Origin of the sequence: Aerophototrophica crusticola (genome assembly GCF_012913305.1) — a bacterium.
Classification (GTDB): Bacteria; Pseudomonadota; Alphaproteobacteria; order Azospirillales; family Azospirillaceae; genus Niveispirillum; species Niveispirillum crusticola.
Genome location: NZ_CP051775.1, coordinates 2,990,001 through 3,046,322 on the forward strand (window position 1 = coordinate 2,990,001; position 56,322 = coordinate 3,046,322).

Sequence of the window (56,322 nt, forward strand, 5' to 3'; positions counted from 1 at the left end):
CCGACGATGACGGCCCCCGCGAGCCCCGAGTTCAGCGGCGACATCGACGCCGAGCAGGGCCTGGCCCTGGCTGCCGATGCCTGGGGCGACATGGAGCGCGTGGCCGACCCGGTGGAACGCAAGCTGGTCAACCTGGGCCGGGGCGAGACCCTTATGCAGCTCCTGCTGGACGCGGAGGTGCCGCAGGAGCACGCGCAAGGGGCCATCAGCGCGCTGCGCGGCGTCTATGACCCGCGCCGGATGCGGTCGGGGCAGGAGATCAAGGTCCTGTTCGACCATTCGGCGGGCGACGGCAAGTTCGTCGGTTTCGAGTTCCAGCCGGCGGTGGAACGGTCCGTCTCCGTCAGCTTCGACGGGGTCCGGTTCCAGGCGGCGGAGGTGGCGAAGCCCTTGCAGCGCCGCTGGGTGGCCGCGCAGGGCCGGATCGAGTCGTCACTGTACCAGGCGGGCTATGCCTCGGGGGTGCCGACCCCCGTCCTGAACGCGCTGATCAACAAGCTGTTCAACTATGACGTGGACTGGCAGCGCGACATCCAGCCGGGCGACAGCTTCGAGGTACTGTACGAACAGTACCTGACCGAGTCGGGCGAGGTGGCGAAGGTCGGCACCGTCAGCTATGCCGCCCTGACCCTGTCGGGCAAGCGGCGGGAGCTGTTCCTGTATGAGGACAGCGACGGCAGCGCCGATTATTTCACCCGCAAGGGCGAATCGGTGCGCAAGGCCCTGCTCCGTACCCCGGTGGACGGGGCGCGGCTGACCTCGGGCTTCGGGATGCGGATGCACCCGCTGCTGGGCTACAGCAAGATGCACAAGGGGGCGGACTTCGGCGCCCCAACGGGCACCCCGGTCTTCGCCGCCGGCGACGGCATCGTGGAGGAAGCCGGGCAGAAGGGTGCCTATGGCAACTATGTCCGTATCCGCCACAACCGGGAGATCGCCACCGCCTATGCCCACCTGTCCCGCTTCGGGTCGGGCCTGCGGCGGGGCGCGCGGGTCAACCAGGGTGACGTGATCGGCTATGTGGGCTCCACGGGCCGCTCGACCGGGCCGCACCTGCATTATGAGGTGCACCGCGGCGGCAAGCAGGTGAACCCCATGTCCGTGGACCTGCCCACCGGGCGGAACCTGGACGGCAAGGAGCTGAAGCGCTTCCAGGCCGTGCTGGCCCAGATCGAGGACCGCTACGCCGACGCCCAGGCGGGCCTGACCCTGGTCTCCGCCTCCGCCGGCCGGCCGGCCGCGAAGGCCGAGGGTTGCCGCAAGGCGCCGGGCTGCTAAACCCGGCCTTCCCCCAAGAAATCAAGGACGATGGCAGCCGCCTCCTCCCCGCCCCTTGCCGGCGGGGGTGGGGGGATGGGGCGGGCCAGCATGTCCAGGAGCAGCGCGTCCAGGGCGGGCGTGTTCAGGGCGCTTGTATCGATCTCCCCCGCCACGCCGTGGGCCTTGGCCCACCCGGTCAGCCAGGGCGTCTCCGGCCAGTCGGGCCGGGTGAGGGAGAGCAGGCGGGTGCCGTTGCAGATCGAGTCGGCGAACATGCCATAGCCCGGCTTGGTGAGCGCCAAGTCGGCGGAGCGCACCATGTCCTGGAAGGGGACCGGCACCTCGTCCACCAGCCGCACATCGTCCCGGCCGGGCGGCAAGGATTGGGGGTCGTTCAGCAGCCAGGCGACGCCGTCCAGGCGGGGCACCCTGGTCAGAATCGGCGGGCCGGCAATGCCGCCGAAGGAGACGACGACCAAGTGACGGGGCGGCTGGGGGAATAGCCGGTCCAAGTCCGTCCGGCGGTCCGTGCCCAGGCGGGCCACGGGACTGACAGCCACCCGGTTGGGCAGGCTGTCCATGGGCAAGGCGGGTTCCAGGCGGATGAAGGCCCGGGCACCGGCATAAGCGGCGTGCATCTGGGCCAACGCCGCATCCATCCCCGGCAGGCCCGACAGGTAGGCGGCGGCGACGTCGTGCCAGTTCAGGGAACAAGCGGCGAGGCAGGGGATGCCAGCGGCCTGGGCGCCCGCGAGGCCGGTGTAGGCGATGTTGGACAGCAGCAGGTCGGGCTTGAGCGCCGTGAGCGCCGAACTTTGCGTGGCCACCACCGAGCCCCAGTCCCGGTGCAGGTCGGCGTAGTAGCGGTGGCTGGCGGCCACGTCCACCCGGTTGGCGTCCAGCATGGCCATGCCCAGGTCGGGCGGCGGCGGGGCCAAGTCCCAGGGCGGGTCGATGAAGCGGGCCAGGGTGGCCGCCCCATGGCCGGTGCGCAGGGTCAGGCGCAGGTCCGGACGGCGGCGGCGCAGGGCGGCGACCACGGAGGATGTCTGGGCCAGGTGGCCGAGGCCATGGGCGGTGATGTCGATGACCAGGTGGGGCATGGTGCGCCGGGGCAAGGGATGCTGCAGCGCACCATGCCGGGAGACGGGTGATCGGGCAAGGGCCGGACCCGCCCCCCCATGGGAAGGAAGGCGGGCCCGGTATCCTTACCTCAATGCAGGGTGCCGGGCTGCTGGGCCCCGCGGCCCCAGGCGCTGGTGGAGGCCGGGGGTGGCAGGTTGGCGGGTTCGCCGTCCAGGGCCAGTCCGTCCGGGCCGACGCCCACATGGACCACCTGCCCGTCCTGCACCTTGCCTTCCAGCAGGCGGGTGGCGAGCGGGTTCTGCAGTTCCCGCTGGATCACCCGCTTCAGGGGCCGGGCGCCGTAGACCGGGTCGTAGCCCCTGTCCGCCAACCAGGCCTTGGCGCCGTCGTCCAGCTCCAGGGTGATGTCCCGGTCGGCCAGCATCTTGCGCAGCCGGCCCAGCTGGATGTCCACGATGCCCGACATGTGGCCGCGGCCCAGCCGGTGGAACAGCAGGATCTCGTCCAGCCGGTTCAGGAACTCCGGCCGGAAGGCGGTCCGCACCACCTCCATCACCTGCTCCCGCGCCGCCCCGCTGTCCGCCCCTTCCGGCAGCTCGGCCAGGGCCTGGGCGCCGAGGTTGCTGGTCATGACGATCAGGGTGTTGCGGAAGTCCACCGTACGCCCCTGCCCGTCTGTCAGGCGGCCGTCGTCCAGCACCTGGAGCAGCACGTTGAACACGTCGGGGTGGGCCTTCTCCACCTCGTCGAACAGGACGACCTGGTAGGGCCGGCGGCGCACCGCCTCCGTCAGGGCCCCGCCCTCGTCATAGCCCACATAGCCCGGGGGCGCCCCGATCATGCGGCTGACGCTGTGCTTCTCCATGTATTCGGACATGTCGAGCCGGACCATGGCGGTCTCATCGTCGAACAGGAACTCCGCCAGGGCCTTGGTCAGCTCCGTCTTGCCCACGCCGGTGGGGCCGAGGAAGAGGAAGCTGCCGATGGGGCGGTTGGGGTCCTGCAGGCCGGCGCGGGCCCGGCGGACGGCGTTGGAGACGGCGACGATCGCCTCCTCCTGCCCGATCACCCGGGTGCGCAGGCGTTCCTCCATGCGCAGCAGCTTTTCCCGCTCCCCCGTCAGCATCTTGTCCACGGGGATGCCGGTCCAGCGGCTGACGACGGAGGCGATGTCCTGGTCACGCACCTCCTCGTTCAGCATGCGGTGGGCGCTGGCCTGCTCGGCCTCCGCCAGCTTCTTTTCCAGGCTGGGGATCAGGCCATAGGTCAGCTCACCCGCCTTGGCCCAGTTGCCCTGGCGCTGGGCGGTCTCCAACTCGGCCCGCGCCCGCTCCAGCTCTTCCTTCACCTTCTGGGCGGAGGTCAGGCTTTCCTTCTCCGCCTGCCACTGGGCGGTGAGGGTGGCGGATTTCTGCTCCAGGCCCGCCAGCTCCACCTCCAGCTTCTCCAGCCGGTCACGGGAGGCTTGGTCCGTCTCCCGCTTCAGGGCCTCCCGCTCGATCTTCAGGCGGATGATGTCGCGGTCGAGGGCGTCGATCTCCTCCGGCTTGCTGTCCACCACCATGCGCAGGCGGCTGGCGGCCTCATCGATCAGGTCGATGGCCTTGTCGGGCAGGAAGCGGTCGGTGATGTAGCGGTTGGACAGGGTGGCGGCGGAGACGATGGCACTGTCGGTGATCCGCACCCCATGGTGCAGCTCATACTTCTCCTTCAGGCCGCGGAGGATGGAGATGGTGTCCTCCACCGTCGGCTCGGCCACGAAGACGGGCTGGAAGCGGCGGGCCAGGGCCGCGTCCTTCTCGATGTACTTGCGGTACTCGTCCAGCGTGGTGGCGCCGACGCAGTGCAACTCACCCCGCGCCAGGGCGGGCTTCAGCATGTTGGAGGCGTCCATGGCGCCGTCCGCCTTGCCGGCGCCGACCAGGGTGTGCAGCTCGTCGATGAAGACGATGACCTCACCCGCCGCGGCCTGGATTTCCTGGAGCACGGCCTTCAGCCGCTCCTCGAACTCGCCGCGGAACTTGGCGCCGGCCACCAGCGCGCCCAGGTCCAGGGAGAGCAGGCGCTTGTCGCGCAGGCCTTCCGGCACGTCGCCATTGACGATGCGGATGGCGAGGCCCTCGACGATGGCGGTCTTGCCCACGCCGGGTTCGCCGATCAGCACCGGGTTGTTCTTGGTGCGGCGGGCCAGCACCTGCATGGTGCGGCGGATTTCCTCATCCCGGCCGATGACGGGGTCCAGCTTCTGGTCTCGGGCGGCCTGGGTCAGGTCGCGGGCGTACTTCTTCAAGGCATCATAGCCCTGCTCCGCCCCCGCCGTGTCGGCGGTGCGGCCCTTGCGCAGGCTGTTGATGGCCTCATTCAGCTTCTGCGGTGTGGCGTTGGCATCGGCCAGGGCCTTGGCGGCGGGGGTGCCGGTGGTCAAGGCGAGGGCGAGCAACAACCGCTCGGCGGTGACGAAGCTGTCACCGGCCTTCTGGGCCACCTCCTCCGCCGTGGCGAAGACGCGGGCCAGTTCGCGGGACAGGCTGACGCCACCGGCGCCGGGGCCTTCCACCTTCGGCAGCTTGGCCAGCGCCGCCTCAACAGCGCCGAGCGCCCGGGCGGGGTCGCCGCCGGCGCTGCGGATCAGGTTGGCGGCAAGGCCTTCCTTGTCGTCCAGCAAGACCTTCAGCAGGTGTTCCGGCGCCAGCTGCTGGTGGCCGCCGCGCAGGGCAAGCCCCTGGGCGGCCTGCACGAAACCCTGGCTGCGCTCGGTATATTTCTGGAAATCCATACGCTTCTCCCCTGGGCTGCCCTTGTTGCCGTCCTGCACGAGGCCCGGCCGGGCGATGATCCACGACTGTGCGATCCGGGAGGGATCACGTCATATGTAAGCACCCCCGGGAGCGCCGCAAGACGGGTGGGACGGAGAAACCGCACATGTGCTGCGGTCATGGCTGCCGGGGGTGCCGGGGGTGCCGGGGGTGCCGGGGGTGCCTGGCCGCTGGGTGACTAACTTGACCTTAAGGTGACGCTAACTTGACTAAGGTGACGCTTAACTTTACCGACGTCACATTATATGTGCCTGAATTTGCTGAGAAAACCGCCTTAAGGAGACTAACCTTACCGGGTTGCGATTTCGGTCAAGTTAAGGGGGCGGGCAGGGCGTGGCGGAGGAACGGCGGGGTGCCGTGGGATGGTGATGCAACATGTCCAGGAACCGCCGGGTGAGGGGCCGGTGGAGGGAGCATGACACGGTATAGGATTTCTGTCATGCGGCTTGGCGTGGGGCCTGGCATCCGGCGCCACCACCCCGACCGTCATACCGTAAGGCACGGATGACACGGATTGATGCCGGATGGACGGGGATTGAGGCAGTTGGAGTCTTCCTGTCGGGCTTCCGCTTCGCTTCAGCCGCGACCTACGGCCTTCTGTTCCCCACCCCACGGATAGGGTGGCCGCGTGGCCTTGCCCCGCCCGGCAATTCTGGGTAAGCACCGGCGGGGGCCACGGGACGGGGGTTGGGGCATGGTCGGCGGGTTGGAGGTGTTGCTGTCGCCGGTCATCCTGTTCTTCGTGTTGGGCGCGGCGGCCGCCTTCGCGCGGTCGGACCTGGCGATCCCGGAGGCGGTGGCCAAGGGCATTTCCCTGTACCTGATGGCGGCCATCGGGCTGAAGGGCGGGGTGCAGGTGGCGGCCAGCGGCGCGTCGGCGGACATGCTGGCCGCGGCGGTGGCCGGTCTGGTGCTGAGCTGCCTGATCCCCCTGCCCGCCTATGCCGCCCTGCGCCGGTTCGGCAAGCTGGACGCGGTGAACGCGGCCGCGGTGGCGGCCCATTACGGATCGGTCAGCGTGGTCACCTTCGTCACGGGGGTGGAGGTGCTGGAGGCGGGGGGCATGGCGCCCGGCGGCTATATGGTGGCGGTGCTGGCGCTGATGGAGACGCCGGCCATCATCGTGGGCCTGATGCTGGCCCAGCGGGGCGCCACGGTGGAGGCGCAGCCCAAGGGCGCCCTGCTGCATGAGACCCTGCTGAACGGGTCCGTGGTGCTGCTGACCGGCAGCTTCGTGATCGGGCTGATTGCGGGGAAGGAGGGGTTCGCGCCCATCGCCCCCGTGTTCGACGGGCTGTTCCGCGGCATGCTGTGCCTGTTCCTGCTGGACATGGGGCTGGTGGCGGCGCGGCGCCTGCGGGAGGCGCGGGCGCTGACGGCGCGCCTGGCGGGGCTGGCCATCCTGTTCCCCATCATCAACGGCACCATCGGCGTGCTGGTGGGCACGGCGGCCGGGCTGGGGCCGGGGTCGGCGGCGGCGCTGGGCATCCTGGCGGCCAGCGCGTCCTATATCGCCGTGCCGGCGGCCATGCGCCTGGCGTTGCCCCAGGCGGACCCCGGCCTTTACCTGGCCATGTCGCTGGCGGTGACGTTCCCCTTCAACATCACCGTGGGCATCCCGCTCTTCTCCTCCCTCGCCGCCCGGATATCAGGCCAATGACCGACACCGTCGCCCGCCGCAAGATCGAGGTCCTGGTTGACGCCCCCCTGCTGCCCCGGCTGACGGCCCTGGCGGACAAGGCGGGGGTGACCGGCTATACCCTGCTGCCGGCCCTGGGCGGGTCCGGCGCCGGCGGTCGCTGGTCGGAGGACCAGGTGACCGGGGCCCAGTCCAAGGTCCTGTTCATGGCCGTGATGTCCGCCGACAAGGCCGACAAGCTGGTGGACGCGCTTGGGCCGCTGCTGGAGAGCCACGGCCTGTTGCTGATCGCCAGCACGGTGGACGTGGTGCGCGGGGGGAAGTTTTAGGGATGGCGGCGGCCAAGGCGTGCTAGGACGGACGCCATGACGACGCGACGACTGGTCCCCCGATACCTGTTCCTGGCCCGCCGCACCTGGCTGCGCCTGCGCAAACCCACCACCCTGGGCGTGCGCCTGCTGGTGCGCGACCACGACGGCGGCGTGCTGCTGGTCCACCATACCTACATCCCCGGCTGGCACTTCCCCGGCGGGGCCGTGGACCGGGGGGAAAGCCTGCCCGCCGCCGCGGCGCGGGAGCTGCGGGAGGAGGTGGGGCTGCGCGCCACCGGGCGTGTCCGGCTGGTTTCCACCCATGCCCGGTTCGGCGCGTGGGGCCACGACTACGTGACCCTGTTCGCCGCCGACCAGTGGGAGGGCACCCTGGCCCCCGACCGGTTCGAGATCGCGGCGGCACGGTTCTTCCGGCCGGACGAGCTGCCGGAGGATTTGTCCCGGGCGACGCGGCGGCGGCTGGGGGAGCTGCTGTGGGGGAGGAGGTCAGGGAGGAGTGGTGAGGGGTCTCGCGGCGTTGGTACCGGGATAAGGAAGGCCGCCCGTGACGGGCCCCACCGCTTCCCCCGCGAAGGCGGGGGCCCACAGTTCTTGACCCGGCGGAGGTCGCCCAAGGGGTGAAAAAACCGTGGACCCCCGCCTTCGCGGGGGAAGCAGGCAAGGCAGTGGTGAATACCGGGGTAAGGGATTCCGGCGTCGGCCCGCCCTCACGGCACCAGCCTGTACCCGCCCGGCTCGGTCACCAGCAGGCGGGCGTTGGCGGGGTCGGGTTCGATCTTCTGGCGCAGGCGGTAGACGTGGGTTTCCAGCGTGTGGGTGGTGACGGCGGCGTTGTAGCCCCAGACCTCGCCCAGCAGCGTTTCCCGCCCCACTACGCCGCCGGCGCGGTAGAGGTACTTGAGGATCTGGGTTTCCTTCTCCGTCAGCTTGATCTTCTTGTGGCGTGCCTCGTCATGCAGCAGCTTGGCCGCCGGGTTGAAGCTGTAGGGGCCGATGGCGAAGCTGGCATCGTCGGATGCCTGGAACTGGCGGAGCTGGGCGCGCAGCCGGGCCAGCAGCACCCCCAGCCGGAAGGGCTTGGAGACATAGTCGTTGGCGCCGCTGTCCAGGCCCAGGATCTGGTCGCTGTCGCTGGCGGCGGCCGTCAGCATGATCACCGGGCACTTCACCCCTTCCCGCCGCAGCAGGCGGCAGAGGTCGCGCCCATCCATGTCCGGCAGGCCCACGTCCAGCAGGATGGCGTCGAAGGGGCCCTTGGCCTTGGCGGCTTCCAGCCCCGCGGCGCCGGTGCCGGCCTCCGCCGTCTCGAACTCCTCATGCAGCGCCAACTGCTCCGCCAAGGACTGGCGCAGGGCCGAGTCGTCATCGACCAGGAGGATGCGCTTGCCGGAGGTGTTCATCTGCTGGCTTCTTGGGTCGGTGACCGGGGGACCGGAACGCTTGGTTGCGCGCCGCGGACCGATGCTACCACGCCGCCCCGCAAAGGGGCATAGGACGTGCGGGGAGGTTACCGGATGGCGAGCAGGTCCTGGTGCCCCACCATCAGGGTGGCCCCGTCGGCGATGGCGGCGCGGCGGCGGGCGGCCCAGGCCTCGATCCGGGGCCCCGCGGCGGGGTCCATGGCGGTGGCTGAGCGGGCATAGCCGTCCACCATCAGCCGGTGCGTCTCCTTGTGGCGGCTGCGCAGGTGCCAGTCGGCGGGCGCCACCTGGACCTTGTAGCCGGCGACCCGCAGCGTGTCGGCCAAGGCCGTCGCCGCCTCCGGCCCCAAGGAAGGGCCGAAGCCCTTGTTGCCGCGCATGTGGGCGTGGAAGCGGTCCATGACGAAGGCGTCGTCCGGGTCCGCCGGCTCGAACGCCGTGCGGCCGTCCACGGTCAGGGTGGCAAGGAAGGGCGGGTAGCCGCTGCGCGCCAGCTCCGCCGCCAGCTTGCCGATCCAGTCGGCGGAGACCAGGTCCAGCAGGGCGCTGCAGGTGACGCCGTCCACCTGGCCCAGGGCGAGGCCGGTCAGGTCGGTGGTCAGGTCGTAGCGGCGCATCTCCGCCCGCAGGGTCATCTCGTCCGCCTGGATGCGCAAGGAGCGGCGTTCCTCCGTGACCGTCCAGCCGTGCTTGTCGGCCCATTGGGTCAGCTCCCCCGGGGCCTTGGTCAGCAGGGCCATGTCCTTGTCCACCAGGGTCCAGGACTGTTCCGGGCAGTCCAGCCGGGGGGCCAGGTGGCGCAGGGTGCTGCCGGTGCCGGCGCCAAGGTCCACCAAGTGCGGGGCGCGGGGCAGGCGGCGGGCGAAGGCGCGGGTCAGGGCGGGGGCCCGGGCGGCGGCATCCAGCGGTTCGCGAAGGCGCAGCCAGTCCAGGGCGAAGCTGTCGCTCATGCCCCGGCCCCTTGCGCGGTGGCGGCGCGGGCCAGCTCGGCCCGGAACAGGTCCACGGACTGGTCCCAGGTGGGCAGGGCGCCGCCGGCCTCCAACGCCTCCCGGGCCGCGGCGGCGCGGGCAGTGGGGTCGGCCAGCAGCGGGCGCAGGGCGGCGGCCAGGGCCGCGGCATCGCCCGGCGGGACAAGGCCGCCCGCGGCCGGGGGCAGCAGCTCCGGCAGGGCGCCAGCGGTGGTGGCCACGGTGGGCAGGCCGCGGGCCAGCGCCTCTGCCACCACCATGCCGTAACCTTCGTGCAGGCTGGGCAACACAGTCAGGTCGGCCAGGTGCCAGCGCGCCTCCAGCGCCACCGCCTCCAGCTCCCCGGCGATGGTCACACGGTCGGCAAGGCCCAGCTCGGCGATGGCGGCGCGGATGGCCTCCGCGTGGGCGGGGTCGCGGTCGGGGCTGCCGGCCAGGACCAGGGTCCAGGGCAGGTCGGTGAGGGTGGCCAGGGCCTGGAGCAGCACCAGGTGGCCCTTGCGCGGGGTCAGAGTGGCGACGCAGAGGATCACCGGCCCGGCCTTGCCCAGGCCGGGGGCGGCGGCCCATTTCGGGTGCGGGGCGGGGGCCACCCGGTCGGTGCCGGGATTGACCACGGCCAGCCGGTCCGCTGGCACCTCCAGCGCCATCACGTCCGCCGCGGTGGCACGGCTGGGGACGATGACCCGGCGCATCAGGGCCAGGGCGTCCCGCTCCAGCCGGCGAAGCACAAGGGCCGTCTCCGCGTCCAGGCCGGCTTCCAGGTGCAGCGGGTGGTGCACAAGGGCGGCGAGGCGCAGGCGGTAGCGCTCCATCCACAGGGCGTGGGCGGCGGCCGGCAGGGCCAGGCCGTCCACCAGGACCAGGGCGCCGTCGGGGATGCGGGCGGCGGTCAGGTCCGCCTCAAGCCGCGCCTCCTCATCCGGGAAGGGGTGGCGGCCGGGCAGCTCATGCACCGCCACCTCCTCCCCCCGCTCCGCCAGACCGGCGGCGAGGCGGCGAAGGTAGCCGAAGCCCCCGGTCAACTGGCTGATGGGGCCGGGGGACAGGATGTGGATGGGGCGGCCGATGGGAAGGGTCATACGTGGATTCCGGCGGGGGCGGGCTCCACCACCGGGCCCTCGAAGCTGGCCCAGGCGGCGTGGGATTCGTGCAGGGTGATCTTCATGGACTCCACCGCGCGGCCGTCGGCGCCCAGGGCTCCGGCGAACAGGCCGGCGCAGAGGCGGCGGTGGATCTCCCCCGCCAGGAACTCGGTGGTGGTGTTGCGGCCGCGGAAGTCCGGCAGCTCGTCCAGGTTCACGTAGTTCAGGGGGCCAGCACCTGCTTCAGCAGGGAAGAGGCCAGGCCGATGTCCACCACCAGCCCGTCAGGCGACAGGCAGCGGCGGCGGAACTCCGCATCCACCACGAAGGTGGCGCCGTGCAGCCGCTGGGCCGGGCCGAAGACAGCGCCCACGAAGCTGTGGGCGACCATGATGTGGTCCCGGACCGTCAAGCCATACATGGGCCATCCCCTATCTCAGGTCGGATAGGAGATGACATGGCACAACCCGCCGCCCCTCGCCAAGCGCGGCATGAGGGCGGGCAGGTCGGGGAAGGGCGTCGGCCCCTCCAGCAGCGCGTCCAGGGCGGGGTCAGTGAGGAGGGAAAGGGCCAGGTCCAGCCGGTCCGCATGGCTCCAGCGCGGGCGGAAGCCGGGGGAGACCTGGCCCACCTGGCTGGAGACGAGCCGCAGCCGCTTCGGATGGAAGCCGGCGCCCAGGGGCGCGGCCACGGGACGGTCGCCGTACCAGGAGGCCTCGACCACCGTCGCCTCCAGCCCCGCCAGGTCGAGGGCGGTGGCGAGGCCGGACGCGCTGCCGCTGGCGTGGATGACCAGGTCGCGGTCGCCCTTGGCCCCGTCCGGATGGGTGAAGGGCACGCCCAGGGAGGCGGCGACGGCGGCCCGGGCCGGGTCGATGTCGACGAGTTGCACCTCTGCCCCCGGCAGGCCGGCGCAGAGCCAGGCGGCGAGGCAGCCCACCACCCCGGCGCCGATCACCGCGATGCGCTGGCCGGCGGTGGCGCCGCCGTCCCACAGGATGTTCAGCGCCGTCTCCAGGTTCGCGGCCAGGACGGCGCGGTGGTCGGGCACCCCGTCGGGGACCAAGCGGCAGGCGGTGGCCGGGACGGTGAACCGGTCCTGGTGCGGGTGCAGGACGAAGACGCGGTGGCCGACCAAGCTGTCGGGCCCCTGCCCCACCACCCCGACGGCGGCGTAGCCGTACTTGACCGGCCCGGGGAACCCGCCGGCCTGGAAGGGGCAGCGCATGGTGTCATGGAGGGACGGCGGCACCAGCCCCTGGAAGACCAGCGACTCGGTCCCCCGGCTGATGCCGCTGGCGAGGGTGCGGACCAGCACCTCCCCGTCGGCGGGGGGCGGCAGGGGTTCCGCCCGGATTTCCCCCCGCCCGGGTTCCGCCACCCAGAAAGCTCGTGCCGTTGCCATGGGCCTCCCCGTCTCTACAGGCGTAGCGAACATGGGAGGCCCGGTTTCGGCAAGGGGTGAGGGTCAGAAGTTGTACCGCACCGTCAGGGACAGGATGTCGGCGCTGTTCTCGAAGGTGCCGCTGATGCGGTTGCCCAGGGAGGTGGCGTTGTCGACGCGGCTGTCCTCCACGAACAGGTGGGTGTAGCCGAAATCCAGGGCCAGGTTCGCGTTCGGGGCCCAGGAGGCGCCGACGGAGGTCCAGACCCGGTCGCCGTCGGCGATGCGGGGGGTGCGGTATTCGTCCCGGGTCGGGGTCTCGTCATAGGCGACACCGGCGCGCAAGGTCCAGGCCGGGTCGTCCAGCTTCATGCTGGCGCCGACGGCGAAGAACCAGGTGTCCCGCCAGAACTGCTCGTCCAGCGCGTCGGGCTGGGCGGGGTTGTCGAAGCGGACGCGGATCTCCTCGAAGGTGGACCAGTCGGTCCAGGCGACGGAGCCGTGCAGGGTCAGGCGGCCGATGTCGTGGCTGACCGCGGCTTCCACGGTCTGCGGGGTGGTCACGTCGGCGCGCACGCCCCCTTCCGGCTGGAAGGCCTGGACGTTGGCGGCGGTCAGCACGGCGCGGACGTTGGCCGGCGTCTCGAACCGCCCCTTCCCTTCCAGGTTATGCTCGATCTCCGACCGCCAGGTCAGGCCCAGCCGGGTGCTGGGGGCGGGCTGGTACCAGAGGCCCAGGTTCCCGCCGAAGCCCCAATCGTCACCTTCCACCACGGCACGGCCGTCCGCGCCCTGCGGCAGGAAGCCGGGGACGCGCAAGGACGCCAGCAAGGCGCCGAAATCCACGGCGTTGGTCAGCTTGGCCTCTGCCCGCTGGGCCGACAGGCCGGCGCCGAGCGACAGGGTCGGCGTCACCTGCCAGGAACCGGCCAGATTGACGTTCAGCGTTTCCAGCTTGGAATAGAGCGCGGTGTAGCGGCCCACCCAGTCCCGGTCATACTCGGTGATCAGGCCGTAGGGGGCCGTGATGGCGAGGCCGGCACGCCAGGGCTGCCCCTCCGGCACGAAGGCCAGGTAGGCGGCCGGCACGGGGATGGCGTCGGTGGTCTTGTCCGTGCCGCCGGTCAGGGGGCGGCCCAGCGCGTCGGTGCCGGACCCGTCGAAGTCGCTGCGCGGCATGATCAGGCTGACGCCCGCCTCACCGCCGGACCGGGCCAGGCCGGCCATGGCGGCGGGGTTGTTGAAGATGATGCTGAAATCGCGCGGGTCGCTGGCGTTGCCGGCATAGGACAGGCCCTGCCCGGCGGCGCTGTTTTCCCGGATCTGGAATCCGCCGGCGAGGGCCGTGGCGGGCAACAGGCCGGCCAGCACGGTGGCGGCCAGCAGGGCGGGGCGGAGGGGGGAGCGGTGGTGGCGGGTCACGGTTTCTTCCCTGGCAGTGCGGGACCCCGGCCGGGGTGGGGTCCGGTTCGGCAGGCCGGCCCTGGTCCGGGCCTGTTGAGCTTACGTTTCCGTAAACGGAATGTGGTCGCTGCTATAGCGGCATTGTTCCGGGCTAGCAACTGTCCAGGCTGGCCGCGCCACTGGCTGAGATTATGAGGTAATTCTATTGCACCGGGGAACAAGGGCTTGGCGGGCTGGCGTGGCTTTGCATCGGGATGGCATGGTGCGGCCCACCCTGGCTAACCCACCCGAAGCGTGCCGGAGCCCATGCAGGTCCTGCCCGAGACATCAACGGGCTTTCCCCAAGACGACCCGTACCGGGCGGCCTTCGAGCTGTCCGGCGTGGGGATGGTGCTGGTCGATCCCGTTACCTGGCGCATCGCCCTGGCCAACGACGCCATCGCCGGCCTGATCGGCTACCGGGCGGGGGACATCCTGGGCCGCAGCGGCTATGACGTGGTCCACCCTGACGACCGGGAGGCATCCCGCACCGGGCTGGACGCGCTGGTGCGCGGCGACGTGGGCCCCTATGCGGTGGAGCGGCGCTTCCTGCACCGGGACGGGCACGTGGTCTGGCTGCGGCTGCACATCTCCCTGTCCCGCGACGCCCAGGGCCGGCCCCGCCACGTGATCATGGCGGGGGAGGACGTGTCGGAACGGCGGGCCGTGGAACAGGCCCTGCGCGAGGGGGAGGCACGGCTGCGGCTGTTGACCGACGCCATGCCCGCCCTGATCGCCCGCATCGGGCCGGACCTGCGCTACCAGTTCGTCAACGCCGCTTACCGCGACTGGTTCGGGCTGGAGCCGGACCATGTGCTGGGCCGCTCCATGCCCAAGGTGCTGGGCCGGGAAGCCTATGAGGTCATCGCCCCGCGGGTGGCCGCCGCCCTGGCGGGGGAGCGGGTGTCGTTCGAGGCGGAGATGCCCTATCCCTGCGGCCCCCGGGTGGTCCGGGCGGACTACCTGCCCAGCCGCGGGCCGGACGGGCGGGTGAACGGCATCTATACCCTGGCCTTCGACATCACGCCCCTGGCCCGGTCGCGGCAGGAGGTGGTGGCCATCTATCGCGGCTATTTCGACAACACGGCGGAAAGCCTGTTCAGCTTCGCCATCACCCCCGATGGCGGCTTCGCCTTCGAGGAGCTGAACCCCGCCCACCAGCGGTCCACCGGCCTGCGCATCGCCGAGATCCGGGGCAAGCGGCTGGAGGAGGTGCTCCCCGGGCCGATCGCCGCGGAGGTGTCCGCCAACTACCGGCGTTGCCTGGAGGCGGGCCACCCCATCAGCTATGAGGAGACGCTGGAGCTGCCGGCGGGCAAGCGTTGCTGGGACACGGTGCTGGTGCCCGTGCGGGAGGGGGACGGCCCCTTCACCCGCATCATCGGCAGTTCCCGCGACATCACCGAACGCCGCCAGGCCGAGGCCGCCCTGGCCCGGGAGACCGCGGAGCGGCAGCAGGCGGAGACCGCCCTGCGCCAGTCCCAGAAGATGGAGGCGCTGGGCCGGCTGACCGGCGGCGTGGCCCACGACTTCAACAATCTGCTGACCATCATCCAGGGCAACCTGGAGGTCGCCACCCGCCGGCTGGGCCCCGAGCAGGGGGAGCTGGCGGAGGAGATCGAGGCTGCCGCGGCGGCCGCCCAGCGGGCCGCGGCGCTGACCCAACGGCTGCTGGCCTTTTCCCGCCGCCAGGCGCTGGCACCGGCGGCCACGGATTTGAACGCCCTGCTGGCGGGGACGGAGGACCTGCTGCGCCAGGCCTTGGGCGAGGGGATCAAGGTGGAGCGGCGGCCGGCCCCGGACCTGTGGCTGACCTGGTGCGACGCACACCAGATGGAAAGCGCCATCCTGAACCTGGGCATCAACGCCCGGGACGCCATGCCGGATGGCGGGCGGCTGATGCTGGAGACGGCCAACGTTACCCTGGCACCGGGGGAGTGCGGCAGTTGCCCCGACGCCCGCCCGGGGGACTATGTCCGCCTGTCGGTGGCGGACAATGGCTGCGGCATGGGCCGCGACGTGCTGGAACAGGCCTTCGACCCGTTCTTCACCACCAAGCCCTGGGCCAGGGCACGGGGCTGGGCCTGTCCCAGGTCTATGGCTTCGCCAAGCAGTCCGGCGGCTTTGCCCAGATCCAGAGCGCGCCGGGCCGGGGTACCATCGTGTCCATCTTCCTGCCGCGGCACGCCGGCACCGTGGCCTGCATCCCGGCGCCGGAGGACCCCCTGCCCGCGGAGCAGCCCGGCAGGGCCCGCATCCTGGTGGTGGAGGACGAGGCGCTGGTCCGCTTGCTGGTGGTGAAGGAACTGCGCGCCGCCGGCCACACGGTGCTGGAGGCGGCGGACGGGGAGGTGGCGCTGGACATGCTGCAACAGGGGCCGGCCCCGGACCTGCTGCTGACCGACGTGGGCCTGCCCGGCATCAACGGCCGGCAGTTGGCAGAGGCCGCGCGGGAACGCCACCCGGACCTGCGGGTCCTGTTCATGACCGGCTATGCCCACGCCGCCGCCCTGGCCGGCGACGCCCTGGGCATGGGCACCGACCTGCTGCCCAAGCCCTTTTCCGTGCAGGTGCTGAAGGCGCGGGTGAACCGGTTGCTGCCGGTGGGGGTGGAGTGATCCCGGGATGTCGGGGTTCGGCTGGCGCCTCACCCCGACCTACGATGGCGCCGTAGGTCGGGGTGACCATCGGGAACCCCGACATTCCCCGGTACCGTCGGTCGTCGGGTCAACCGCCCACCGCGATCTCCAGCGTCTGGCCGAAGTCCAGGGTGGTGAAGGAGTCTTCGGCCAGGCCCTTGGCGGCGCGGGCGGTGGCCAGGTCCCGCAGGGGGGCGTCCATGGCCTCGTCCGTCAGGTCGCGGAAGGTTCCGAAATGCTTGCCGATGCTGCGGCCGGGGTTCAGGTCCAGGTGGGCCTGCACCGCGTCCTCCGGGTTCATGTGGGCCACGCGCATGAACCAGCGCGGCTCATAGGCGCCGATGGGCAGCAGGGCCAGGTCGAGGCGGGGGAAGCGCTGGGCCACTTCCCGGAAATGGGGGCAATAGCCCGTGTCGCCGGCGAAATAGACGGTGGCCCCGCCAGCCTGGATCATGAAGCCGCCCCAGGGCCTTGTTGCGGTCGAAGATGCCCCGGGCGGAGAAATGCTGCGCCGGGGTATAGGTGACCGTGGCGCCGCCCACCCCCACCGACTGCCACCAGTCCAGCTCGGTGATGCGGGAGAGGCCCGCCTGCCCCAGCAGGGCGCCGTTGCCCAGGCCGGTGACCACGGCCGGGTCCCACAGGGCCTTGACCTGTTCCAGCGTGTCCAGGTCAAGGTGGTCATAGTGGTTGTGGCTGACCAGCAGCACGTCCACCTTGGGCAGGGCGGACAGGGGCTGGCCGGGGTCGCGCACCCGGCGGGGGCCGGCGAAGCCGACGGGGCTGGCCCGTTCCGAATAGACCGGGTCGGTCAGGAAAGCCACCCCGCCCACCTGCACCAGGAAGGTGGCATGGCCGATGAAGGTGGCGGTGACCTTGTCAGGCCCGACCTTGGCCGGCGCCGGGTAGGGTGTGTTTTCCACCCGGTCGGGCCAGGGCTGCTTGTCCCGGCTGGTCATCCAGCGCAGTACCTGGCCGAAGGAACGGTCGCTGTCCGGCACCACGTTGAAGAAGCGTTCCCCATCCGAATGGTCGGAAACGGGGAAGCGGGTGGCCCGCCGCGCAGCACCCGCCGCCGGGGGCACCGTGGCGGCGGCCCCGTCGGCCCGGGCCAGCACCGGGACGGCCGCCGCCCCGCCCGCCAGCAGCTTCAAGGCCCGCCGCCTGTCCATCCAACCCATCCTGCACCCCGTCCGATATCGGTCCCTGCATAGATAAGGGCCTGACGCGCCGGGACCAGGGGTCGGCGGGTGAACGGTTCAGGTGGAAGAACCGATAAAATCCTGTCCGATAAATTGGCGTGGGCCTAGGACCATGGCGACTCAGGACGACCCCCAACGCGCCGGAACCACCCGCCTGGGTCCTGGCAACCGGATATGTGCGTTCGCCAATGTGCCCCCAGCTTCCGTGGGGGCATTGGGGGAGGGTCGGGGTGGTGGCACCGGGTTTCTTCGTCGCGTTCCGGGCCGCATTCCCCGCCGCCCGGCAGGTCCCCGCGGGGGTCAGGAAAACAAACAAACCAACCTGATCGGGGAAACGTCACTATGGGCCACAGCGCCATTTCCGGTAATCCCATCCTGGACAAGGTCCGCGAGACGGACTGGCCGAGCATGCCCACCCTGTCCGCATCCGCCGACGGGGCCGCGGGCACCACCATCAACGACAAGCCCGTCTGGTCCGTGGACAAGATCTCCGCCTACCTGAACCGCAGCGGCTATAGCTGGGACGTGGGCAAGAACGGGACGATCACCTACGGGTTCTTCACGGACAAGAGCCAGCTCGGCGCCGCCTATGCCGACGCCGACCAGCCGGAACCGCCGGGCTTCACCCCTTCAGCGAGGCACAGAAGCAGGCCACCCGCTACGCGCTGAGCCTGTGGGACGACATCATCGCGCCGGACTTCAAGGAGACGGCGGACATGGGGCGGCGCAGTTGCGCTATGCCAACACCATTTCCGGCCCCGCGCAGGCCTGGGCGTACCTGCCCTTCACCAAGGACCCCGGCATCCCGACCAGTACAAGCCCCTGGCGGGGGACGTGTGGGTCAACCCGGCCCAGGCCAGCAACCTGCAACTGGACGAGGGGGAGTACGGGCTGCTGACCCTGGTGCATGAGTCCGGCCACGCCCTGGGCCTGTCCCACCCGGGCGAGTACAATTACAGCGACGGCATCCCCCTGACCTACAAGGGGCTGGCGGAGTATTACCAGGACAGCCTGCAATACTCGGTCATGTCCTATTGGGGCGCGCATGAGACGGGGGCCGGCCATATCGACTGGCAGAACCTGATCTTCAAGTACGCGGCCACGCCGCTGGTCCACGACATCGCCGCCATGCAGCGCATCTATGGGGCGGAGACGACGACCCGCACCGGCGACACGGTGTACGGCTTCAACAGCACCGCCAACCGCGAGGCCTTCGACTTCACCAAGAACAAGCTGCCCATCGTCGCCATCTGGGACGCGGGCGGCAACGACACGCTGGACCTGAGCGGCTGGGACACCCCCAGCACCATCGACCTGAACCCCGGCGCCTTCAGCAGCGGCGGTGGCATCCAGGACCTGCCGGCCACCGTGTCCAAGGAGCTGGCAGCCCGCTATGGCGCCACCACGGGCCTGCTGCGGGACAACATCTCCATCGCCTATGGCGCCACCATCGAGAACGCGGTGGGCGGCGGCGGCAACGACCGGATCAGCGGCAATGCCGTGGCCAACAGCCTGACCGGCGGGGCGGGGATGACATCCTGAACGGCCGCGGTGGCAACGACACCCTGCTGGGCGGCGCGGGCAAGGACCGGCTGATCGGCGGGACGGGCCAGGACCGCTATGTGGGCGGCGCCGGGGACGACGTGTTCGTCTTCGACAGCATCGCCGCGGACGGCACCGGCGGCAAGGGCAAGAACAGCACCCTGCTGGACGTGGTGATGGACTTCGACCAGGACGGCGACGACGTGCTGGACTTCACCACCCTGGACGCCAACACCCTGCTGGACGGGTTGCAGGCTTTCACCCTGATCGGGTCGAAGAACTTCACCGGGGCCGGCCAGCTGCGCGTCTATGGGGCCGGCAGCCACGACATGGACTTCGACCTGGGCCGCTTCCACGCCCGGCCGGACCAGGCGGTGGGCGGCGGCACCACCTATGTCGCCGGCAACGTGGACGGGGACAACAAGGCGGACTTCGTCATCAAGCTGGTGGGCGTGTCGTCCCTGAACGCGGACGACTTCCTGCTGGGCACGGCGAGCGCGTAAGGCGGTTGGCCGGAGGCGGCCCTGGGGTGGACCCGGGGCCGCCTCCGGCCGCGCGGCCGGTGACAAAGCTGACCTTAAGGTGACCGAAGGTGACGCTTAAGGTGACGCGTGTCTCATCCAGGGTGTTGGGATCATTGGGGTTTCGGGCTTAAGGAGACAAAGGAGACCGGGTCTCGACCACGTCACCTTTGTCTCCTTAAGCGCCGGCCGACAGGGCCGGGGAATCGGGCGGGCGTTCACCATGGCCAAGAACCGGCAGGCCCCCAGGGGGAAGGCGTGCGGCATCATCATGGCAACGATTAGGAATTTTGTCCATTGGGGCGAAGGCCCCACCCGGCCGCTCAATCGTCCGGATACAATCCCCGTTCCGCCTCCAGCGCCTTCAGCCGGGCCTCCAGCGCCTCGGAGCCTTTGGCGGCCAGGTCGCGCAGGTCGCGCAGCAGGGGCACGGCCTGGGCGCGCAGGTCGGGGGTGGGGAGCGTGGACTCCGCCTGCTCCGCCAGTTTGACGATGGACAGTTCCAACTCCACCAGCCGTTCCAGCCCCTGGCGCAGGGCCACCAGGTCCATGCCGGCGCAAGGGTCGTCGTCGAGGATGGGGTCGGCCATGGGGCACCGGCGGCGGCGGGACGGGTGGGGTAACGGCCCTGCCCCGCGCGGCGTTCCCAAAGGGGCCTAATCCGCCGCCGCGGCCCGGGCCAGGGGCGGGACGCCGATGCGGGCGCGGACGGGCAAATGGTCGCTGGCCCGGCGGGTCAGGGCGTTGCGCACCACGTCATAGCCGGCCAGGTGCAGGTCGGGGGAGATGAAGATCCGGTCCAGCCGCAGGGTGGGCAGGCGGGCATGGAAGCTGCGCGGGGCGGCGCAGTCCGGCAGCCGCTCGAACAGGCGGCGCAGGCGGGGGGCGTTGGGCCGCCACTCGTTCAGGTCACCCATGAAGACGGTGGGCGTGGGCGGGCGGGCCTGCACGAAGTCCAGGATGCGGCTGACCTGGGCGTTGCGTTCCCACGGGTCCAGGCCCAGATGGGCGACGATCACCCGCACCGGGGCGCCGGACACGTCCAGCAGGGCGGCCAGGGCGCCGCGCGGTTCCCGAACCGGCAGGGACAGGTCCAGCGGTTCCACCTCCAGCACGGGCAGGCGCGTCAGCAGGGCGTTGCCGTAATGGGCGGTGCGATGGTGCTTGGTGGGGCCGGCCAGGGCCTTGTAGCCGGTGGCCTGTTCCAGGAAGGCGAACTGGTCGATGCCCTGCTCCCCGCGGTGGTGCCAGCCCACCTCCTGCAGGCCCACCACGTCCACCTCCAGCCCCCGGATGACGGCGGCGATGCGGTCGGGGGCGAAGCGGGCGTCGATCCCCACGCAGGAATGGATGTTCCAGGTGGCGATGGACAGGGGGGCCCAGCCGTCGGGCACCGCCCCTTCCCTGCTGTCCGGCGCCTCTGCCAGGTCTGGCAACTCGGCCGCGCGGCCCCGCCCGGGGCGGAACTGCATCAGGGGTCGGGCCTTGGCGGAAGGGGCATGGGCGGCGGCACCGTGGGGCAGCAGGCAGCGGACAGTCCCGTAAACCCGGCAGCACGGGATTCATCCCCGGCCGGGCACCGGGCCTCTATAACCCAAGAACGGTTCGGCGGGCTATCGGGCCGGGGCGGGATGCGGAAAATTCATGGGCTGTCATGCTGCCGCGCGCAGGCGCGAGCCATATACCCAAGGGTGGGTGCAGGAAACATTCACGGACACACACACAAGGCACGCACGAACACGCACACGGAGAAATGCCTGCGGCGCTCTTTGCCGCGGCCAAGGCGCTGAGACCTTCTTGTGCGTGTCCGTGAGTGGATGGTGCGTGTCCGTGCGTGTTCTTGGCTCTACCCGCCGAAGCAAATGCACGGACCCAGCCCATGAAAAAGGGCGCGGGGGAGAGTGTCCCCCGCGCCCAGCAATTCCTGCGATGCCCCGGACGGGCTTCGCCGTCAGGCCGCCTGCTTGCGCTGCTCCACCGCCTGCACGAACACCTTGGTCATGGTGTCGATGAAGTCGGCCAGGTTCTCCTGGTCCTTGGCGGTGACCAGGAAGCGGTCGGTGACGATGGCGTCCTCCGACAGCTTGGCGCCGGCAGCCTCCAGGGCGGCGTGGGCGGACTCCGCGGCGGTCACGGTGCGGCCCTTGGCGCGCTCCGCCACGGCCAGCAGCTCCACGCCCTTGCCGATGGCGGCGACGCCCTTGCCGGCGTCCATGAAGCTGCCGATGATGCGGCGGGTATGGGGGTTGTTGGCCAGCTTGGCCACCGAGCGGTCACCGCCCGGCAGGACCAGCAGGTCGAAGTCGGCAGCCAGCACGTCACCCACATGCTTGTCGGTGGGGAAGTAGTGGCCCCAGGCGGCGCCATGCCACCCATTCACCAGACCCTGCTCCGGCGAGATGATCTTCGGCGCGGCACCCTGCTTCAGCAGGGCGCGCTGCGGCTCGGTCATCTCCAGCTCCTCGAACCCGTTGGCGACGAGGATGGCGACGGTCTTCCCGGCGAGCGGCTGATCGGTCAATGTTTGTCTCCTTATGGTTGGTCCGGCGGCATCGAGGGGTGCCCGTCCCGGGGACGGGTACCCGGGCGGCGCGAGGCGGTGGGCCACCCGCCACCCGGCAACGAACGCCGGACGCGCGGTCAAAGGTCCGATGCCTCAGCCGCCCTGCGGCGGTCGAGTCCGGCCGCCCCGGGCGGGACGGCCGATGGTGAGGCGCCCCCGGCGGGTTGGCGCGGCGGGGTGCGGTTTCACGGGTTGTTCAGCATCGGCGGCTAATTGGCCCTTCAAGCCGCTTAGGTCAATCCTCATTTCGGGTAGACCAGCCATCGGCTGATGTTCGGTCGCATGGACAGGCCGCCCGATACCTACCCCCGGATGGGGGAAGGACAAGGGCGAAAGCGGGCTGCCTACCCCGGAAGGGACCGGGCGGGATGCTCAGCCGCCCCAGCCATAGACCACGTCCATCCCCACCTCTGCCACCGGGCGGAAGCCGGCGCGGTAGAGCAGCCAGCGGGCGGGGCTGTCATAGAAGACGGCCATGCGCACGCCCCGCCCCGCGTCACCCGCCGCGGCGCAGGCGGCGGCCAGGATCTCTCCGCCGGTGCCCTGGCCACGGCGGGCGGGCAGCACCGCCATGTCCAGCAAGGCCAGGGTGGTGGGGTGGGTCCAGTCCGCCAGCAGGGTACCCACCGGCTCCCCGCCGCGGGTCACCACCAGTTCCTGGGCCCTTGGATACCTGCGGGCATGCTGGGCACGGCGGCCATCCACGTGCAGGGCCACCATCACCGCGCGCACGGCGGCCGGGGCGTGCCGCAACGTGTCCTCCACGTCGGCGGTGACCAGGGCACGGATGAAGGCCCGGTCTTCGGGACCCGCCACATGGGCGGCCAGCACCCCGCGGGCGGCGAGGACGGCACGGAACTGGTCGAGGAAGGTCGCTGTCATCCGGGGCGGCCGCAGCTTTCCACCGCGAAAGACCCACGGCGGTTCCACCCTGCTTCTATATCGGATTAACCGGTTTGCGCTGTGAAGTGGTTCACAACACCGACACACACGAAAATAGATGGGCCGGGCGCCCCGGGACGCCCGGCCCTTATCCGGTGCGCGCTTATGCCAAGGGCCGTTGACCGTGACCGGTCAACGGCCCCCTCGGGCGACGGCCTGCCTCCAGGCGCATGGGTCGCCAACCCATGCGCCTGGTGTTACTCCGCCGCTTCCTGCGCGCCGGGCAGGCGGTAGGTGGCGAAGCGCTTCCGCAGCTCCGTCTTCAGCAGCTTGCCGGTGGCGGTGTGGGGCAGGTCCGGCACGAAGACGATGTCGTCCGGCAGCCACCATTTGGCGACATGCTGTTCCAGGTAGGCCATCAGCTCGTCCCGGGTGGCCTCATGCCCCTGGCGCAGCACCAGGACCAGCAGGGGGCGTTCCTGCCACTTGGGATGGGGCACGCCGACCACGGCGGCTTCCTGCACCGCCGGGTGGCTCATGGCCGCGTTCTCCAGGTCGATGGAGCTGATCCACTCCCCACCCGACTTGATCACGTCCTTGGCCCGGTCGACGATGGCCATGGCGCCGTTCTCGTCAATGGTCGCCACGTCGCCGGTCTTGAACCAGCCATCCTCGGTGAAAGCGCCGGCGCTGGCCGCCGCGTCGTTGTAGTAGCCGCTGGTGATCCAGGGCCCGCGCACCACCAGCTCCCCGTAGGAAACGCCGTCGCGCGGCACCTCCGCCCCGTCGGGGCCGACCACCTTCATCTCCACGCCATAGAGGGCGCGGCCGGCCTTCAGCTTGGCGTCGTGCTGCTGGGCAACCGGCAACTTGGCCTGTTCCGGCGTCAGGGCGCCGACGGTGCCCACGGGGCTCATCTCCGTCATGCCCCAGCCCTGGACGCAGGTGACGCCGTGGGTCAGCTCGAACTCCTCCAGCATGGCCCGCGGCAGGGCGGAGCCGCCGACGGTGACGGACTTCAGGGTGGAGAACCGGGCCCCCGCCTGGCGCATGTGGGCCAGCAGCCCCAGCCAGACCGTTGGCACGCCGGAGGAGACGGTCACCGCCTCCTGCTCCATCAGCTCATAGACGCTCTTGCCGTCCAGCTTCGGACCCGGCAGCACCAGGTTGGCGCCGACGATGGCAGCGGCGTAGGGGTAGCCCCAGGCGTTGGCGTGGAACAAGGGCACCACCACCAGGGCCGTGTCGTCGGCCCGCACCGTGATGCCCGGCGCCGTCAGGAAGCCATAGGCGTGCAGCACCGAGGAACGGTGGGAATACAGCACGCCCTTGGGGTTGCCCGTGGTGCCCGAGGTGTAGCAGAGGCCGCAGGCCGTGTTCTCATCGAACTCCGCGAAGTCGTAAGTACCGGGCTTGCCCTGCATCAGCGTCTCATAGCAGTGCAGGGTGGGGATGGCGCTCTGGGCCGGCATCAGCTCCGGCCGGGTCATCAGCACCACACCCTTCACGCCGGTGAAGTTGGGCCACAGCCGCTCCACCAGGGGCAGGAACATGGGGTCCACGAACAGCCAGTCATCCTGGGCGTGGTTGACGATGTAGGTGATCTGTTCCGGGAACAGGCGCGGGTTGATGGTGTGGCAGACGGCACCGATGCCGGGCACGGCGTAGTAGAGTTCCAGGTGTCGGTGGTCGTTCCAGGCGATGGTGCCCACCCGATCCCCCGGCTTCACCCCAAGCTCCGCCAGCACGTGGGCCAGCTGCTGCACCCGGTCCCAGGCATCGCGCCAGGTGTAACGGTGCGGGGCCTCCGCGGCGAAGCGGGACGCGATCGTGCCGCCGCCATGGGTCTGCGCCGCATGGCGCAACAGGCCCGTGGTCAGCAGGGGGCGGTCCATCATCAAGCCACGCAGCATCAGCGATTTCCTCCCGGTTGTCGTTCGGCCGGCTTGCCCTGTCGCGGGTGCCGCGCCCTTTGTTCTGGCCTACGGTACTACGTGGCCCCGGCCTGCGGCAAATTCCAGGCGGGGGATGTCCCGCACTTCCCCTTTGGCGCAGACTCTTTAATGATGTGCGTACGGTTGTGGTCAGGGGGACGGGCGGGATGGTCAATGTCGCGGGCGTCACCGATCCGGCAGCGCCGGGCCGCCTGTCGGCCCGCACGGGGGAGTTCGCCGCCGCGCAGGAGGAAGAGGCGTTCCTGCAGGCCACCTGGCCGGCCGTGCGCGTGTCGCTGCGGGCGGCCTGCGTCTTCTTCTGCGTGCTGTACCTGGCCCTGGGTTTCCGCGACTACGCCCAGGTGGGATGGTCCTCGGCCCTGGCCTTCATGCTGGCCTGCCGGGTGACCTTGGCCGCCTATGCCGTCCTGCCGGTGTCCCTGACCTACCGCCCGGATTACCCGCCCGAGGTGCGGACCCTGTCGGTGGGGTTCCTGTGGCTGGCCCTGGCCATGATCCTGCTGGTGGCGGAGGCGCGGGGCGGGACCAGCGCCCTGGAGGTGGGCATCGGCCTGTGCATGCTGCTGCTGTTGCAGACCGTGGCCATGCCCCTGCAGTTCCGGGAGGCGGTGCTGTCGTCCGTGGTGCTGGTGGCGGGCAGCCTGGCCTATCTGGCGCTGCGGGAGGGGCTGCCCTGGGGCAGCGTGGCGGCCCTGGGCGGGCTGTTCGCCCTGCTGGCGACGGTGGGGCTGCGGTCGCAGGCCCGCTTGGCCCGGGCCCGGCGGGCGGAATGGGCCCTGGCCCGCAGCCAGCGCGAACTGGCGGAGCGGCTGCGGGCGGAGATGGAACAGCGGGCCGCCGCGGAGGCCGACCTGCGCGACAGCCGGGAGCGGCTGGCCTTGCAGGCCATCCTGCTGCAGGTCCAGCAGGAGGCCTCGCCCGAGGCGGTCCTGGCGGTGGACGGCCAGGGCAAGGTGATGTCCTGGAACGGCCGCTTCCTGGACCTGTGGGGCCTGGCGGCAGAGGAGGTGGAGGGCGCCGATGCATCGGGCCTGCGCCGCAAGCTGCGGGACCGGGTGGACGCGACGCTGCGCGGGGCCGACCTGCTGCCCGCCCGCGACCACAAGGAGGGGCCGGATCTGGTCCTGTCGGATGGGCGGGTGGTGGAGCAGACCTCGGCCGCGCTGGAGGTGCCGGGGCATACGCCGGGCCGGGTGTGGTTCTTCCACGACATGACGGAGCGGGGCCGCGTGGCCGACACGCTGCGCCGGGCCAAGGAGGCGGCGGAGGAGGCCAGCCGGGCCAAGACCGAGTTCCTTGCCATCATGAGCCATGAGATCCGCACCCCCCTGTCGGGGCTGCTGGGCATGCACCGGCTGCTGGCTGCGACCAACCTGGACGCCACCCAACGGGACTGGCTGGCGGCGGCGCAGCAGTCGGGAGAGGTGCTGCTGACCATTGTCAACGACATACTGGATTTCGCCCGGCTGGACGCCGGCGCCGTGACCCTGGCGGAGGAGCCCTTCGACCTGCCGGCCCTGCTGGACGGGGTGGTGCGGCTGTTCCAGGGCCGGGCGGCGGAGAAGGGGCTGGCCCTGGTGGCCGAGCTGCCGCCAGACCTGCCGCAAGTGGTGGTGGGGGACGCCAACCGGCTGCGGCAGGTGCTGCTGAACCTGGTGGGCAACGCGGTGAAGTTCACCCGCCGGGGGGAGGTGCGGCTGGCCGCTTCCGTGACCCGCCAGGGCGGCGGGCGGGTCGCGCTGTTGCTGGAGGTGAGGGACACCGGCATCGGGCTGGCCCCGGACACGCTGGACCGGGTGTTCGACGCCTTCTACCAGGCCGAGCCGGCCAATCCCCAGAACCATGGCGGCACCGGGCTGGGGCTTGCCATCTGCCGCCGGCTGGTGGAGCTGCATGGCGGCCGGATCGGGGTGGAGAGCCGCCCCGGCGAGGGCAGCCGGTTCTGGGTGGAACTGTCCTATGGGCTGGGCGAGCGGGCGGAAGGGGCCGTGCCACGGGGCATGGAGCCGGGCCGGCCCCTGCGCGTGCTGCTGGTGGAGGACAACGACGTCAACCAGAAGCTGGCCGCCACCATGCTGGAGGCCAGCGGCCACCGGGTCTTCATCGCCGGGGACGGGGCCCAGGCCGTGGCCGCCGCCCGGCTGGGCGGGTTCGACGCCGTGCTGATGGACCTTCGCATGCCCACCATGGACGGGCTGGAGGCCACCCGGGTGATCCGCCGGCTGCCCGGCGCGGCGGGACAGGTGCCCATCCTGGCCATGACGGCCAACGCCTTCGACAGCGACCGGGACGCCTGCTTCGCCGCGGGCATGGACGCCTTCCTGCCCAAGCCCTTCAGCCTGGAACAATTGCTGGACATCCTGGCCGTTGCCACCCGCCGCCGGGGGCAGGCCCCGGCCGAGGCCGCCCCCGGGAGTGACAAGGAAGGGGCGCTGCCCGTCGCTTAACCCCCTGGCAAGGGGCTGCTTGCCATCCCTGCCCGCGGGTCCGGCATGCGGGGAGGGCGACGATGCGGTTTCTGGTTCTGGTGATGCTGGCCCTGGCCGCCCTGACCCGGCCCGGATACGGGATGGAGATGGCCGGCGGCCGGGAAGGCCTGTCGCCGCCGGCCCTGGGCGGCTTCGCCGACGGCGGGGAAACGGGCCCGCGCCGACCGCCCCTGCGGGTGCGCTTCGGCGCCTGGCCCCCGGCCTGGGGGCTGGACAAGCCCTGGCTGGGGGTGGTGGTCAACACCCGGTCCGGCCTGACCCTCAGCCTGGAGCAGGCCACGGAGGCCACCCCCCGCGGCGACACCCAGCGCTTCCGCGCAGGTATCACCTTGCCGTTCTGAGCGCGCCGGCCCCCGGGACAGGCCGGCAACCCTGCTATCCCGAAAGGCCGGGGTTGTCGGCGGCGGGGCCGATATCACCTTGGGGTGCATGGATTTCGCCCTGCCCGTCCCCCTGCCCCACCTTCGCCGTGAGGTCACAAGGTCCCTGGCCGTCGCCGGGGTGCTGTTGGCGGCCGTGGGCGCGGGCTTGAGCCTGGGGCTGGGCCTGCCGCCCACCCTGCCGCTGGCCAGCCTGGCGGCCTTCGCCTTCGTCGCCGCCTATGCCCTGTCGGGGCTGGAGGCCCACCGGCGGCCCTGGGGGCCGGCGAACCGGGTGACGCTGCTGCGCGGCGGCATGGCCAGCCTGCTGGCCGGGTTCCTGGCGGTGGGGCCGGTGGCGCCTGCCGTCGCCTGGGGCTTGTGTGTGACGGCCGTCATCGCCCTGGCCCTGGATGGGGTGGATGGATGGCTGGCCCGGCGGCGGGACGTGGCCAGCCCCTATGGCGCCCGCTTCGACATGGAGCTGGACACGCTGCTGACCCTGGTGCTGGCGCTGCTGCTGTGGCGCTGGGGGAGGCGGGGCCCTGGGTGCTGCTGCTGGGCCTGTTGCGGCACCTGTTCGTGCTGGCGGGCCGGGTATGGCCCAGGCTGGCGGCGCCCTTGCCCTTCAGCCAGCGGCGGCGGGTGATCTGCGTGGTGCAGGTGGCCGTGCTGGCCGCCGGCCTGGCCCCGGTGGTGGAACCGCCGCTGACCGGGCTTGCGGCGGGTGCAGCGCTTGCGCTTTTGCTTTTCTCTTTCGCGGTGGATACCGTCTGGCTGGTCCGGCACGGCAGTCCCGCCGCAGACGGACCGGACCATGGGTAGCATGCCACTGGAATTCGCCCCCACCGACCTTGCCCGCCCCTGGACCGGGTGTCCCAGCGCGCCGTGGACAGGGCCCTGTCCGAGCTGCGGCGCGGGGAGCCGGTGGTGCTGGCGGGCGAGGATGGCCGTGCCCTGATCGTGCTGGCGGCGGAGAGCGCGACGAACCAGGGGCTGAACCAGCTGTCATCCCTTGGCGCCGGCACCCCGTCCCTGGCGGTGAGCGGCAACCGCGCCCGGGCCCTGGGATTCGACCTGCCCGCCGGCCAGCCGGTGCTGCTGTCCGCCCCCGGCGGGCTGACGGCGGAGCTGGCGCGGGAACTGGCGGACCCCACCCAGGGCACCGGCACCGACCGCCCCCGCGCCGTGGCCAGCGCCCTGTCGGAGAACGCGGCGGAGGCGGCGGCCACCCTGCTGGCCAAGCTGGCCCGGCTGCTGCCCGCCACCGTGGTGGCCCCCCTGCCAAAGGGCCAGGACGCCCAGGCCTTCGCCAAGCGCCACGACCTGATGGCCGTGACGGCCGCCCAGGTCTGCGACTATCGCCGCCAGTCGGCCAGCACGCTTTACCGCGTGGTGGAGGCCAGCGTGCCGCTGCTGGACGCTGAACAGACCCGCATCGTCGCCTTTCGCCCCAGCGACGGCGGGCCGGAGCACCTGGCCATCGTCATCGGTGAGCCTGCGCCGGGGGAGCCGGTGCTGGCCCGGCTGCATTCCGAGTGCTTCACCGGCGACCTGCTGGGGTCCTTGCGCTGCGACTGCGGCCCCCAGCTGCGCGGCGCCATCCAGGAGATCGCCACCGCCGGCAGCGGCGTGCTGCTGTACCTGGCCCAGGAAGGGCGCGGCATCGGCCTGCTGAACAAGCTGCGCGCCTACAGGCTGCAGGATGGCGGGCTGGACACGGTGGACGCCAACACCGCCCTGGGCTTCGACGCGGACGAGCGGGTCTACCTGCCCGCGGCCAGCATGCTGAAGGGGCTGGGCTTCGCCAGGGTCCGCCTGCTGACCAACAACCCGGATAAGATGGCCCAGCTGGCCCGCTGGGGCGTGGAGGTGGTGGAACGCGTGCCCCATGTCTTCCCGTCGAACGGCCACAACGAGGCCTACCTGCGGGCGAAGGCGGAGCGGTCGGGGCATTTGTTTTGAGCCCCGTTTCCTTCTCCCTGGGGAGAAAGCCTGCCCCGGACTTGACCCGGGGTGGTGCGCCAGCGCCGGATGAGGGGACGGGTTCCTCGACACGGGTGGGTTTGCGTTGGTCTTTACGCCCACCTCCCTCACCCGGCCCGGCCTGACGGCCGGTCCACCCTCTCCCCAAGGAGAGGGAACGGGAATGCCCGGCAGATTCCGCCCAGCCCGGCTTGCGCCCTGTGACATCCGGCGTGCAAGTGCCTGACGCCGCATCTCTCCCGTCCTGGCACGCGGGTTGCAGAACCTCCGCCCAGCCAGGAGGTCCGCCATGTCCATGGGTATCCAGCACCAGCTCAACCGTCCCCAGGGCCGCACTGCCCTGCCGGAGGCGCAGTGGCGTGAGGCGGCGGGGGCGGCGCCCGTGGGCATGGAGACCGGGGTGGCCGAGGCCAAGCCGACCAAATCGGGCAAGGACGAGGGCATGTCCTTCTGGGACCTGCTGGACGTGGTGAACCCGTTGCAGCACATCCCCCTGGTCAACAAGGCCTATCAGGCGATCACCGGCGACACCATCAAGCCGGCGGCCCAGATGGCGGGCAGCGCCCTGTTCTTCGGGCCCATCGGGCTGGCCGTGGCGGCGGCGGACCAGGCCCTGGCCCACCACACGGGCAATGACGCGGTCGGGCACCTGGCCAGCGTCGTCGGCATCGACACGCGGCCGGGCGGGCGGGCGGCCCCGGACCCGGCGGAGGACGACCCCTTCACCGTCACCGCCCCCCGCCCCACCCAGGTGGCGCAGGCGGACCCGGCAGGACTTGCCCAGCCGATCCAGGCCCGGCAGGTGGAGGAGTTGCGCAAGACCCCCGGCGCCAGCGCCGCCGCCATGGCCGCCGCCGGCCTGCCCGGCGCCGCGGCAGCCACCCTGCCAAGCCCGGGCGACGGGGCGGAGGCCAACGTGCTGGCCGCCATGGGCACCCCGGCGGCGCGGGAAAGCGGCCCGAACCAGGGCAAGGGCCTGGCCCAGTACCGGCAGGCCCCGGTGGACGGCAGCGTCCGCCCGAAGCCCCTGCTGCCCAGCGGCCCCGCCCAGGCGGCGACGTTGGAGCGGGCCAGCGTCACGCCCCGGCCAATGGCCCCTAATCCCGCCCCCCAGGCGCCCCCGCAGACGGCGGCGACGGACGCGGCGGCGGAGGCTCCGGCGACACAGCCACAGGCCTGGCCCCCCGGCGGGTCCGCGGCCCTGCCGAAGGAGCTGATCGCCGACATGATGATGATGGCCATGGACAAGTACGAGGCCCAGGCCAAGGCCAGGAAGGCCCCGCAGTGACCGGGGTGGAACCCGGCGCCCCTCGGCGCTATTCCACCGGGGCCCCGTCACCCCTGAGGCCCCCATGGAGTTCCCCCTCGCCCCGACATCCCCGCCGACTGGCTGGCGCCCACCGACCTGAAGCAGGCGGCGGCGGTGCAGCGGGAACTGGCGCGGCGGGTGGTGGCGGAGGGGCCGCCGGGCCCCGTGCGCACCGTGGCTGGGGTGGATGTAAGCAACTTCCCCCGCGACCCCACGGGCCGGGTGTTCGCCGCCGTGGTGCTGCTGGACGCGGGGAGCCTGAAGCCCAGGGCCACCGCCACGGCCATGCGGGTGGCCCCCATCCCCTATGTGCCGGGTTTCCTGGGATTCCGGGAGGTTCCGGCCCTGGTGGCGGCCTTTGCCGGGCTGCCGGAACGGCCGGACCTGGTGCTGGTGGACGGGCACGGGGTCAGCCACCCGCGCGGGCTGGGCATCGCCGCCCACCTGGGCGTGCTGCTGGGCCTGCCCACCATCGGCGTGGCCAAGAGCATCCTGGTGGGGCACCCGGCGGGGGAGCTTCCGCCGGCAAAGGGCGCCACGGTGCCGCTGTCCTGGAACGGGCGGGAGATCGGCACCGTCCTGCGCAGCAAGGACAGGGTGGCTCCGCTCTATGTCTCGATCGGGCACAAGGTCGGCCCGGCCGCGGCACCCGACCTCGTCTTGCGCTGCTGCACGAAGTACCGCCTGCCCGAGCCGACAAGGGCGGCGCATGAGGCGGCCAACGCCTTCCGCCGGCACTGGGCGGCGGAGAACGCTTGACGCGTACCTTCAAGGGTCGGGTGCCGTAGCTTGGCCTCCGGTCCCCGGAAACACGCCCTACCGCTTGCGGCTGCCGAAGAAAGCGAGGCGGACCTGGCCGGGGCTGATGTCCACCACCTCCGCCGCGCGGTCCTCCACCCAGCCCTGGACGCTGACGATCCCCTGGTCGCCCACGGCCAGCCCCTCCGGCCCGGTGACGGCGATACAGGCGCCGGTGCGGGACAGGTTCACCGTCTCCCCCCGCAGCAGCAGGCTGCCCACGGTCAGCAGAGCCGGGCTGCGCACGGGCACGCGGGGAAGCGCCGCCGTTCCCCGGGTGGGGGCCCTTGGGGTTGGGGCGGAGGGGGTCGTCCCGATTGGACAGCCATTCCGCCATGGCGACCCAGCGGTGGCTTTCATCCGGGTCGTCGGTATTGAGCGCCGCCTGCCAGCAGGCCACCAGCTTGGCGTCGAGGGTCGGATAATCGGCCAGGGCGGCCGCGGGCCTGTCTTCCTGGAGTGTCTGCTCGGGCAACACGATCTGCACCCATCCACGGTCCCGTCCCTTTGGACGGTACCCGAGCATGATCCCGAAATCGCGCGCGCGGAAGAGGTAGAATGAGATGGCGTCCCGGAAGGGATTCGAACCCCTGACCTGCGGTTTAGGAAACCGCTGCTCTATCCTGCTGAGCTACCGGGACGCGTGGTCCGCCTTATAGCACGGTCCGCGGCCTTGCACAGCCCTTGATGTCCGCCGCGGACGGGGTGCCCTGTGCCGTTGAGCGCCAGCACCGCTTGCGCTAGGGTCCGCGGCACAAAAGCGGGCACAACGCCCGGACACCAGGGAGGGAAAAGCCATGACCGCGCGCAGCTTGGCGGGCAAGACGCTGTTCATCACCGGGGCCAGCCGGGGCATCGGCAAGGCCATCGCGCTGCGGGCGGCGCAGGACGGGGCCAACGTGGCCATCGCCGCCAAGACCAGCGACCCGCACCCCAAGCTGGAAGGCACCATCTACAGCGCCGCGGCGGAGATCGAGGCTGCGGGTGGTCGGGCCCTGCCCCTCCAGGTGGATATCCGGGAAGAGGAGCAGATCGCCGACGCCGTCGCCAAGACGGTGGAGACCTTCGGCGGCATCGACATCCTGGTGAACAACGCCAGCGCCATCCAGCTGACCGGCACGCTGGAGACGGCCATGAAGCGCTATGACCTGATGCACCAGGTCAACGCCCGCGGCACCTATGCCTGCTCCCAGGCCTGCCTGCCGCACCTGCTGAACGCCCGGAACCCCCACATCCTGAACCTGTCGCCGCCCCTGAACATGGCGCCCCACTGGTTCAAGAACCACGTGGCCTATACCATGGCCAAGTACGGCATGAGCATGTGCGTGCTGGGCATGGCGGAGGAGTTCCGCAAGAAGGGCGTGGGCGTCAACGCCCTGTGGCCCCGCACCGCCATCGCCACCGCCGCCATGAAGATGCTGGGCGGGGGCGAGATCCCCAAGGGCTGCCGCACCGTGGAGATCATGAGCGACGCCGCCTGGTACATCCTGACCAGCGACGCCCGCCAGACCACCGGCAACTTCTTCATCGACGACGAGGTCCTGGCCGCCAACGGCGTCACCGACCTGGACAAGTACGCCCTGGTCCCGGGCGAGCCGCTGATGCCGGACTTCTTCCTGGATTGAGGGGGCTGTCCCTGACGCCTCGTTTCGGTTTGGGCACCAAGTCGCCAGGAAGGATGCGCCGACTGTCTCCAGGCAGGTCGAACGGCGCAGTCCCGTCCCCTCTCCCAGGGGGAGAGGGACAGGGTGAGGGGTTGTACGACCAGGACAGCAGGGCCCTGTCCGCAGGTTCCCCTTGCCGGAGAGGCCCTAACCCCTCTCCCTGTCCCTCCCCCTCAGGGGGAGGGGACGCGGTGGGGCGGTTCGTCTTGAACCACTCTCGGCGGAATGGGCGGTGTGCCCCCCTCACCCCACCCCGCCAACCGCCTGATCCCCCGGTCATGGTGCACCCCGCCCGGCGGCCCCTGCCGCGCGGCGCCCAGGAGCGCGGCGGCGACGGTGTCGGCGGGAATGGGGCGGTAGCGGGCCAGGGGTCCGAGCATCAGGGGTGACAGGGCCGGGGCGGCCAGCATGGCCAGCCGCTCCGCCGGGCGGGATTCCTGCCGCGCCCCCAGCAGCAGGCTGGGGCGGAGGATGTGCAGGGCGGGGAAGCCAAGCATGGCCAAGTCCCGCTCCACCTCCCCCTTGGTGCGCAGGTAGAAGTTCCGGGCGCCCGGGGCGGCATCGACGGAGGAGACGAGGGCGAAGGTCCGCGCCCCCGCCGCGCGGGCCGCCCGGGCGAAGGCCAGCACGGCGCCATGGTCCACGGCGCGGAAGGCTTGCTGTGAGCCCGCCTTGCGGATGGTGGTGCCCAGGGCGCACAGGGCCGCGTCCGGTACGAACCCCGGCGGCAGGGCGGGGTTGACGAAGTCCGCCGGGATCTCCGTGGCCTTCAGGGAGGTGGCGCCGCCGGGCCGTCGCGACAGGCTGACCACCCGGTCCACGTCATCCGCCGCCACCAGCCGCCGCAGCAGCGCCTGCCCCACCAGCCCCGTGCCGCCCGCCACCAGGATCGACAAGCCCATGCCGGACCTCCGCATTTTTCGGGCAGCATAAGGTATTTGCCACCCCGGCGCTGCCTGTTGATCCCGCAACGCACCATGATCCAACCCCGTCCGGGCCATGCGCCCGCCCCATGGAAGAAATGTGACGGCGGGATACCCTTCTCCCAATCTCCGGCTTGACTCCCCTTATACTCTGGGCGAGCATAAGCGCACTAATGCTCATCTAGAGCATAAGTCCGTTCCGGCCGAGGCCGGCGGCGCTCTGGCTTGACGCGTGGGTCCATGAGTTGGTTTACCGGAGGAATCGCTTCCATGGCTGCCTTCCCGACCGACACGGCGGAGCTGGCTTATACCCCCGCCGTCGCCGAGGCGACCCGGCCGCTCTATGAGAAGATCAAGGCCTTCATCCCCGAGGTGGAGTGGCCGTTCCACGCCCCGCTGGTGCACGCCATCAACCGGCTGAAGCGGGAGCGCAACGCCGTCATCCTGGCGCACAACTACCAGGCGCCGGAGATATTCCACACGGTGGCTGACATCGTGGGCGACAGCCTGCTGCTGGCCCGGAAGGCGGCAGAGACGGACGCCGACGTGATCGTGCTGGCCGGCGTGCACTTCATGGCGGAGACGGCGAAGGTCCTGAACCCGTCCAAGGTGGTGCTGATGCCCGACATGGGGGCCGGCTGCTCCCTGGCCGACAGCATTACGGCGGCCGACGTGCGGCTGCTGCGCCAGCGCTATCCGGGCGTGCCCATCGCCACCTATGTCAACACCTCGGCCGAGGTGAAGGCGGAGAGCGATGTCTGCATCACGTCCGGCAACGCGGTGGAAGTGATCGAGAGCCTGCCCGGCGACGAGGTGCTGTGCATCCCCGACCAGTACCTGGCCAAGTGGGTCGCCAGCCAGACCAAGAAGAAGGTCTATACCTGGAACGGATCCTGTGAGGTGCATGAGCGGTTCAGCGGCCCGCAGCTTGCCGCCTATCGGCAGCAGTTCAAGGGCGACATCACCATCATCGCCCACCCGGAATGCCCGCCGGACGTGCTGGCGGAGGCGGACTTCGTCGGCTCCACCGCCAAGATGCAGGACTATGTGGAAGGCAAGCAGCCCCGCCGCGTGCTGCTGATCACCGAGTGCTCCATGGCGGACAACCTCGCGGTCAACAACCCGGGCGTGGAGTTCGTGCGGCCCTGCAATTTGTGCCCGCACATGCGGAAGATCACCCTGTCCAACATCCTGTCCAGCCTGACGACGCTGGAGCCGCGGGTGGAGGTGGACCCGTCCGTCATCGACGGCGCCCGCCGCGCGGTGGAGCGGATGCTGGCCGTCGGCAAGAAGTAAGCCCTTTCTCCAGAGCGGAGGGACCGTCCATGGACGGTGGCGTCGCGTTCCGGCCCTTCGGCGGGCCGGTCAGGGTCGAGGATGCGGACGTGGTGGTGGTCGGGTCCGGCATGGCCGGGCTGGTGGCGGCCCTGCGCCTCGCCCCCCGCCGGGTCACCCTGCTGACCAAGACCGCCGACCTGCCCGGTGGGTCCAGCCACTGGGCCCAGGGCGGCATCGCCGCGGCCTTAGGCGCCGAGGACAGCGCGGAGAGCCATGCCGCCGACACGGTGGCGGCGGGGGCCGGGCTGACCGACCCCGCCGTGGCCGATTTGCTGGCGCGGGAGGGGGCGGCGCGCCTGTCCCGCTGGCTGGCGGACGGGCTGCCCGCCGACCGGGGCGCCGACGGCAACGTGCTGCTGGGGCGGGAGGCGGCACACAGCGCCTTCCGCATCCTGCATGCGGGCGGGGACGCCACCGGCAAGACCCTGATGGCCCACCTGTCCGCCCAGGTGCGGGCAGCGGGGCACGTGGACGTGCGCACCCGGGCCTTCGCCTGGGAGATCGTGAAGGCCGGCGGCCGGGTGGCCGGGCTGCTGGCGCATGAGGACGGAAGCGGCTGGGTGTTCATCCGCGCCGCCACGGTGTTGCTGGCCACCGGCGGCATCGGCCAGCTCTGGCGCCACACCACCAACCCGGGCGAAGCCACGGCCGACGGGCTGGCCCTCGCGGCCCTGGCGGGGGCGACCCTCGCCGACCTGGAATTCGTCCAGTTCCACCCAACCGCCCTCGCCACCGCTACTCCCGGCCAGGTGCCCCTGTTGACGGAGGCGCTGCGCGGTGCCGGCGCCCAGCTGCTGGACGCGCGCGGCCACCGCTTCATGCCGGACGAGCATGAGCTGGCGGAGCTGGCCCCCCGGGACGTGGTGGCCCGAGCCATCGGCCGCCGGGTGGCGGCCGGGGAGAGGGTGTTCCTTGACCTGCGGGCCATCTGGGCCGGCGGCGGGGCGGCCAAGTTCCCCACGGTGGCGGGCATCTGCCGCGATGCCGGCATCGACCCGGCGGCGGAGCCGGTGCCGGTGGCGCCGGCGGCCCATTACCACATGGGCGGGGTGGTGACGGACATGGACGGGCGCACGGCGGTGCCGGGCCTGTTCGCGGCGGGGGAGGTGGCCTGCACCGGCGTGCACGGCGCCAACCGGCTGGCCAGCAACAGCCTGCTGGAGGCCCTGGTCTTCGCGGAGCGGGCGGCGGACGCCATCCTGGCCGAGGGGCCGCTGCGGGCGCCCGACGTGGAAACGCCCGTGGTCCCCGCCATCCTGCGCGACGACCGCGGGCTGGGGGATGAGGCGCGGGCCGTGCTGGCCACCCAGGCCGGGCTGGTGCGCAGCGGCACCGGCCTGTCCCAGGCCCAGGCGGCCCTGTCCAACCTGCACCGCCGGGCCGACCGGCTGCCCCTGGCGGCCACGCCTTGCGCGGAGACCGTCCGGACGGCCGGGGAGCTGCGCAACCGGCTGCTCGTCTCCCGCCTAATCGTCCAGGCCGCCCTCACCCGCACCGAAAGCCGCGGCGCCCATACGCGTACCGATTGGCCGGAGCCGCGGGAAACTTGGCTGCGTCGCCAAGTGCTGACCGCCCGCAGCCTGCTACCGGCCGCCGTGGCGGCGGAGTAAGGATGGAACGTGCAGGGCACCGGAGGTCACCCCGGGCTTGACCCGGGGCCCTCGGGATCGGTCGATGCAGCTCACCGAAAGCCCGGTTCCCTTTCCACAGGCCCGCTGCCGCGCCATCGGCATTTCCGCTTTCCCAAGGGCCCCGGCTCAAGGCCGGGGTGACATCAGAGATTTGCAGGACCCACGATGACCGCCTCCCTCTACCCCCTGCTTTACGAAGACCTGGTCCGTGCCGCGTTGAAGGAGGACCTCGGCCTTGCCGGGGACCTGACGACGGAGGCGTGCGTCCCGGCGGATGCCAGGGCCACGGCCCTGTTCCGGGCGCGCAAGGCGGGGGTGGTGGCGGGGATCGAGCCGGCGCTCAGCGCCTTCCGCCTGCTGGACCCGTCCCTGTCCATCACCGTGAAGGCGCCGGACGGCAGCCGCGTCAACCCCGGCGACACCATCGCCGTGGTGCAGGGTGCGGCACGGCCCATCCTGTCGGGGGAGCGGGTGGCGCTGAACCTGCTGGGGCGGCTGTGCGGCATCGCGACGGAGACCCGTTCCCTGGTGGACCGGATCGAGGGCACCCGCGCCACCATCGTCTGCACCCGCAAGACCACGCCCGGCCTGCGCGCGCTGGAGAAGTACGCGGTGCGGGTCGGCGGCGGCGGCAACCACCGCTATGGGCTGGATGACGCGGTGCTGATCAAGGACAACCACCTGGTCGCCGCCGGGGGTGTGCGTGCCGCGGTCACCAACGCCCGCACCCGCGCCGGCCACATGGTGAAGGTGGAGGTGGAGGTGGACACGCTGGACCAGCTGGCGGAGCTGCTGGCCCTGAAGGTGGATGCCGTGCTGCTGGACAACATGGACCCGCCCACCCTGAGGAAGGCGGTGGAGATGGTGGCCGGCCGCATGGTGACGGAGGCCAGCGGCGGCGTGACGCCGGAGACGATCCGCGCCATCGCCGAGACGGGCGTGGACCTGATCTCCCTGGGCTGGCTGACCCACAGCGTGAAGAACTTCGACATCGGGTTGGATTTCGAGCAGGGCTGACCGGCCCAGGCATTGGTACCGGCAACGCGCACGGGGCCGGGTGGGGCGGCGGGCCAGGGCACACAAGGCCCCGGCCCGCCGCCGCCATGATGCTTATACTGGCCGCCGTTGATCGTGACCGATCAACGGCTCCCTCAGGCGCCGGGCGGGCGCATCCGCGCCCTTGGCTTACGCCCGCATGGGCGGGCGGGCCGGCAGTCGCCGGCCTCCAAGCGCATGAGTCAACAACTCATGCGCTTGGAATTACTCCAACCCCTCGAACAGGGCGGTGGACAGGTAGCGCTCGGCGAAGCTGGGCAGGATGGTGACGATCAGCTTGCCGGCCATGTCGGGCCGGGCGCCCAGCTCGAAGGCGGCGGCCAGGGCGGCGCCGCCGGAGATGCCGATGGCGAGGCCCTCCAACCGCGCGGCTTCCCGCGCCAGCTCGAAGGCGCGGTGGTTGGAGATGCGCAGCACCTCATCGATCTGGTCGCGGGCCAGGATGTCCGGCACGAAGCCGGCGCCGATGCCCTGAATCTTGTGGGGGCCCGGCAGGCCGCCGGACAGGACGGGGCTGTCCTCCGGCTCCACCGCCACCACGCGGAAGCTGGGCTTGCGCTGCTTGATCACCTGGGCCACGCCGGTCAGGGTGCCGCCGGTGCCGACGCCGGAGACGAGGGCATCCACCTTGCCGTCCGTGTCGTTCCAGATCTCCTCCGCCGTGCTGGCGCGGTGCACGGCAGGGTTGGCGGCGTTCTTGAACTGCTGGAGCATATAGGCGCCCGGCGTGTTGGCGACGATCTCCTCCGCCTTGGCGATGGCGCCCTTCATGCCGTTCGGGGCGGGGGTCAGCACCAGCTCCGCCCCCAGTAGCTTCAGCATCTTGCGCCGCTCCAGGCTCATGCTCTCCGGCATGGTCAGGATCAGCTTGTAGCCCTTGGCCGCGGCCACGAAGGCCAGCGCGATGCCGGTGTTGCCGGACGTGGGCTCCACCAGGGTGGTGGTCTCCGGGCTGATCTTGCCCTCGGCCTCGGCGGCCTCCACCATGGCCTTGCCGATGCGGTCCTTCACGCTGGACAGCGGATTGAAGAACTCGCACTTGCCGACCACGTCGGCCACCACCCCGTGGCGCTCGGCCAGCCGCTTCATCCGCACCAGCGGCGTGGCGCCGACCGTGTCCAGGATGCTGTCATAGATGCGACCGCGGAACTCGGGCGTGGCAGACATTGTACGTCTCCGAATTGGTATTTCGGGGAAAGCCCCGTATCGTTCTGTATATACTCCCGCCGGACGTGCCGTGCCAGGGGGAATCCGGGGGCGGCGAATGGGATCGGGGATGGTTTCCTAGGAGCGGCAGGTTGCCCGGCTTGCGAGTCCCTATCGCTTCTCCTGCGAAAGCAGGAGCCCACGGTTTTTGATCCCGGTCCCACAATCTCCGTCAGTAAAGAACTGTGGGCCCCTGCTTTCGCAGGGGAGACAGAAAAAAACAAAGCCGGAGCATGCATCCAGGAACACTAAATACTGAAATCCAGCTTGCTCGCCGCCTCGCTGGCGATGCCGGCCTGGTTGGCGCGGACGCACAGCTCCTCGATGGTGGTGCGGTCAAGCCTTGCCATCACGTCTTCCTGCAATTCGGCCCAGAGGGGGCGGACGACGCGGCGGCCCAGCTCGGCGCCGACCTCCTCCTCGATGGGGTCGGTGGCCTGTTCCAGGGCACGCACCACCCGAACGATCTCCCCCAGCGTGATGCGGCGGCGTTCCTTGGCCAAGCGGTAGCCGCCCTTCGGACCCCGCACCCCCGCCAGCACCCCGGCCCGCACCAGGGCCTGCAGCACCTGTTCCAGGTAGCGCTTGGGGATGCCCTGGCGGGCGGTGATCTCCGCCGACTGCACGGGTGCCGAGCCGGCGTTGTAGGCGATGTCCAGCACCGTCTCGATGGCGAACATCAGCTTCTTGGAGATGCGCAGCATGTCAGCGGGCCCCCGTGCCGGTGGAGCCGAAGCCGCCGCTGCCGCGGGCGGTCTCCGTCAAGCTGTCCGTCTCGGCCCACACCGCCCGCTCATGCCGGGCGATGACCATCTGGGCGATGCGCATGCCGCGCTCGATGCGGAAGGGTTCGGCGCCCAGGTTCGCCAGGATCACGCCCACCTCCCCCCGATAGTCGGCATCCACCGTGCCGGGGCTGTTCAGGACGGTGACGCCATGCTTCAGGGCCAGGCCGGAGCGGGGCCGCACCTGGGCCTCGTAGCCCACTGGCAGGGCGATGGCCAGGCCGGTGGGCACCAGGGCGCGGGCACCCGGCGCGATCTCCAGCGGCTCGGCCACCGCGGCCAGCAGGTCCATCCCCGCGGCGTGGTCGGTGGCATAGGCCGGCAGGGGCAGGCCGTCGGCATGGGGCAGACGGCGGACGGCGATGGTCACGTCAGGCATCGGCACTCTTTCCAGAAGCGAAATGGTCGGCGATGGCGGCGGCAAGGCGGCGGCCCACCTCCGCCTTCGGCAGGTCGGGCCAGGATTGGGGGTCCCCGTGTAAGCGGATCAGGTGGACGCTGTTGCGGTCACCGCCGAAGGTGCCGGTGGCCGGCGACACGTCGTTGGCGACGATCCAGTCACAACCCTTGCGGGCCAGCTTGGCCCTCGCATACGCCAGCACGTCGTTTGTTTCGGCAGCGAAACCGACCACCAGCCCAGGTCGTTGCGGTCCCGGAATGCTGAGGCTGGCCAGGATGTCCGGGTTCTCCGCCATCACCAGGGTGGGCGGGCCGGAGCCGTCCTTCTTCAGCTTCTGACCGGCCTCTGCCGCCACGCGCCAGTCGGCCACCGCGGCGGCGGCGACGAAGATGTCGGCGGGGAGCGCCGCGGCGCAGGCGTCCAGCATCTGCCGCGCCGTTTCCACCTTCACCACCCTGACACCAGCCGGGTCGGGCAGGGTGACGGGGCCGGAGACGAGTGTGACGCGGGCGCCCAAATCGGCCAGGGCCGCCGCCACGGCGTGGCCCTGCTTGCCGCTGGACCGGTTGGCGATGTAGCGCACGGGGTCGATGGGTTCATGCGTCGGGCCGGACGTGACCAGGGCGTGGCGGCCGGCCAGGGGCTTCGGCCCGTCCCGGCTGGCGAAGAAGTCGGCCAGGGCGGCGACGATCTCCAGCGGCTCGCTCATCCGGCCGAAGCCGTATTCCCCGCAGGCCATGGCCCCCTCGTTGGGGCCGATCACGCCCACGCCGCGGGCCTTCAGCAGGTCCAGGTTCGCCCGGGTGGCCGGGTGGTCCCACATGCGCACGTTCATGGCAGGGGCGACCAGCACCGGCTTGTCCGTGGCCAGCAGCACCGTGCTGGCCAGATCGTCGGCCATCCCATGGGCCATGCGGGCCAGGATGTTGGCGCTGGCCGGGGCCACCAGCAGCACGTCCGCCTGGCGGGAAAGCTGGATGTGGCCCATCTCCGACTCGTCGGTCAGGGACCACAGCTCCGTATAGACCTTCTCCTCGCTGACCGCCTGGAGGGCCAGGGGGGTGACGAACTGGGCCCCGCCCTTGGTCAGCACGCAGCGCACGGCCACGCCCCGCTCCCGCAGGCGGCGGACCAGCTCCGGCGTCTTGTAGGCGGCGATCCCGCCGGACACGACCAGCAGGACCCGCTTGCCCGCAAGCGCGGTGGGGACAGGGGATTCGGCCATGGGAGAGGCCCCAAAAAACGGTTCTGGCTTGTGAAACCCTGGATAAACCCATCGCGGCGGAAGCGCAAGCCGCGGATGGCGTAGGGACGTGTCGGGATTTCTTACAAGCCCCGGCCATGGCGGCGGCGGCATGCAACCAAGCCATTGATCTTGCAGGACTCAGATGACTTGGCACGCTTCTTGGAAACAAGGGGTCCGGACACCCCGTCCCGTTGGAGGAAACAATGAAGAAGACCCTGCTCACCCTGGCCGGCGCGCTGGCCTTCAGCACGGCCCTGTCCGCCCCCGCCGCCGCCATCGGGCTGGTGGACATCTATGTCAGCCCCCCGACCACCGAGGCGAATAAGGCTTCCACCCTTGCCAAGGGCGCCGATTACCTGAAGCTGCTGGGCCTCCAGACCATCTCCATGGAGGATTTCGAGACCTACACCCCCGGCAGCAACGCCAACAGCATCAACACCAAGGTCGGCACCTTCACCGGCACCACCGCCGGGCAGAACACCGGCGTGTCCGGCCTGCGCGTGCTGAACGCCGCCACCCGCCCGAAGAACTTCGGCGGCCGCTACGACATGGTCGGCGGCGCCAACTGGCTGGACAGCAACGACTACAAGACCGTGACCTGGGACGCCGCGGCCGGCGGCAAGGGCTTCACCCATGTGGGCTTCTACCTGACCGACGTGAACGACGTGTCGGCCAAGCTGAAGGTCAAGGCCACGGGCCAGACCATCGACATGCCGCTGGGCGTGTCCGGCAAGGGCGGGTCGCTGGACAGCGGCACCAACTTCTTCGTCGGTTTCGGCCTGGGCGCCACCTATGAGCTGCTGAGCATCACCTTCACCCAGACCGCCGGGAACGACGGCTTCGGCATCGACGGCGTCGTCCTGGCCCAGGTGCCCGAGCCGGCCACCCTCGGCCTGCTGGGCGCGGGCCTGCTGGCCGCCGGCGCCCTGCGCCGCCGCCGCAAGGCTGCCTGATGCCTGTGGCCGGCGGCATGGACAGTGGCCCATGCCGCCGGAGCTGGCCCGCACTTGTCCCCGGCCCGGCGACCGCGCCCGGGCCGGGGTCCTTCACCATCTGTCGGAAAGGCTTACGGGGAGCGTGTCAGGCCAGGATGTCCATGGCCTCACGCTCCATCTTCCCCTGGGCGCGCAGCACCGCCAGGTTGGCCTGGTAGGAACGCAGGGAGCCGAGCTGTTCCACCCGCTCCCCGGCCAGGTCCACGTTGGGGGCGGCGACCAGCCCTTCGGCATCGGCGGAGGGGGAGTCCGGCTGGAATTCCGCCAGGAAGGGCGGCGTCACCGGCCGGGCCACCACCCGGGTGCCCAGCCCCTGCCCGTCCGGCCCGGCGACGGCCTGCTGGGCCGGGGCCTGCGGCTGGTAGGGGAGCTGCCCCTCCACCCCCGGCCGCGCGCCGATACTGCGCGCATTGGCGACGTTCTGGGCCGAGATGCCCAGGCGGTTGCCGGCCGCGAAAGCGCCGGAGAGGGATATGGAGGCGGCAGGTCCCATGGACGATCTCCCTTGCCCCGAACTATGGGATAGGTCCCATCCCAGGGCAAGCCCGTGATATGCAACCGTGCGGTGCCGGGGGATGCTAGGATGGCACGCCCGCCCACCACCCCCATGGCGACATGACCCAGCCCCTGCCCCACGACCCCCGTCCCGAGGACCATCCGCGCAAGCGCGTCAACCTGGCCCTGCAGGGCGGCGGCTCCCACGGGGCGTTCAGTTGGGGTGTGCTGGATGCCCTGCTGGAGGACGGCCGGATCGAGCCGGAGGCGATCAGCGGCACCAGCGCCGGGGCGATGAACGCGGTGGTCCTGGCTTCCGGCTATGCCCGGGGTGGGGCGGAGGGGGCCCGCGCCGACCTGGCGGAGTTCTGGCGCCGGCTGGGCGCCCTGGGCCGTACCTCCCCCTTCCGGCGGAGCTGGTGGTCCCGGCTGACGGGCAAGTGGCGCATCGACGATACGCCGAGCTATGCCCTGGCCAGCATCGGCAACCTGTTCCTGTCCCCCTACCAGACCAACCCCTATGGCCTGAACCCCCTGCGCGGGCTGCTGAAGGACGTGGTGGATTTCGATGCCGTGCGCCGGGACGGCGGCATCCGGCTGTTCCTGTCGGCCACCGACGTGGAGACGGGCAAGAACCGGCTGTTCCGCACGCCGGAGGTCTGCGTGGAGGCGGTGCTGGCGTCGGCCTGCCTGCCCCAGCTTTTCCAGGCGGTGAAGTACCAGGGGCGGCATTACTGGGACGGCGGCTATATGGGCAACCCGGCCCTGTGGCCCCTGTTCTATGAGAGCGGAAGCCGGGACGTGGTGCTGGTGGCCATCAACCCGCTGAACCGGCCGGGCGTGCCCATGACCCCGTTCGAGATCATGGACCGGGTCAACGAGATCACCTTCAACTCCAGCCTGATGCGGGAGATGCGGGCCGTGCAGTTCGTCACCCGCCTGATCGAGACGGGGCGGCTGGACGCCCGCGAGTACAAGCACGTGCTGATGCACCGCGTGTCCGGCGACAAGGAGCTGGCGGACCTGCACGCCTCCAGCAAGCTGAACGCGGAGCCGGATTTCCTGGAGCACCTGTTCACCCTCGGCCGCCGCGCCGGGCAGGATTGGCTGGCCAGGCATTTCGACGACGTTGGCCAGCGCACCAGCATCGACATCGTGAACGACTATTTCTGAAAGCGTCAGCGGCCGGCCCCGCGAAGGGACCGGCCGCCATGGACCTGACGCTGGCACCCGGATCAGAACGCGAAGGTCACCGTGCCGACGACGCGCTCATCCGAGATGACTCTCCCGCTGGGACCAACAAACTTCTCGTTCGTGTCGGTGTACTTCACGTCGAAGGTCAGGCTCTCCCAGGTGTAGGCGACGCCGACCTGCCAGTCCCAGTAGTCCGGCAGTTCCTCGAAGGTGGAGTAGCCGACGTTGGCGTACAGGCTGATGTCGTCGGTGGCGGCCAGGGCGGCGCCGCCGTTGAAGTACCAGCTGTTGCCGCCCGCGGTGCCGGCGTACTCCGGGCTCCACCAGACCTGGCCGGTCAGCTTGACCTTGTCGATGGTATAGGACGGGGTGAAGCCCAGCTCGAAGTAGTTGGCCTCGATGCCGTCGTCCTGGCCCGGGTAGGTGTACCAGGTGCCGATGAAGCTGTAGGCGAGGTCGCCGACCTCGTTGCTGTAGCCGGCCAGCAGGTCGAGTTCCACGTTGGAGCCGGGGATGAAGTCATCATCCACGTTGGAGCCCCAGGCGCCCACGAAGAAGCCGCTCTCATGGCTCACGGTGATGCCGGCCTGGATGGCGGGATCTTCGTCCGTCTGGCTGATGCCGCGGAACACGTAGTCCGTGGTGCCGGCGACGGTGCCGGAGAAGGTGATGGGTTCGGCCTGGGCGGCGCCGGCGAACAGGATCGCGCCAGCGGCGGCGGAAGCGAGCAACCGGGACAGGGTCATTTTGGACCGCTCCTTATTATGAGGCTTGGGTGCGTGATGTTCTTATCCTGGCGCAGTGCAGCAAAAGGGATGCCACCTGCGGTGGGGGCGCTTCTCCGACGCGAACTAAGAAGGATTTCAGTGGCCCTGGCAAGGGCACCCGAAGGCCAATGCGTGTCCTTTGACCAACTGTGTTGCAGAAAAAATACGCAACTGCCCGCCAATTCGGCAGCATCTGTGACACTTTGCAGGCGCAACAAAAAGGCCCGCCCCCGGTCGTGGGGGCGGGCCTGATGGCCGTCGGCGGGTGCCATACCAGCGGCATGAGACATCTCATGCCGCTGGAGGCCGGCGACTGCCGGCCCGCGACCTCGTGGTCGCGTGAGCCAAGGGCGCGGATGCGCCCGCCCGGCGCCTGAGGGGGCCGTTAATCGGTCACGATCAACGGCCAACGCGTCAGATGTAATAAGCCTTCAGCGGGGCGAAGCCGTTGAAGTTCACCGCCGAGTAGGTGGTGGTGTAGGCACCGGTGGCCAGGATGGAAACCCGGTCGCCGATGGCCAGGCTGCTGGGCAGCCGGTAGTCCGCCTTCTCATACAGCACGTCGGCGCTGTCGCAGGTCGGGCCGGCGATGATCACCGGCTCGGCCGAATCCCCGTCACGGTCGGTGACGATGGGGTACTTGATCGCCTCATCCATGGTCTCCGCCAGGCCGCCGAACTTGCCGATGTCCAGGTAGACCCAGCGGCGGTCGTCGTTGGCCGACTTGCGGGAGATCAGCACCACCTCGGACTGGATGACGCCGGCGTTGCCCACCATGCCGCGGCCCGGCTCGATGATCGTCTCCGGGATGCGGTTGCCGAAATGCTGGCGCAGGCTCTCGTTGATCGCCTCGCCATACTGCTGGCTGGTGGGCACGTCCTTCAGGTAGCGGGTGGGGAAGCCGCCGCCCAAATTGACCATGCGCAGCACCACGCCCTGCTCCTCCAGGTCCCTGAACAGGGCGGCGCAGGTGGCCAGCGCCAGGTCCCACTGGCCCACGTCGCGCTGCTGGCTGCCCACATGGAAGGACAGGCCATAGGGCACCACGTCCATGGCCGCCGCCTTCAGCAGCAGCTCCCGCGCCATGGCGGGCTCGCAGCCGAACTTGCGGGACAGGGGCCAGTCCGCGCCCTCACCAGAGGTCAGGATGCGGCAGAACACCCGGGCGCCCGGGGCGTTGGCGGCGATCTTCTCCAGCTCCTCGATGCTGTCGAAGGCGAACAGGTCCACGCCCAGCCCGTGGGCGGTGCGGATGTCCGACGCCTTCTTGATCGTGTTGCCGAAGCTGATGCGGTCCGGCGTGGCGCCGGCCTCCAGGCAATACTGGATCTCCTGCACCGAGGCGGTGTCGAAGCTGGAGCCCATGGAGACCAGCAGGCTGAGGATCTCCGGCGCGGGGTTGGCCTTCACCGCGTAGTAGATCTTGGAGTCCGGCAGGGCGCCGTTCAGCTTGGCATAATTCTCGGCGACCACGTCCAGGTCGACCACCAGGCAGGGCGTGGCGGGGGCGTTATCGCGGAAGAAACGGGCGATCTTCTCGGTCATCGGGGACTCCGAGGCGGCAAGTCGGTGGAAACAGGGGCGATGGGGGAAAGCACCAGCAACCGGACCCAAAAGGGGTCCGGGTCCGCTCAGGGGAGCCAGGGATGCGGCAAGCCTAAGCGGGTCAGATACTGGATTTCCCAGGAGGGGACATGCGCCCCGTCAGGTCCCGCCGGATGGATCGGAATCGGGCGGGCGCGGCGGGCCCACCGACAACAACATCAACCATCGTAGCCTCCAATACGCCGCCTTGTTTAAGGGACGGTCGGGGGTACGCGTTGCGTCGTTGCATAACCCCACCGGGTTGTCGGCTCCGCCCCGGCCGGGAATTGGCGGGGGCGGGTGTGGGGGCCATAGGCACGTGCGCTGCGACTGAGCGGCTATATATGTCGGATGGTTCGGGCGCGAAAGGGATAAATTCAAGCATTGCCCGCGAAATGCGCAAGCCTGGGACGATGATGCAACAGGCCGGTCCCGGGCGGTTTGGCATGGCCGTCACAAAGGCGGACAGGGGGGACAGAAACCGCCGCTTGTGGCCGAAAATCACAATTTCGCCATTTTCCGGGGCAAGTTTGGTCACATGGCCCAGGCCATATGGGGGCGAGGGGAACGCTGGGCCCCAGCGTTTCGAGACCCCCCGTCTCGCGCACCTTCCCATTTTCAGGGAGGGGAGACCCCTTCGCCGGCCACGCCCCGGCCGGTACGATCACGGCCACCGCACCTTGCCCCCCGCGGTGGCCGTTTCTTTTTTCGGCGGTTTTGGTTTTGGGTTCTGGCCGCGCGGAAGGACCAGCAGCGCTGGCGGCCGGACGGAAGGACCAGGACACGGATGGACACGGATCATGTCCGGATTTGCGCGGATGGAGTGTCCGGGCCTGCGTGTCTCGCCGAGATACAGTAAACATTCACGAACACACACCACACACGCACGAACACACACAAAAACAAGAAGGACAATGCCTGCGGCGCTACCGAGTTGCGGCGAGGCCGCATTTATTCTCTTGTGAATGTTCGTGTGTGCAAAGTGCGTGTCCGTGAATGTTTCCGGCACCCATATCCAAGAACTGTTGTGCATGTCCGCGGCACCCGATCCCCAGGGCCATTGAGGCATCCGCGTACATCCGTGTCCTAAAACTTCCACCACGCCAGAGCCCCCCGCCGACCACGCGACTTCGCCGCAGGTTCCCCCACCCGTCTTCCCTTTCGCGTGCCACCCTGGCAAGGTGCCGCTCCCCGACCCGTTGCCTTCCCAAGCCATGCCCCGATTCGAAGGACGCGACCTGACCTGCCTGCGCAGTGCGCGCGTCGTCTTCACCGGGCTGTCCTTCCGGCTGGAGCCGGGGGGTGCGCTGGTGCTGGTGGGGCCGAACGGCAGCGGCAAGTCCAGCCTGCTGCGGCTGATGGCGGGGCTGACCCGGCCCTTCACGGGCAGCCTGCTGTGGGACGGGCAGCCGGTGGCGGAGGAGCCGGAGCGGTTCCGCGCGTCCCTGCGCTATGTCGGCCATCTGGATGCCATCAAGCCCGCCCTGACGGCGGTGGAGATCCTGGCATCCTGGGCCGGGCTGGATGGCAGGCCCGATCCCACGGGCCGGGCCCGGCTGGCGCTGAAGCGCATGGGCCTGTCCCATGTGGCGGACCTGCCGGGGCGCTACCTGTCGGCCGGGCAGAAGCGGCGGGTGAACCTGGCGCGGCTGTGCCTGGCGGAGGTGCCGCTCTGGCTGCTGGATGAGCCGACGACGGCGCTGGATCGGCAGAGCGTGGCCAAGCTGGCCACGGAGATCGCGGCCCACCGGCGGGCCGGGGGGATGGTCGTCGTCTCCACCCATACCGACCTGGACCTGGCCAACCCGCAGGTGCTGGACCTGTCGGACTTCAGCGCCACCATGGCGGACGAGGATTTGGCGGGGGACCCGGCATGAACGCTTTCTTCAGGCTGCTGGCGCGGGACCTGCGCCTTGCCCTGCGCCAGGGGGCGGATGCCGCCACCGCCGTGCTGTTCTTCGTGCTGTGCGTGGTGCTGTTCCCCTTCGGCATCGGGCCGGAGCCCAACATCCTGGCCCGCATCGCCCCCGGCGTGATCCTGGTGGCAGCCCTGCTGGCGTCGCTCTTGTCGCTGGAACGGCTGTTCCAGGCGGACCATGAGGATGGCAGCCTAGACCTGCTGGCCCTGTCGCCCCTGCCCCTGGGCGGGGTGGCGTTGGTGAAGGTGCTGGCCCATTGGCTGGTCACGGGCGTGCCGTTGATCCTGGCCGCCCCGCTGCTGGCCATGCTGCTGAACCTGCCGGCGGACGGGTTCGGCATCCTGTTGCTGACCCTGCTGCTGACCACCCCGCTGCTGAGCCTGGTGGGCGGGGTGGGCGCCGCCCTGACCCTGGGCGCCCGGCGCGGCGGGGTGCTGCTGCCGCTGCTGGTGCTGCCGCTCTATATCCCCGCCCTGATCTTCGCCGCCGCGGCCATCGACGCCGCCCTGGCCGGGCTGGCCGCCAAGCCGCACCTGCTGCTGCTGGGGGGCTTGCTGGCCGCCGCCGCCACCTTGGCGCCCCTGGCGAGCGGGGCGGCGTTGCGGGCTGCGGTGGAGTAGGGTCACCCCTCCGCGAGCACGTCGCAGAGGTTCACCAGCATCCCCGCCGTGGCGCCCCAGATGTAGCGGTCCTGGTAAGGGAAGACCCAGAAGTGGCGCAGGGCACCCTTCCATTCCCGGCTTTCCCGCCGGCGCCCCTGGGGCGACAGGATGAAGGACAGGGGCACCTCGAACACCTCCGCCACCTCGTAAGGGTCGGGCGCCAGGGTGAAGGGCGGGCGGACCAGGGCGACCACGGGCGTGACGCGGAAGCCGGTTCGGGTGACATAGGTGTCAAGCCGCCCCACCACCTCCACCCGCTCCCGCGGCAGGCCCACCTCCTCCTCCGTTTCGCGCAGGGCGGTGTCCTCGGGCCCGGTGTCGTCGGGCTCCACCCCGCCGCCGGGGAAGCTGATTTGCCCGGCATGGGCGGCCAGATGGGCGGTGCGCTGGGTCAGCAGCACGGTCAGGCCGCCCGGCCGCTCCACCAGCGGCACCAGCACGGCGGCATCCCGCAGGTCCGCCGGGGGCACCAGGCCGGGGTTGCCGTCATGGTCGCCGCGGCTGCCGATCACCTTGGTGGGCTTGCCCCGGCGGCTGCGGAACACGGCACGGATGTCGGCGGCCGTGGGGGTGGGATGAGCAGGCGTGACGGGGTCCGGGGCGGGGGCCGCCGCGGTCTCCGCCTCATCCTTCACGTCGTCTTCCCCAGGGGGAAGAAGGTCCCCGTGCTCCATACGCCGATCTCGTCCCCGTCGCCCGAGGCCTCCGCCAACTCCACGAGCTGGTAGAAGACCGGGCGGTTGATCCGCGCCTCCAGGGCGCCCCGCACCAGGATATAGGGATGCGGCTCCCCGGTCGAAGGGTCCGTGACTACCCGGATGGGGTGGTCGGGGCCGGCGGTCACCTGTTCGTCCAGGTTCGTCCGGAAGGTCAGGGCCTGGTCCGGCCCCGAGCCCGCCACCGTCACCTCCACCGCCACGAAGGGCGCGTCCTCCACGGTGATGCGGCCCCGCTCCGCCGGGGTGACCAGCCAATAGTCGCCCGCCTCGTCCCGGCGCAGGACGGTGGAGAACAGTTTCACCAAGGCGATCCGGCCGATGGGGCTGCCATGATAGTACCAAGTGCCGTCGCGGCCGATGCGGATCTCATACGCCTCATCCTCCGCGGTCGGGGCACCTCCCGGTTGCGGCGGGCGGCGGGCGGCGGAGAGGTCAGGCAGCCGGCCGGGACTGGCCCCCTCTCCCGAAGAAGGAGTGGCCCCTGCAACGCTCTTGCTTTCCGGCATGGTGGATCGGACCATCTGTTGTCGGAGGATGTTTGTGCAAGGACGGGCTAGCCCCCTGGACAAGGGCGCCCCGGCCATGAAGTTAACATAATCGGCCACGCTTGGTTCGTGAACCGCAACGGACCGCCGGCCATCAGGCAAGCCGGTCGCCCCGGGGAAGGATGGAGACACGTGAGCACCCTTGACGCGAACCGCCCGCTGGACCCCGCCAACCCCCAGGCCCTGATCCGCGAGGTGGAGGTGCTGGGCAACCGCCTGGCGAACGTGCGGGAGATGATCGGCCGGGTCATCTATGGCCAGCAGGAGGTCATCGACCTGTCCCTGGTCACCCTGCTGGCCGGCGGCCACCTGCTGCTGATCGGCGTGCCGGGCCTGGCCAAGACGCGGCTGGTGGAGACGCTGGGCACCGTGCTGGGGCTGGAGGAGCGTCGCATCCAGTGCACGCCCGACCTGATGCCGGCGGACATCCTGGGCTCGGAGGTGCTGGAGGAGGATGAGGGGGGCCGCCGCGGCTTCCGCTTCATCCCCGGCCCGGTGTTCAGCCAGCTGCTGATGGCGGATGAGATCAACCGCGCCAGCCCGCGCACCCAGTCCGCCCTGCTGCAAGCCATGCAGGAGGGGCGGGTGTCCGTGGCCGGCCATTACCACCCCCTGCCCCGCCCCTTCCACGTGCTGGCCACCCAGAACCCGCTGGAGCAGGAGGGCACCTATCCCCTGCCGGAGGCGCAGTTGGACCGCTTCCTGATGCAGGTGGACGTGAGCTACCCGGACCGGGAGGCGGAGCGACGGATGATGATCGCCACCACGGGCGCCGAGGCCGCGCGCATCACCGCCGCCCTGTCGCCCCAGGACCTGATCGCCGCCCAGGCGCTGGTACGCCGCATCCCCGTGGGCGACAGCGTGGTGGAGGGCATCCTGGACCTGGTCCGCGGCGCCCGGCCGGAGGAGACGGGCTTCGAGGAGGTGCGTCGCCACGTGGCCTGGGGCCCCGGCCCCCGCGCCAGCCAGGCCCTGATGCTGGCCGCCCGCGCCCGGGCGCTGCTGGACGGGCGGCTGGCCCCGTCGCTGGACGATGTGCTGGCCCTGGCCAAGCCGGTGCTGCGGCACCGCATGGCCCTGAACTTCGCCGCCCGCGCCGACGGGGTGACGCTGGACGACGTCATCAACCGGCTGTGCGCCCCGCTGGCGTGAGGACCCTGACCGCATGGTGACCACCGCCGCCGCGGCGCTGCGCGCCCAACACCGGGCCGAGGACCTGGCCCTTCGCCTGCCGCCGCTGCTGGTGGCGGCGGAGCGGGTGGCGTCCACGGTGGCGCAGGGCGTCCATGGACGCCGCCGGGTGGGCACCGGCGAGACGTTCTGGCAGTTCCGGCGCTACCAGCCCGGCGACGCCGCCCAGGCCATCGACTGGCGCCAGTCGGCCAAGAACCGCCACGTCTTCGTCCGCGAGAACGAGTGGGAGGCGGCGCAGACCGTCTGGCTGTGGCGCGACGCCAGCCCGTCCATGGATTGGCGGTCCGACAAGGCCCTGCCCACCAAGCGGGAGCGGGCCGACCTGCTGAGCCTGGCCCTGGCCGTGCTGCTGGTCCGCGGCGGTGAGCGCACGGCCTTCCTGTCCAGCGGCGTGGCGCCCAGCGCCGCCCGGTCCATCCTGCCGCGCCTGGCCCTGCACCTGGCGGAGCGGGCGGGGCGGCCGGAGGGGGAGGGGCTGCCGGCCGTGGAACCGCTGCCCCGCCATGCCCAACTGGTCATCATCGGCGACCTGCTGTCGCCCCTGGACGAGATCCAGAAGGTGGTGTCCGGCTTCACCGGCCGGGGCCTGCGTGGCCACCTGGTCCAGCTTCTGGACCCGGCGGAGGAGATGCTGCCCTTCGACGGGCGGGTGGAGTTCCGGGGCTTGGAGGGCGAGTCGTCGCTGCTGATCCCCCGGGTGGAGGGCATCCGCGAGGCTTACCTGGAGCGGCTGGCCGCCCAGCGCGCCGGGCTTGCCGCCATCGCCCGCGCCGCCGGCTGGACCCTGATCCCCCACCGCACCGACAAGCCGCCGCAGACGGCGCTGCTGGCCCTTTGGGGCGCCTTGGCGCGGGAGGCGGTGTGATGAAGGCCGCTGGAGGTTGCCCATGCTGAGCCTCGGCCCCCTGGCCTTCGCGGCGCCCTGGCTGTTGGCCGCCCTGGCGGTGCTGCCGGTGCTGTGGTGGTTGCTGAAGGTCACCCCGCCGGCCCCGCGCATCCAGAACTTCCCGGCCATCCGCCTGCTGCGCGACCTGGTGGCGCGGGAGGAGACGCCGGCCCGCACGCCGCCCTGGCTGCTGATCCTGCGCATCATCCTGGCCGCCCTGGTGATCCTGGCCCTGTCCCGGCCGCTGCTGAACCCGGACGCCGCCCTGCCGGGCAGCGGGCCCATGCTGCTGCTGGTGGACAATGGCTGGGCGTCGGGCCGCGACTGGGCTGCCCGGACGGAGCTGATGGACCGGCTGGTGGACCAGGCCGACCGGCAGAACCGCCCCGTGGTGGTCCTGGCCACCGCCCCATCCGCCGCCGCGGAGGCCCCCCGGCTGCAAGGTCCCATGGTGGCGGGGGAGGCGAAGCGCGCGGTGCAGGCCCTGGCGCCCCAACCCTGGCCCAGCGACCGGGCCGGGGCCATGCGGGCGCTGGAAGGCTTCGCGCCGGAGGGCACGCCCTATACCGTCTGGCTGTCCGACGGTCTGGCGGACGCGGCGTCGGAGGAGCTGGTGACCCGCCTGCGCCGCATGGGCGGGCTGGAGGTTGTGGGCGACGGGGCGGAACGCCCGGCCCTGCTGCTGCGCCCGCCCGCCGTGGATGGGATCGAGCTGGTGGTGCCGGTGGAGCGGTCCGATTCTGGCCTTGAGATGCCCGTCTCCGTCCGCGCCAACGGCAATGACGGCCGCCTGCTGGGCAGTGCGGAGGCACGGTTCGAGCCGGGATCGGCCCGGGCGGAGGTGCGCCTGAACCTGCCCACGGAACTGCGGAACGAGGTCACCGCCCTGCGCCTGGACGGGCAGAGCACCGCCGGGGCCACCATCCTGCTGGATGAGCGCTGGCGGCGGCGGCCCGTCGGCCTCGTCTCCGGCCGGCCGGAGGGGGAGCAGCCGCTGCTGTCCGACCTGTATTATTTGGAGCGCGCCCTGTCCCCCTTCGCGGAGGTGCGGCGCGGCACGGTGGCGGACCTGATGGGGCGGCAACTTTCCGTCCTGATCCTGGCCGACGTGGGCAGCCTGGGCGAGGATGAGGCCCGGCGGCTGGAGGAGTGGGTGAAGAAGGGCGGCGTGCTGGTGCGCTTCGCCGGCCCGCGCCTGTCGCAGAACGCGGACACGCTGGTGCCGGTGCGCCTGCGGGCCGGCGACCGGGCCCTGGGCGGGGCGTTGAGCTGGTCCACCCCGGCCCGGCTGGCCCCCTTCCCGGAGACGAGCCCCTTCCACGGCCTGCCCATCCCTGGTGACGTGACCGTGACCCGGCAGGTGTTGGCGGAGCCGTCGGTGGACCTAGCGAGCCGCACCTGGGCGCGGCTGGAGGACGGCACCCCATTGGTGACGGCGGAGAAGCGGGAGGCGGGGCAGGTGGTGCTGGTCCACACGACAGCCAACCCCGACTGGTCCAACCTGCCCCTGTCCGGCCTGTTCGTGGAGATGCTGCGGCGGACCGTGGCCCTGTCCGCGGGCGTGGCGGGGGTGGAGGAGACGGGCACCCTGCCGCCGCTGGAGCTGCTGGACGGCCAGGGCCGCCTGACCCAGCCGCCGGCCACCGCGTTTCCTGTGTCAGCGGCCCAGTTGGCGCGGGCCCCGGTGGCGGAGATCCTCGGGCCCCGGCACCCGCCCGGCTTCTACGGCACGGCGGAGGCGCGGCGCGCCCTGAACCTGGCCCCGGCCGTGCCGGAGCTGCGCCCCCTGGCCCCGTCCCTGTCCGGCGTGGCCCAGGACCTGTATGGTGGGCGGGGGGAGACGGAGTTGAAGCCCTTGCTGCTGACCCTGGCGCTGATCCTCGGCCTGATCGACCTGCTGGTGGGGCTGGCCCTGCGCGGCCTGCTGCGGTTGCCCCGGATGGGGTCCCGCGGGGTGGCGGCGGCCGTTGCCCTGCTGGCCCTCGGCACCATGCTGGCGGTGGGCGACCCCGCCGTCGCCCAGAACCGCCCGGACCCCACGGGCGTGACGGGGGATGAGCGCATCATCCTGTCCACCAATGAGACCTGGCTGGCCTATGTGGTCACCGGCGACCCGCAGGTGGACGCCGCCGCCAAGGCCGGGCTGGAGGGGCTGGCGCAGCAGCTTGCCATGCGCACGGCGGTGGAGATCGCCGGCGCCATGCCGGTGGACGTGGAGGCGGACGAGCTGTCCTTCTTCCCCCTGGTCTATTGGCCGGTGACCCAGACGCAAGGCCCCCTGACCGACCAGGGGCGGCAGAAGCTGAACGATTACCTGCGCCATGGCGGCATGCTGCTGGTGGACACCCGCGACCAAGGCTTCGGCGGGTCCGGCCCCGGCGGGCCGCAGTTGGAGCAGTTGCTGCGCGGCCTGGACATCCCGCCGCTCGCCCCCGTCCCGCCGGAGCATGTGCTGACCAAGAGCTTCTACCTGTTGCAGGACTTCCCCGGCCGCTACAGCGGCGGCAACGTCTGGGTGGAGGCGCAGGAAGGCCGGACCAATGACGGCGTGTCAGGCGTGGTGCTGGGCGCCAACGACTGGGCGGCCGCCTGGGCCGTGGACGGCCAGGGCCGCCCCATGTTCGCCGTGGCCAGTGAGCGGCAGCGGGAGATGGCTTACCGCTTCGGCATCAACCTGGTCATGTACGCCCTGACCGGCAACTATAAGGCCGACCAGGTGCACGTGCCGGCCATCCTGGAAAGGCTGGGGCAATGACCGGCACCTCCATCGCCTGGGCGCCCCTCGTCCCCCTCTGGCTCGTCGCCCTGCTTGGGGCACTGGGGCTGCTGCTGGTGGGCTATGCCCTGTTCCGCCGGGCGCGGGGGGCGTGGCTGCGCTTGGCAGGCCTGGCCGTGCTGGTGCTGGCCCTGCTGAACCCCTCGTTGGTGGAGGAGCAGCGTTCCGCCATCAAGGACGTGGCGGTCATCGTGGTGGACCAGTCCCCCAGCCAGAACATCGGGGAGCGGCGGGCCAGGACCGAACGCGCCGTGGCCGCCCTGCAGGAGCGGCTGGCGCGGGAGGAGGATTTGGAGGTCCGCATCGTCCGCACCGCCGATGCCGCCGGCCCGGAAGGGGCGGCGGTGGAGGAGACGCGGCTGCTGGAAGCCATGACCCGCGCCCTGGCCGACGTGCCCCGCCGCCGCATCGCCGGTGCGGTGCTGGTCACCGACGGGCAGGTGCATGACGTGAAGGACGTGCTGCCCACCCTGGAAGGCTTCGGCCCCGTCCACGCCCTGTTGAGCGGGGAGAAGCAGGAGGGGGACCGGCGGTTGGCCGTGGTCCAGGCCCCCAGCTTCGGCCTGGTGGACAAGCCGGTGACCTTCACCGTGCGGGTGGACGACCTGCCGGGGCGGGAGGGCGGCAACGCCATCGTCACCCTGCGCCAGGACGG

50 protein-coding genes, 1 tRNA gene and 2 pseudogenes (2 of these 53 running past the window's edge) are annotated in these 56,322 nt (G+C 71.0%); 27 read left to right on the top strand and 26 right to left on the bottom strand.

Annotation, left to right across the window (positions count from 1 at the left end):
* Window positions 1–1,278, top strand: partial view of a M23 family metallopeptidase gene (locus HHL28_RS14600; RefSeq protein WP_404325858.1) — the 3' portion only. 132 nt of this gene lie to the left of the window's left edge; the window shows 1,278 of its 1,410 coding nt (coding positions 133–1,410); the start codon falls outside the window, past its left edge; it ends in the stop codon at window positions 1,276–1,278.
* Here the strand turns inward: HHL28_RS14600 and HHL28_RS14605 are convergent.
* Window positions 1,275–2,378: a hypothetical protein gene (locus tag HHL28_RS14605; RefSeq protein WP_169655352.1), complete on the bottom strand. Its 1,104-nt coding sequence runs from the start codon at window positions 2,376–2,378 to the stop codon at window positions 1,275–1,277. The genes HHL28_RS14600 and HHL28_RS14605 overlap by 4 nt on opposite strands.
* 95 nt (window positions 2,379–2,473) lie before the next feature.
* A complete protein-coding gene (clpB, locus tag HHL28_RS14610; RefSeq protein ID WP_075771420.1) occupies window positions 2,474–5,122 on the bottom strand; it encodes an ATP-dependent chaperone ClpB in 2,649 nt (882 codons plus the stop codon).
* Between the two features lie 734 nt (window positions 5,123–5,856).
* On the opposite strand from clpB, the gene HHL28_RS14615 reads away from it, so the two are divergent.
* The 3 genes from HHL28_RS14615 to HHL28_RS14625 are packed head-to-tail and all read left to right on the top strand — an operon-like array spanning window position 5,857 to window position 7,754.
* The gene (locus HHL28_RS14615) at window positions 5,857–6,822 is read left to right on the top strand and encodes a sodium-dependent bicarbonate transport family permease (RefSeq protein ID WP_075771419.1); all 966 of its coding nucleotides are present in this window, start codon (window positions 5,857–5,859) and stop codon (window positions 6,820–6,822) included.
* Window positions 6,819–7,130, top strand: a complete 312-nt coding sequence (locus tag HHL28_RS14620; RefSeq protein WP_075771418.1) for a P-II family nitrogen regulator — start codon at window positions 6,819–6,821, stop codon at window positions 7,128–7,130. The genes HHL28_RS14615 and HHL28_RS14620 overlap by 4 nt, the downstream gene beginning before the upstream one ends.
* 36 nt (window positions 7,131–7,166) lie before the next feature.
* Window positions 7,167–7,754: an NUDIX domain-containing protein gene (locus HHL28_RS14625; protein ID WP_169655354.1), complete on the top strand. Its 588-nt coding sequence runs from the start codon at window positions 7,167–7,169 to the stop codon at window positions 7,752–7,754.
* 86 nt (window positions 7,755–7,840) lie between these two features.
* On the opposite strand, the gene HHL28_RS14630 is transcribed toward HHL28_RS14625, so the two are convergent.
* The 6 genes and pseudogenes from HHL28_RS14630 to HHL28_RS14655 all read right to left on the bottom strand — a co-directional run bounded on the left by HHL28_RS14630 (window position 7,841) and on the right by HHL28_RS14655 (window position 13,416).
* A complete protein-coding gene (locus HHL28_RS14630) occupies window positions 7,841–8,533 on the bottom strand; it encodes a response regulator transcription factor (protein ID WP_075771416.1) in 693 nt (230 codons plus the stop codon).
* Window positions 8,534–8,640: 107 nt separating this feature from the next.
* A complete protein-coding gene (locus HHL28_RS14635; protein ID WP_075771415.1) occupies window positions 8,641–9,504 on the bottom strand; it encodes a class I SAM-dependent methyltransferase in 864 nt (287 codons plus the stop codon).
* Window positions 9,501–10,607: a glycosyltransferase family 4 protein gene (locus tag HHL28_RS14640; protein WP_083699150.1), complete on the bottom strand. Its 1,107-nt coding sequence runs from the start codon at window positions 10,605–10,607 to the stop codon at window positions 9,501–9,503. Before HHL28_RS14640 ends, HHL28_RS14635 begins: the two co-directional genes overlap by 4 nt.
* A pseudogene (locus tag HHL28_RS14645) lies at window positions 10,604–11,031 on the bottom strand (6-pyruvoyl trahydropterin synthase family protein). The gene HHL28_RS14640 and the pseudogene HHL28_RS14645 overlap by 4 nt, the downstream one beginning before the upstream one ends.
* A 15-nt stretch (window positions 11,032–11,046) precedes the next feature.
* Complete coding sequence (locus HHL28_RS14650; RefSeq protein ID WP_075771413.1) at window positions 11,047–12,015, bottom strand: zinc-dependent alcohol dehydrogenase; 969 nt, start codon at window positions 12,013–12,015, stop codon at window positions 11,047–11,049.
* Between the two features lie 63 nt (window positions 12,016–12,078).
* Window positions 12,079–13,416, bottom strand: coding sequence for an OmpP1/FadL family transporter (locus HHL28_RS14655; protein ID WP_075771412.1), 1,338 nt, complete (start codon window positions 13,414–13,416; stop codon window positions 12,079–12,081).
* A gap of 288 nt (window positions 13,417–13,704) precedes the next feature.
* Here HHL28_RS14655 and HHL28_RS14660 point away from each other — a divergent pair, with 288 nt between their 5' ends.
* Together HHL28_RS14660 and HHL28_RS14665 are read left to right on the top strand one after the other, a co-directional pair.
* Complete coding sequence (locus tag HHL28_RS14660) at window positions 13,705–15,738, top strand: PAS domain-containing sensor histidine kinase (protein ID WP_169655357.1); 2,034 nt, start codon at window positions 13,705–13,707, stop codon at window positions 15,736–15,738.
* On the top strand, window positions 15,699–16,055 hold the full coding sequence (locus HHL28_RS14665) for a response regulator (RefSeq protein ID WP_169655359.1): 357 nt from the start codon (window positions 15,699–15,701) through the stop codon (window positions 16,053–16,055). The genes HHL28_RS14660 and HHL28_RS14665 overlap by 40 nt, the downstream gene beginning before the upstream one ends.
* 109 nt (window positions 16,056–16,164) lie before the next feature.
* Here the strand turns inward: HHL28_RS14665 and HHL28_RS14670 are convergent.
* A pseudogene (locus tag HHL28_RS14670) lies at window positions 16,165–17,257 on the bottom strand (MBL fold metallo-hydrolase).
* Window positions 17,258–17,620: 363 nt separating this feature from the next.
* On the opposite strand from HHL28_RS14670, the gene HHL28_RS14675 reads away from it, so the two are divergent.
* From HHL28_RS14675 to HHL28_RS14685, 3 genes are all read left to right on the top strand, one after another.
* Window positions 17,621–17,947, top strand: coding sequence for a hypothetical protein (locus tag HHL28_RS14675; RefSeq protein ID WP_169655361.1), 327 nt, complete (start codon window positions 17,621–17,623; stop codon window positions 17,945–17,947).
* 165 nt (window positions 17,948–18,112) lie between these two features.
* The gene (locus tag HHL28_RS14680; RefSeq protein ID WP_169655363.1) at window positions 18,113–18,820 is read left to right on the top strand and encodes a M10 family metallopeptidase C-terminal domain-containing protein; all 708 of its coding nucleotides are present in this window, start codon (window positions 18,113–18,115) and stop codon (window positions 18,818–18,820) included.
* Window positions 18,821–18,900: 80 nt separating this feature from the next.
* Window positions 18,901–19,323, top strand: a complete 423-nt coding sequence (locus HHL28_RS14685; RefSeq protein ID WP_169655366.1) for a hypothetical protein — start codon at window positions 18,901–18,903, stop codon at window positions 19,321–19,323.
* Between the two features lie 341 nt (window positions 19,324–19,664).
* On the opposite strand, the gene HHL28_RS14690 is transcribed toward HHL28_RS14685, so the two are convergent.
* From HHL28_RS14690 to HHL28_RS14710, 5 genes are all read right to left on the bottom strand, one after another.
* Entirely contained in the window at window positions 19,665–19,931 is a 267-nt protein-coding gene (locus tag HHL28_RS14690) for a hypothetical protein (RefSeq protein WP_075771409.1), read from the bottom strand.
* Window positions 19,932–19,997: 66 nt separating this feature from the next.
* Complete coding sequence (locus HHL28_RS14695) at window positions 19,998–20,813, bottom strand: endonuclease/exonuclease/phosphatase family protein (protein WP_169655368.1); 816 nt, start codon at window positions 20,811–20,813, stop codon at window positions 19,998–20,000.
* Window positions 20,814–21,292: 479 nt separating this feature from the next.
* On the bottom strand, window positions 21,293–21,862 hold the full coding sequence (locus HHL28_RS14700) for a DJ-1/PfpI family protein (RefSeq protein WP_075771408.1): 570 nt from the start codon (window positions 21,860–21,862) through the stop codon (window positions 21,293–21,295).
* A gap of 414 nt (window positions 21,863–22,276) precedes the next feature.
* Window positions 22,277–22,786, bottom strand: coding sequence for a GNAT family N-acetyltransferase (locus HHL28_RS14705; RefSeq protein ID WP_083699144.1), 510 nt, complete (start codon window positions 22,784–22,786; stop codon window positions 22,277–22,279).
* 257 nt (window positions 22,787–23,043) lie between these two features.
* A complete protein-coding gene (locus HHL28_RS14710) occupies window positions 23,044–24,699 on the bottom strand; it encodes a long-chain-fatty-acid--CoA ligase (protein ID WP_075771407.1) in 1,656 nt (551 codons plus the stop codon).
* A 188-nt stretch (window positions 24,700–24,887) separates the two neighbouring features.
* Between HHL28_RS14710 and HHL28_RS14715 the strand changes: the two genes are divergently transcribed.
* The 6 genes from HHL28_RS14715 (at window position 24,888) to HHL28_RS14740 (ending at window position 31,643) form a co-directional block, all read left to right on the top strand.
* Entirely contained in the window at window positions 24,888–27,188 is a 2,301-nt protein-coding gene (locus HHL28_RS14715; RefSeq protein WP_075771406.1) for a hybrid sensor histidine kinase/response regulator, read from the top strand.
* Between the two features lie 62 nt (window positions 27,189–27,250).
* Window positions 27,251–27,571, top strand: coding sequence for a hypothetical protein (locus HHL28_RS14720; RefSeq protein WP_075771405.1), 321 nt, complete (start codon window positions 27,251–27,253; stop codon window positions 27,569–27,571).
* Between the two features lie 88 nt (window positions 27,572–27,659).
* Window positions 27,660–28,238, top strand: coding sequence for a CDP-alcohol phosphatidyltransferase family protein (locus HHL28_RS14725; RefSeq protein WP_169655370.1), 579 nt, complete (start codon window positions 27,660–27,662; stop codon window positions 28,236–28,238).
* 224 nt (window positions 28,239–28,462) lie between these two features.
* Window positions 28,463–29,554: a GTP cyclohydrolase II gene (ribA, locus tag HHL28_RS14730; protein WP_404325867.1), complete on the top strand. Its 1,092-nt coding sequence runs from the start codon at window positions 28,463–28,465 to the stop codon at window positions 29,552–29,554.
* A gap of 310 nt (window positions 29,555–29,864) precedes the next feature.
* Complete coding sequence (locus HHL28_RS14735) at window positions 29,865–30,863, top strand: hypothetical protein (RefSeq protein WP_075771402.1); 999 nt, start codon at window positions 29,865–29,867, stop codon at window positions 30,861–30,863.
* 135 nt (window positions 30,864–30,998) lie between these two features.
* Window positions 30,999–31,643, top strand: coding sequence for an endonuclease V (locus tag HHL28_RS14740; protein ID WP_404325869.1), 645 nt, complete (start codon window positions 30,999–31,001; stop codon window positions 31,641–31,643).
* A 57-nt stretch (window positions 31,644–31,700) separates the two neighbouring features.
* On the opposite strand, the gene HHL28_RS14745 is transcribed toward HHL28_RS14740, so the two are convergent.
* Both HHL28_RS14745 and HHL28_RS14750 read right to left on the bottom strand, forming a co-directional pair.
* Complete coding sequence (locus HHL28_RS14745; RefSeq protein ID WP_169655372.1) at window positions 31,701–31,934, bottom strand: PilZ domain-containing protein; 234 nt, start codon at window positions 31,932–31,934, stop codon at window positions 31,701–31,703.
* A 312-nt stretch (window positions 31,935–32,246) separates the two neighbouring features.
* A tRNA-Arg gene (locus tag HHL28_RS14750) sits at window positions 32,247–32,323 on the bottom strand.
* A 156-nt stretch (window positions 32,324–32,479) separates the two neighbouring features.
* Here HHL28_RS14750 and HHL28_RS14755 point away from each other — a divergent pair.
* Window positions 32,480–33,307: an SDR family oxidoreductase gene (locus HHL28_RS14755; RefSeq protein ID WP_075771399.1), complete on the top strand. Its 828-nt coding sequence runs from the start codon at window positions 32,480–32,482 to the stop codon at window positions 33,305–33,307.
* Window positions 33,308–33,519: 212 nt separating this feature from the next.
* Here HHL28_RS14755 and HHL28_RS14760 read toward each other — a convergent pair whose 3' ends face one another.
* Window positions 33,520–34,248: an NAD-dependent epimerase/dehydratase family protein gene (locus tag HHL28_RS14760; protein WP_404325872.1), complete on the bottom strand. Its 729-nt coding sequence runs from the start codon at window positions 34,246–34,248 to the stop codon at window positions 33,520–33,522.
* A 291-nt stretch (window positions 34,249–34,539) separates the two neighbouring features.
* Here HHL28_RS14760 and nadA point away from each other — a divergent pair, with 291 nt between their 5' ends.
* From nadA to nadC, 3 genes are all read left to right on the top strand, one after another.
* Window positions 34,540–35,565 carry a quinolinate synthase NadA gene (nadA, locus tag HHL28_RS14765; protein WP_075771397.1) on the top strand — a complete coding sequence of 342 codons (1,026 nt, stop codon included), beginning with the start codon at window positions 34,540–34,542 and terminating at the stop codon, window positions 35,563–35,565.
* A 29-nt stretch (window positions 35,566–35,594) separates the two neighbouring features.
* Entirely contained in the window at window positions 35,595–37,217 is a 1,623-nt protein-coding gene (locus HHL28_RS14770) for an L-aspartate oxidase (protein WP_075771396.1), read from the top strand.
* A gap of 186 nt (window positions 37,218–37,403) precedes the next feature.
* On the top strand, window positions 37,404–38,255 hold the full coding sequence (gene nadC, locus HHL28_RS14775) for a carboxylating nicotinate-nucleotide diphosphorylase (RefSeq protein WP_075771395.1): 852 nt from the start codon (window positions 37,404–37,406) through the stop codon (window positions 38,253–38,255).
* A gap of 243 nt (window positions 38,256–38,498) precedes the next feature.
* Here the strand turns inward: nadC and cysK are convergent, their stop codons facing one another.
* The 4 genes from cysK to coaBC form a co-directional block, all read right to left on the bottom strand.
* On the bottom strand, window positions 38,499–39,461 hold the full coding sequence (gene cysK, locus HHL28_RS14780) for a cysteine synthase A (protein WP_075771394.1): 963 nt from the start codon (window positions 39,459–39,461) through the stop codon (window positions 38,499–38,501).
* 287 nt (window positions 39,462–39,748) lie between these two features.
* On the bottom strand, window positions 39,749–40,204 hold the full coding sequence (locus tag HHL28_RS14785) for an RrF2 family transcriptional regulator (protein ID WP_075771393.1): 456 nt from the start codon (window positions 40,202–40,204) through the stop codon (window positions 39,749–39,751).
* 1 nt (window position 40,205) lies between these two features.
* The gene (dut, locus tag HHL28_RS14790; protein ID WP_075771392.1) at window positions 40,206–40,664 is read right to left on the bottom strand and encodes a dUTP diphosphatase; all 459 of its coding nucleotides are present in this window, start codon (window positions 40,662–40,664) and stop codon (window positions 40,206–40,208) included.
* Window positions 40,657–41,910, bottom strand: a complete 1,254-nt coding sequence (coaBC, locus tag HHL28_RS14795) for a bifunctional phosphopantothenoylcysteine decarboxylase/phosphopantothenate--cysteine ligase CoaBC (RefSeq protein ID WP_075771391.1) — start codon at window positions 41,908–41,910, stop codon at window positions 40,657–40,659. Before coaBC ends, dut begins: the two co-directional genes overlap by 8 nt.
* Before the next feature lie 224 nt (window positions 41,911–42,134).
* Between coaBC and HHL28_RS14800 the strand changes: the two genes are divergently transcribed.
* A complete protein-coding gene (locus HHL28_RS14800) occupies window positions 42,135–42,884 on the top strand; it encodes a PEP-CTERM sorting domain-containing protein (RefSeq protein ID WP_075771390.1) in 750 nt (249 codons plus the stop codon).
* Window positions 42,885–43,011: 127 nt separating this feature from the next.
* Here the strand turns inward: HHL28_RS14800 and HHL28_RS14805 are convergent, their stop codons facing one another.
* On the bottom strand, window positions 43,012–43,419 hold the full coding sequence (locus tag HHL28_RS14805) for a flagellar basal body rod protein FlgC (protein WP_075771389.1): 408 nt from the start codon (window positions 43,417–43,419) through the stop codon (window positions 43,012–43,014).
* Window positions 43,420–43,541: 122 nt separating this feature from the next.
* On the opposite strand from HHL28_RS14805, the gene HHL28_RS14810 reads away from it, so the two are divergent.
* Complete coding sequence (locus tag HHL28_RS14810) at window positions 43,542–44,594, top strand: patatin-like phospholipase family protein (protein ID WP_075771388.1); 1,053 nt, start codon at window positions 43,542–43,544, stop codon at window positions 44,592–44,594.
* Between the two features lie 62 nt (window positions 44,595–44,656).
* Here the strand turns inward: HHL28_RS14810 and HHL28_RS14815 are convergent, their stop codons facing one another.
* On the bottom strand, window positions 44,657–45,361 hold the full coding sequence (locus HHL28_RS14815; protein WP_075771387.1) for a TorF family putative porin: 705 nt from the start codon (window positions 45,359–45,361) through the stop codon (window positions 44,657–44,659).
* 435 nt (window positions 45,362–45,796) lie between these two features.
* Complete coding sequence (locus tag HHL28_RS14820; RefSeq protein ID WP_075771386.1) at window positions 45,797–46,927, bottom strand: type III PLP-dependent enzyme; 1,131 nt, start codon at window positions 46,925–46,927, stop codon at window positions 45,797–45,799.
* Between the two features lie 1,253 nt (window positions 46,928–48,180).
* On the opposite strand from HHL28_RS14820, the gene ccmA reads away from it, so the two are divergent.
* Together ccmA and ccmB are read left to right on the top strand one after the other, a co-directional pair.
* On the top strand, window positions 48,181–48,843 hold the full coding sequence (ccmA, locus tag HHL28_RS14825) for a cytochrome c biogenesis heme-transporting ATPase CcmA (RefSeq protein WP_075771385.1): 663 nt from the start codon (window positions 48,181–48,183) through the stop codon (window positions 48,841–48,843).
* Window positions 48,840–49,505: a heme exporter protein CcmB gene (ccmB, locus tag HHL28_RS14830; protein ID WP_075771384.1), complete on the top strand. Its 666-nt coding sequence runs from the start codon at window positions 48,840–48,842 to the stop codon at window positions 49,503–49,505. Before ccmA ends, ccmB begins: the two co-directional genes overlap by 4 nt.
* A 2-nt stretch (window positions 49,506–49,507) precedes the next feature.
* Here the strand turns inward: ccmB and HHL28_RS14835 are convergent, their stop codons facing one another.
* Window positions 49,508–50,059, bottom strand: coding sequence for a CoA pyrophosphatase (locus tag HHL28_RS14835; protein ID WP_404326939.1), 552 nt, complete (start codon window positions 50,057–50,059; stop codon window positions 49,508–49,510).
* Between the two features lie 119 nt (window positions 50,060–50,178).
* Window positions 50,179–50,772: a DUF1285 domain-containing protein gene (locus HHL28_RS14840; RefSeq protein WP_083699141.1), complete on the bottom strand. Its 594-nt coding sequence runs from the start codon at window positions 50,770–50,772 to the stop codon at window positions 50,179–50,181.
* Window positions 50,773–50,943: 171 nt separating this feature from the next.
* On the opposite strand from HHL28_RS14840, the gene HHL28_RS14845 reads away from it, so the two are divergent.
* The 4 genes in view from HHL28_RS14845 to HHL28_RS14860 are tightly spaced (at most 22 nt apart) and all read left to right on the top strand, a layout consistent with a single transcriptional unit that may run on beyond the window.
* The gene (locus HHL28_RS14845) at window positions 50,944–51,963 is read left to right on the top strand and encodes an AAA family ATPase (protein WP_075771383.1); all 1,020 of its coding nucleotides are present in this window, start codon (window positions 50,944–50,946) and stop codon (window positions 51,961–51,963) included.
* Between the two features lie 13 nt (window positions 51,964–51,976).
* The gene (locus HHL28_RS14850; RefSeq protein WP_075771382.1) at window positions 51,977–52,870 is read left to right on the top strand and encodes a DUF58 domain-containing protein; all 894 of its coding nucleotides are present in this window, start codon (window positions 51,977–51,979) and stop codon (window positions 52,868–52,870) included.
* A gap of 22 nt (window positions 52,871–52,892) precedes the next feature.
* Window positions 52,893–55,646, top strand: coding sequence for a DUF4159 domain-containing protein (locus HHL28_RS14855; protein WP_075771381.1), 2,754 nt, complete (start codon window positions 52,893–52,895; stop codon window positions 55,644–55,646).
* Window positions 55,643–56,322, top strand: the start of a protein-coding gene (locus HHL28_RS14860) for a hypothetical protein (RefSeq protein WP_075771380.1). It continues 1,408 nt past the right edge of the window; the window shows 680 of its 2,088 coding nt (coding positions 1–680); the start codon lies at window positions 55,643–55,645; its stop codon lies off the right edge, out of view. The genes HHL28_RS14855 and HHL28_RS14860 overlap by 4 nt, the downstream gene beginning before the upstream one ends.

Bases quoted from the DNA above. Each gene is read 5' to 3' on its own strand.
- clpB (WP_075771420.1), bottom strand. From the start codon at position 5,122: ATGGATTTCCAGAAATATACCGAGCGCAGCCAGGGTTTCGTGCAGGCC.
- HHL28_RS14615 (WP_075771419.1), top strand. From the start codon at position 5,857: ATGGTCGGCGGGTTGGAGGTGTTGCTGTCGCCGGTCATCCTGTTCTTC.
- HHL28_RS14620 (WP_075771418.1), top strand. From the start codon at position 6,819: ATGACCGACACCGTCGCCCGCCGCAAGATCGAGGTCCTGGTTGACGCC.
- HHL28_RS14625 (WP_169655354.1), top strand. From the start codon at position 7,167: ATGACGACGCGACGACTGGTCCCCCGATACCTGTTCCTGGCCCGCCGC.
- HHL28_RS14630 (WP_075771416.1), bottom strand. From the start codon at position 8,533: ATGAACACCTCCGGCAAGCGCATCCTCCTGGTCGATGACGACTCGGCC.
- HHL28_RS14635 (WP_075771415.1), bottom strand. From the start codon at position 9,504: ATGAGCGACAGCTTCGCCCTGGACTGGCTGCGCCTTCGCGAACCGCTG.
- HHL28_RS14640 (WP_083699150.1), bottom strand. From the start codon at position 10,607: ATGACCCTTCCCATCGGCCGCCCCATCCACATCCTGTCCCCCGGCCCC.
- HHL28_RS14650 (WP_075771413.1), bottom strand. From the start codon at position 12,015: ATGGCAACGGCACGAGCTTTCTGGGTGGCGGAACCCGGGCGGGGGGAA.
- HHL28_RS14660 (WP_169655357.1), top strand. From the start codon at position 13,705: ATGCAGGTCCTGCCCGAGACATCAACGGGCTTTCCCCAAGACGACCCG.
- HHL28_RS14675 (WP_169655361.1), top strand. From the start codon at position 17,621: ATGGGCCACAGCGCCATTTCCGGTAATCCCATCCTGGACAAGGTCCGC.
- HHL28_RS14690 (WP_075771409.1), bottom strand. From the start codon at position 19,931: ATGGCCGACCCCATCCTCGACGACGACCCTTGCGCCGGCATGGACCTG.
- HHL28_RS14695 (WP_169655368.1), bottom strand. From the start codon at position 20,813: ATGCAGTTCCGCCCCGGGCGGGGCCGCGCGGCCGAGTTGCCAGACCTG.
- HHL28_RS14705 (WP_083699144.1), bottom strand. From the start codon at position 22,786: ATGACAGCGACCTTCCTCGACCAGTTCCGTGCCGTCCTCGCCGCCCGC.
- HHL28_RS14710 (WP_075771407.1), bottom strand. From the start codon at position 24,699: ATGCTGCGTGGCTTGATGATGGACCGCCCCCTGCTGACCACGGGCCTG.
- HHL28_RS14715 (WP_075771406.1), top strand. From the start codon at position 24,888: ATGGTCAATGTCGCGGGCGTCACCGATCCGGCAGCGCCGGGCCGCCTG.
- HHL28_RS14720 (WP_075771405.1), top strand. From the start codon at position 27,251: ATGCGGTTTCTGGTTCTGGTGATGCTGGCCCTGGCCGCCCTGACCCGG.
- HHL28_RS14725 (WP_169655370.1), top strand. From the start codon at position 27,660: ATGGATTTCGCCCTGCCCGTCCCCCTGCCCCACCTTCGCCGTGAGGTC.
- HHL28_RS14735 (WP_075771402.1), top strand. From the start codon at position 29,865: ATGTCCATGGGTATCCAGCACCAGCTCAACCGTCCCCAGGGCCGCACT.
- HHL28_RS14755 (WP_075771399.1), top strand. From the start codon at position 32,480: ATGACCGCGCGCAGCTTGGCGGGCAAGACGCTGTTCATCACCGGGGCC.
- HHL28_RS14760 (WP_404325872.1), bottom strand. From the start codon at position 34,248: ATGGGCTTGTCGATCCTGGTGGCGGGCGGCACGGGGCTGGTGGGGCAG.
- nadA (WP_075771397.1), top strand. From the start codon at position 34,540: ATGGCTGCCTTCCCGACCGACACGGCGGAGCTGGCTTATACCCCCGCC.
- HHL28_RS14770 (WP_075771396.1), top strand. From the start codon at position 35,595: ATGGACGGTGGCGTCGCGTTCCGGCCCTTCGGCGGGCCGGTCAGGGTC.
- nadC (WP_075771395.1), top strand. From the start codon at position 37,404: ATGACCGCCTCCCTCTACCCCCTGCTTTACGAAGACCTGGTCCGTGCC.
- cysK (WP_075771394.1), bottom strand. From the start codon at position 39,461: ATGTCTGCCACGCCCGAGTTCCGCGGTCGCATCTATGACAGCATCCTG.
- HHL28_RS14785 (WP_075771393.1), bottom strand. From the start codon at position 40,204: ATGCTGCGCATCTCCAAGAAGCTGATGTTCGCCATCGAGACGGTGCTG.
- dut (WP_075771392.1), bottom strand. From the start codon at position 40,664: ATGCCTGACGTGACCATCGCCGTCCGCCGTCTGCCCCATGCCGACGGC.
- coaBC (WP_075771391.1), bottom strand. From the start codon at position 41,910: ATGGCCGAATCCCCTGTCCCCACCGCGCTTGCGGGCAAGCGGGTCCTG.
- HHL28_RS14800 (WP_075771390.1), top strand. From the start codon at position 42,135: ATGAAGAAGACCCTGCTCACCCTGGCCGGCGCGCTGGCCTTCAGCACG.
- HHL28_RS14805 (WP_075771389.1), bottom strand. From the start codon at position 43,419: ATGGGACCTGCCGCCTCCATATCCCTCTCCGGCGCTTTCGCGGCCGGC.
- HHL28_RS14810 (WP_075771388.1), top strand. From the start codon at position 43,542: ATGACCCAGCCCCTGCCCCACGACCCCCGTCCCGAGGACCATCCGCGC.
- HHL28_RS14815 (WP_075771387.1), bottom strand. From the start codon at position 45,361: ATGACCCTGTCCCGGTTGCTCGCTTCCGCCGCCGCTGGCGCGATCCTG.
- HHL28_RS14820 (WP_075771386.1), bottom strand. From the start codon at position 46,927: ATGACCGAGAAGATCGCCCGTTTCTTCCGCGATAACGCCCCCGCCACG.
- ccmA (WP_075771385.1), top strand. From the start codon at position 48,181: ATGCCCCGATTCGAAGGACGCGACCTGACCTGCCTGCGCAGTGCGCGC.
- ccmB (WP_075771384.1), top strand. From the start codon at position 48,840: ATGAACGCTTTCTTCAGGCTGCTGGCGCGGGACCTGCGCCTTGCCCTG.
- HHL28_RS14840 (WP_083699141.1), bottom strand. From the start codon at position 50,772: ATGCCGGAAAGCAAGAGCGTTGCAGGGGCCACTCCTTCTTCGGGAGAG.
- HHL28_RS14850 (WP_075771382.1), top strand. From the start codon at position 51,977: ATGGTGACCACCGCCGCCGCGGCGCTGCGCGCCCAACACCGGGCCGAG.
- HHL28_RS14855 (WP_075771381.1), top strand. From the start codon at position 52,893: ATGCTGAGCCTCGGCCCCCTGGCCTTCGCGGCGCCCTGGCTGTTGGCC.